We start from the raw sequence: 54,430 nt of genomic DNA, 5'->3' as shown, positions 1-54,430 counted from the left end.
GGGCGCCAACCCTGCTACGGCTGATTGGCGTTATATCATGGTCATGCCGGATGGGTCATTGTTTGGGGACACGATGGGGGATCGCGCCAACGCAGTTGCGTATTGCCACGATTGCCACGAGGCGGTTGCCGACCGAGATTACACATTCTTCGTTCCCGAAGAATATCTGGTCGACAATTAGGCCTCTCTCACCCAAATCTCGCGGTGCCGATCACTTTGATCAGTTGCTGACGAACCGGATCTGGCTGCGCTGCGACGGCGTTCAGGACCTCTCGAAGTTCTGCGCGCAACCCATGCATCTGGTCGATCAGGGAAATCATCATCGACACTGCGTCTGCCTCCATTTCGTATTGGTCGTGCAACTCGCAGGCCAACTCCAGCCGGGCAACGTCGAGGCTGTGATAGACCAATCCGCGATCTGTTTGTTCGGGGATCACGATTTCGGCGGCCAGATATTCTGTCAATCGGGTCGAAGTCAGCCGGGCTACGGCGGTGATCAGTTCCTCTTCGGTCAGGGTGCGGGTCATGACGGCATTCCTTTGCGTGGGTCATAGCGGTGGGTTTCTCGCCATGAATCCATAAATTGCCTCAACTCATCATCGATTTGATCGGGCATTGAAATGGTCAGCTCGATCAACTGGTCGCCCCGTTCGGCCGAGCCGCGCTTCTTCACGCCCTTACCCCGCAAGCGCAGGGTTCTGCCGCTGCTGGTTCCCGCCGGGACGGTCACGTTTACACCCCCATCGATCGTGGGCGCCGCCACTTTGCCGCCCAGCACCGCCTCATCAATCGTGATGGGCAGCGTGATGTGAATGTCATTTCCCTGACGGTCGAATACCGGATGATCCGCGACTGATACTGTCACCAGCGCATCGCCGCGCGGCCCCTCACCATAGCCAGCGGCACCCTTGCCCCGCAGGCGAATGGTCTGACCGCTTGTGATCCCTGCGGGTATCTTGACCTCGATCCGGTCCCCATCCGGCAGGGTCAGTTTCTGGCTGGCGCCAAACACCGCATCCAGAAAGCTGATCTGAAGCGTGAAGTTCAGATTGTGGCCGGGCGCGTGAAACTCGCGGCCGCCTTGCCCACCAAATCCGCCGCGACCCCGCATGAATTCGGCAAAGATATCCGACATGTCGTCGGGGTCCGTCGCCTGCCCGCGATAGGGGTTGCCGGCGGCTTCGGCGTAATCGCGATAGTATTGCTGTTGCGGGCGTTCCTGTCCCGAGGCATCAATCTCACCATTGTCATAGCGTTTGCGCGTCTCAGGATCTTTCAACAGATCATAGGCCGCGGCGACGGCCTTGAACTTGGCTTCGGCCTCGGCGTCCCCGGGTTTCAAGTCCGGGTGGCATTCCTTGGCAATGCGCCGATACGCTTTTTTGATTTCAGCGTCGCTGGCATCTTTGGCCACGCCAAGTGCGGCATAGGGATCGTCGCTCATCTCACCTCTCATGGATGGGGGAAGGGCTGATCATGATGAAGGTATTTTATCACGTGATTTCAACAGGTCAAAAAGAACCGGTGGCTAAATTGGTTCGCAAGTTTCGTAATCTCTGATACTATCAGGCTGTTCCATATTATTCATTGACGGAGATTAGCCGATGACGCGCAGACTTAAATCGGTTCTGGCCTTGCTGGCGGGCAATGCCATTGGGTTAATGTTGGTCGCTTTGCTACTGACCGGTTTTGCAATCAAGCCGATTTCATTCATCGTTGTGGTGATCGTATTCACGCTGGTGCAGGTGGTGGCCGAGCCGCTGATCCTGAAGTTGGGTGAGAAAAGGGCGCCTTCGTTGAAAGGCGGGATCGCGTTGATCGTGACCTTTGTCGGCCTGCTTGTGACCGATCTGGTGACCAATGGGCTGACGGTTGGCGGAATTTCCAACCTGCTGGCTGCGACACTGCTGGTCTGGCTGGGCGCGCTGATCGCCAGCGTCGTGCTGCCGATCTACGTGTTCACCGAGCTTCGCACGCCCAAAAAGTAATTACAGTGCGTTCAGGCTGGCATCGATTGCCTGCCAAAGCTCAACCACCGGCTCGCATCCCACGGACAGACGGACAAAAGCGGGGTCAACCTCGTCTCCCCAACGGGCGCGGCGCTCGGCCGAGCTATGGACGCCGCCAAAAGACGTCGCAGGGCGCAGCATTGGACAGGTGTTGATGAAGGTTTCGGCCTTGGCCTGGGTTTCCAACGTGATCGAAAGAAGGAACCCGAATCGCGTGGTCTGAGCCTGTGCCAAGGTGTAGGATGGGTCACCTGGCAGGCCGGGATAGCGGATGTCTTTCACAGACGGATGCGCTGCCAACCGTTCTGCCAACACCTGGGCCGAGCTGCACATACGGTCGAACCGAACATCCAGTGTTTCCAACCCGCGATGCAGCAACCAAGCCTCATGCGGGCCGGGGATCGCGCCAGAGACACGCCGCCATTCCTCGACCCGCTCCATGACATCTGTATTGCGGCTGGCCACATGGCCCATCAGCAGATCGGAATGCCCGCCCATGGCCTTGGTGTCAGAGGACACGACGATATCTACGCCCATATCCAAAGGACGCTGGCCCAGTGGTGTCATGGTTGTGTTGTCAGCAATGGTGATCCCACCAGCTGCGCGCACGGACGACGCGATGGCTGGCAGGTCCATCATATCCAGGCCAGGGTTCGAGGGGCTTTCGACAAAGACCACATCGAAGCCGTCGAACCCACCTTCGGAAAAGGCGGTTGTCGGGCGTTCTGTCACTATGACACCCAGACCAGACAGAAATCGGTCGGCCAGCACGCGGGTGACGTAATAGCCATCCGACGGGATTAGGATGCGCGACCCGGCTTTGACCGTGGCAAACAACGCGGCCGAAATCGCCGCCATGCCCGACGGGAAAGCCAGGCAGGGGGCGTCTTCAAGATGGGCGAGAACCTGTTCCAGATGTTCCCAGGTTGGGTTGTTGACGCGACCGTAGAAATCATGCCCGTCCGGCGCGCCGGGCAGGTGGAACATACTGCTTTGGGTCAGGGGCAGGGCCACGGGCTCGCCCTTGGTCAGTGCGTTGCCCCGCAGATGCAGCATCTCGCCGGTCTTGCGCCCCATCGTTTAGCGCCCCGGTATTTCGTCACGGGGCGGGGTGGGTTCCCATTTCTCGATTATGTCGACCGCCTCTTGCGCGGTATCGACGAACCGGAACAGGTCCAGATCCTCGTCCGAGATGGTGCCGGCGTCGGCCAGCGCCTCCCAGTTGATGACCTTTTCCCAGAACGCGCGACCGAATAGCAGGAAGGGCACACGCTCCATACGGCCGGTTTGAATCAGGGTCAGGGACTCGAACAGCTCATCCATGGTGCCAAAGCCGCCGGGGAAGATGGTGATGGCGCGGGCGCGCATCAGGAAATGCATCTTGCGGATGGCGAAATAGTGGAAGTTAAAGCTGAGCTCGGGCGTAACGTACAGGTTCGGTGCCTGTTCATGCGGCAGCACAATGTTGAGACCGATGGAACAGCCGTTCGCATCCTGTGCGCCGCGGTTACCAGCCTCCATCACGCCGGGGCCACCGCCGGTGACGATTACATTCTCGCGCCCGCCGGTTTCGTTCGATTTCTCGGTCATCAACCGGGCAAACTCGCGCGCTTCGTCGTAATATTCCGACAGCCCGGCCAGCGTTTCCGTCCGCGCGGTGTGTTTCTGTGACGGCTCAGGGATACGCGCGCCGCCGAACATGACGATGGTCGAGGTGATCTCACGCTCGGTCATGATCATCTCGGGCTTGAGCAGTTCCAGCTGCAAGCGCACCGGGCGCAGCTCATCCCGGCACAGGAAATCCTCATCGGCAAAGGCAAGGCGATAGGCGGGTGAGCGGGTTTGCGGGGTGTCGGGTACCTCGCTTGCGGTCGAACGGTCGGTCTGCGCGTCGCGAAACGGGCTGAGGCGGTCTTCTCTCATGGGGTAACGATCCCTGCTTGCGTGTTTTCCAAACAGCTATAGGGTTCGGGCGCAGAGTGCCAGTCACGGAAAGATGAGAATGAATTGGAAGAGCGAAATACTGGCGGCACAGCACCGCATAACCGGCTATGCACAAGTGACGCCAGTCATGGAAAGCCGTGCCTTGGGTCTGGGTTATTCGGTGGAAATGAAGCTGGAGCATATGCAGCACACCGGCAGTTTCAAGGCGCGCGGGGCGTTTAACACTCTGATCAGCACGGATGTGCCTGAGGCTGGTGTTGTGGCCGCATCGGGCGGCAATCACGGCGCAGCGGCCGCCTTTGCCGCGCAGGCGCTGGGCTATCCGGCCAAGATTTTCGTGCCCGAACTGGCGGGGCCATCCAAGATCGCGCTGATCGAACAGACCGGCGCGGATTTGAGCGTGATGCCGGGTGAATATGCCAACGCCTTAACAGCCGCGCGGGCGCATGAGGAGGCCACGGGCGCGATGCAGATCCATGCCTATGACGCGCCTGCAACCGTTGCTGGACAGGGCACTTGCTTTGCCGAGTGGGAGGCGCAGGGCCTGCAGGCCGATACCGTATTGATCGCGGTGGGCGGTGGCGGTCTGATCGCCGGGGCGCTGGCCTGGCTGCAAGGCACGCGCAAGGTCGTGGCGGTTGAGCCGGAAACCTCCTGCGCGCTGAATGCAGCCCTGCAGGCGGGAGAACCGGTGGATGTGTCCGTCTCGGGCATTGCGGCAAATGCGCTGGGCGCGCGGCGGATCGGCTCAATTTGTTTCGATCTGGCACAGGGCGTGCAATCGGTTCTGGTCAGTGATCAGGCCATTTCTCAAGCGCAGCAGGCCTTGTGGCGGGCGCATCGGATTCTGGTGGAACCGGCAGGCGCAACCGCCTTGGCTGCGCTGCTTTCGGGGGCTTACACGCCAGAGCCGGGCGAGCGGGTGGCGGTGCTGATCTGCGGCGGAAATATCTCACCGGACCCTCTGAACGGCTGAAACCGCAACAAACAGCCGCAAAGCGTGCGCTCAGCGTCGCATTGCAGCCAGTCCGTCGCTTGCGTATAGGCAACACAAGCGTGAACAGAATCTGCAGGGAGCCGCCAAATGTCCAACGCGCAACTGGAAGCCGCCATCGAAGCCGCCTGGGAGGCGCGAGATGCCATCACCCCCGCCACCACCGGCGAGACTCGCGAAGCGATCGAAGATACGCTGAACGCGCTGGACAGCGGGTCGCTGCGGGTGGCGGAAAAGCAGAACAGCGGCGACTGGCATGTGAACCAGTGGGCGAAAAAAGCGGTTCTGCTGGGCTTTCGCATCAAGGATATGGAAATCCAGACCGGCGGCGCTCAGGACGGCGGCTGGTGGGACAAGGTGGACAGCAAGTTCGCGGGTTGGGGTGAAAACCAATGGCGGGCCGCTGGCTTTCGCGCGGTGCCGAATTGCGTCGTTCGCAAATCCGCCTTTATTGCGCCCGGCGTGGTTCTGATGCCGTCATTTGTGAACCTGGGTGCCTATGTGGACGAGGGCACAATGGTTGATACTTGGGCCACCGTCGGTTCATGCGCGCAGATCGGCAAGAACGTCCATCTGTCGGGCGGTGTTGGGATCGGCGGCGTTCTGGAACCGATGCAGGCGGGTCCGACCATCATCGAAGACAACTGCTTTATCGGCGCCCGGTCCGAAGTGGTCGAAGGCTGCATCGTGCGCGAAGGCTCGGTTCTGGGCATGGGCGTGTTCATCGGCAAATCGACCAAGATCGTCGACCGCGAAACCGGCGAGGTCACCTATGGTGAAGTTCCGCCCTATTCGGTGGTTGTTGCGGGCTCGATGCCGTCCAAGAACAACATCAACCTCTACTGCGCCGTGATCGTGAAACGGGTGGATGAAAAGACCCGCTCGAAAACCGGGATCAACGAGCTGCTGCGCGACTAATACTGGGCGCGGATCAAACAAGGGGGCTGCAGCGCGATCCGCTGCGGCCCTTTTTTGTTATCGCTTACCCTTTGACCGGATAGCGGTCCGGTTCTTCGAACACATCAATGACGCGCGACCCGGCTTTGATCTTGCCGCCATGCTCCACTCCTGCGGGGATCGAATAGCTGTCACCGGGGCCATAGCTCTTGGTTTCATCGCCAATGGTCAGCTCGATCTCACCTTCGACCACAGTTCCCCATTGTGCCAGATGGGAATGAAGGGGCAGTTCGAAATCCTGAAGAAAGGTAAAAAACGCCACCAGCCCCGCGTCTGATCTGATCACGGCCGTTTGCACCACATCTTCGGGGAAGGGCACGTCGAGGCTTGGGAATCCTGTGATGAAATCCGGATAAGTCATGGCAACGTCCTTTTGTGATCGGTGTCAGGTTACTGCGGGCACTATGGCGGCACAGGCGATCCACTGCAATTCCCCGGCTGCTTGACCGCAGGCAGGTGCGCGGCTATGGCCCCTTGCATGGAAAAGCAAAAGAAACCTTCGCGTCAGCAGGTCTATACCCTGCTTGTGCAGATCGGTCGCAAGGATGGCGATGGCCTGCCCGACGGCGCAACCGGGGCGGCATTGATGTGTTTTGCCAGCGGCGTCGACGAGGCCGAGGCCGTGCGCGAAACGGTGGCGATCCTGAAACAGGCAGATACCGCGCCTTTGGATGTCACAGGCTATGGCACTTTGGCTGAACGTGAAGCGCAAGGTCACGAGATCGACCCGGATGAACGGGCCCTGATGCAGCGCGCGCTGGATGAAAATGCAGTGATCGTGGCGCAGATGACCCCGTTTTTCGGGGATGAAGAGACGGCTTAGTTCCGCGCCCCAAACCACTTGCGATAAATCTCGTCATAGGTGCCGTCTTCGCGCAGCGCCAGCAGCGCCTGGTTGACGTCTTCGACCAGCGGGGACCCGGTAGGGAAGGCAATGCCGTAATTCTCGCGCAGGAATATACCGCCTGTCATCGAGGCGATCCGGCGTCCTTCATGGGCGGCGAAATAGGACAGGATCGGCGCGTCGAACACTATGGCGTCCAGTTCCTCGTTGCGAAAGGCTTCAAGCATGGGGTCGAGCCCATCATAGTTGGTAAACTCGATCTCGCGGCGGTTCAGAAAGTTAGCAGCGGTTGAATTCGAGATTGTTCCGACCTCTTTGCCGTAAAGGTCATTTATCGAATTCACGCTGCCACTGATTGCATCCACTGTCATGACCGAGGTGATCCGCGCAGTGAAGACCGAGACGATAAACAGCGAAGATACAACCAGCACTACACCCAGAATTCGACCAAATGGCGTGCGCGGCATTCGTTCCTCAAACCCGCCATTGACCACCAGATTCAAGGCCCACCAGAATGAGGGGAACCAGGCCTCGTCTAGCTTGCGGTCGAAATAGGGCTGCGAGCGGCGCTCGAACACCCACATCAGCATGCCGCCGCCAAGAAGGATGGCAAAGGCAAGCCCGATAGCAATGAACAATTCGCGCGACAGTAACGCATGTAGCAGTGACGGGCGGCGCACCGCGTCCGATGGCACCATGATCTGCAAACCAGCCTCGAAAATCGGCTGGCTGAAGTCCATCTGCGTTTCTCGCGAAGCAGTGATCGAGATATTGGCGATGGCCAGATCGGCGGATCTGTCCTGCACTGCGCCCAGCATGTCGCCAAAGGCGTCGGAACGTTGGATGGAATAGTCCCAATTCAGGGATTCAGCCAACGCCTCAAGCAGGTCCATCGAGAATCCGGTTTGGGCTCCATCTTCGACAAAAGAAAACGGAGGCCGTGTCACGGTCGAAACCGTCAGCGTCTGGGCCTGGCTTTGCTGGCCGAGAACGGCGAAAGTCAGGCAGATCAATGCGAAAAGAGCACGTGTCATCGTAAAATCACCTGTTTCGCGGCCCTCTAGCGCATATTCGAACCGGCAGACAAGGCAATCGCAGCGTAAGGCCCCATGTTTTCCGGGGGTGTCAGTTCGATACAAGGTGGAAAAAGCCCGCGGTTTCTGGCCTGTTGGGGTTGGCAATCGGGCCAATTCGTTGAATCTGTGCGCGAACCTGAAAGAAATTTTATGGAAAGGGCCCACCATGACAGATCCGATTGCGTTGACGGCCGACCTGATCCGTTGCCCATCGGTCACACCTGAAGAAGGCGGTGCCCTTGTCCTGCTGCAGGATGTCCTGTCGCAGGCGGGGTTTGATTGTACCCGTGTTGATCGCGCCGGCATCAGCAATCTGTTTGCGCGATGGGGTGCAAAAGGTCACGCCCGAAGCTTTGGTTTCAACGGTCACACCGATGTTGTTCCGGTGGGCGACGAGGCCGCTTGGACCACACCGCCTTTCGGGGCAGAAATCCGGGAAGGGTTCATGTATGGACGCGGGGCCACTGACATGAAATCGGGTGTGGCGGCCTTTGCAGCGGCGGCAGTGGATTTTGTACGCGACACGCCGCCCGACGGGGCGATCATCCTGACGATCACGGGTGACGAAGAGGCTGATGCGCTGCATGGCACCACCGCCCTGCTTGACCATATGGATCAATGCGGCGAGCGGATGAGCGTCTGCCTGGTCGGTGAACCCACCTGCCCGAACAGGATGGGTGAAATGATGAAGATTGGCCGTCGCGGCTCGATGACCGCCTGGTTTACCGTAACAGGTGTGCAGGGCCATTCGGCCTATCCGCACCGGGCAAAGAACCCACTGCCCGCCATGGCCCGGCTGATGGACAGGCTGGCCAGTCACGAGTTGGACCGGGGATCTGATCATTTTGACGCCTCGACGCTGGCGGTTGTGGCGATCGACACGGGTAATTCCGCCACAAATGTCATCCCGGCACAGTGCAGCGGGGCGGTGAACATCCGGTTCAACGACCTGCATTCCGGCGCCAGCCTCAGCGATTGGCTGCAAGCGCAGGCGCGCGATGTAGCCGCCGCGTTTGGCGTTGATGTTGATGTGCGGATCAAGATATCGGGCGAAAGCTTTCTGACCCCTCCTGGCCCTCTGTCGGAATTGGTGGCCAAAGCGGTTGCGGCTGAAACCGGGGTCACGCCCGAGATGTCAACAACCGGGGGTACTTCGGACGCGCGTTTCGTCAAGGATCATTGTCCGGTTGTCGAATTTGGTTTGGTCGGCAAAACCATGCATCAGGTGGATGAATGCGTTGAGGTGGCGCAGATTGAACAGCTCAAGGCGGTCTATACTCGTATCCTGACCGACTATTTTTCCTGATTCATGCAGCGCACCCTGGTGATCATGGCGAAAGAACCGCGCCCGGGCCGTGTCAAAACCCGGTTGGGGCGCGATATCGGTATGGTCGGTGCGGCGTGGTGGTTTCGGCATCAGACCCGCTCTTTGATCCGGCGCCTGCGCGATCCGCGCTGGCAGATCGTGCTGGCGGTCTCGCCGGACCGCGAAGGGCTGACCAGCCGCATCTGGCCCGCTGATCTGCCACGTGCGCCACAGGGGAGTGGGGATCTAGGCGATCGTATGGGGCGGATGCTGCGGGAAATGCCAACAGGGCCAGTCTGTCTGATCGGTGCGGATATCCCAGGGGTTACACGGGGGCATATCGCGCGCGCGTTCCGGGCATTGGGGCGCAACCAGATGGTGTTTGGTCCGGCCCCGGATGGCGGATATTGGCTGGTCGGGGCGCAACGCATTGGTGCCCTGCCACACAGCCTGTTTCAAAACGTGCGCTGGTCGACGGAACATGCGCTGGCCGACACGCTGGCCTCGATCCCCGGATGCCGGGTGGAGATGCTGGATCAGCTGCGCGATGTCGACACGGTTGCTGATCTGCAAGCCTGACCCTTTTTGGTCATGACGCCGCCGCATCTCCGTGATAGGCCGAAATCATGACTCGCATCCCTACCAAGCAAGAGGTCCTCGATTGGATCTCAGCGAACCCCACCCTGACCTCGAAACGCGACATTGCTAAAGCCTTTGGCATCAAGGGCGCGGATCGGATCGACCTGAAACGGATCCTCAAGGAACTTGAGGCCGAAGGGCATCTTGAAAAGCGCAATCGCAGCTATCGTGACCCGGATCGTTTGCCGCCTGTCAGCGTGTTGCAGGTGAAGGCGCCGAATGCCGATGGTGATCTGTTCGCGCGCCCGCTGGAATGGCATGGCGAAGGGGTCGAGCCGGTTGTTCTGATGATCACTCGCGCCAGTGACCCGGCGCTGGGTGAAGGCGACCGCATTCTGGCCCGTCTGACCGTGGTGCATGAGGAAGACCATAATTACGAGGCCCGCCTGATCCGCCGGATCGGAACCAACCCGCGCAAGATCGTCGGTATCTTCCGCAAAGGGACCGAGGGCGGACGGATCGTGCCCATCGACAAGGCCGGGCAGAACGAGTGGTTGGTCAATGAAGGTGCCGTACTGGGTGCAAAAGACGGTGAGCTGGTCGAGGCAGAACAGGCCGGACCCAAGACCCGCATGGGCCTGCCACGTGCCCGCATTGTCGAACGGCTGGGCGACCCGTCGGCCCCCAAGGCCGTGTCGCTGATCGCCATTCATCAGCATGGCATTCCCGATGACTTTCCCGACACAGTGATTGCAGAGGCCGACAAGGCCAAACCCGCTGGCCTGAAAGGGCGCGAAGACCTGCGCGATATGCCGCTGCTGACCATCGACCCCTCAGACGCGCGGGATCATGATGACGCCTGTTTCGCCCATGCTGACGATGATCCTAAGAACCCCGGGGGGCATGTTATTTGGGTCGCCATTGCTGACGTCGCCGCCTATGTGCAGCCCGGTACGGCGCTGGACCGCGAGGCGCGCAAGCGGGGCAACTCCAGCTATTTCCCCGACCGCGTGGTGCCGATGCTGCCGGATCGGCTGTCCGGTGATTTGTGTTCGTTGCACGAAGGCGTCCCGCGCGCGTGTATCGCCGTGCGGATGCAGATCGACGCCGAGGGCAACAAGATCGGCCACCGGTTCGTGCGGGGGCTTATGCGCTCCGCCGCCTCGCTGCATTATGCCGAGGTGCAGGAGGCCATCGATGGTGCCCCCAATGACCGCACCGGGCCTCTGTTAGAGACCGTATTGAAGCCGCTCTATGCTGCTTATGCTGCACTGAAAAAGGCGCGGGGTGTGCGGCAACCGCTGGAACTGGACCTGCCGGAACGCAAGATTATCCTGAGCGATACGGGCGACGTTCAAAGCGTGGCTTTCCGCGACCGTCTGGACGCGCATAAGCTGATCGAAGAGTTCATGATCCTCGCCAATGTCGCTGCGGCTGAAACCCTGATCGCCAAGCGCCGCCCGCTGCTGTTCCGTGTCCACGAAGAACCAGCACCCGAGAAGCTGGAAAGCCTGCGGGAAACGGCTCAGGCGGCGGGGTTGAATTTGGCCAAGGGGCAGGTGTTGCAGACCCGCCACCTGAACGCACTGCTGAATGCGGCTGCGGGCACCGAGGATGCAGAGTTGATCAATCTGACCACCCTGCGGTCGATGGCGCAGGCCTATTACAACGCTGAAAATTTCGGCCATTTCGGGCTGGCGCTGCGGAATTACGCGCATTTCACCTCGCCCATCCGGCGCTATGCCGACCTGATCGTGCACCGCGCGCTGATCTCGGCCCATGGCTGGGGTACCGATGGGCTGACCGAGGATGAGATCGCCCGGCTGGACGAAACTGCCACTCATATCTCGGATACCGAACGCCGCTCGATGATGGCGGAACGAGATACGACCGACCGGTATCTGGCGGCTTATCTGAGCGAGCGCGTTGGGACTGAGTTCTCGGGTCGGATCAGTGGTATCGCCCGGTTTGGGGCTTTCGTGAAAATGGACGAGACCGGCGCGGACGGTCTGGTACCGGTGCGATCCTTGGGGCGCGAGTTCTTCCATTTCGACCGCGAGGCCGGAACCCTGATGGGGTCGGACACCGGGCTGATCATAGCCATCGGCCAACGCGTCACCGTGCGTCTGACCGAGGCGACACCTGTGACGGGCGGGCTGGAGTTGGAGCTGTTGTCGATCGACGATCAGGCCCTGCCGACGGGGCGCGGAGGAGCATCCAAGCGCCCAACGCGACGCAAGGCGGTCAGCACCAAGCGCAAGAAGGACAAGATCAAACGCAAGGTGGAACGCAAACGCCGTCAGAAGTGATTTCGCATCTCGGGAACAAGGCGAATGTAAGTTAGCCTTTTCCGGGAAGGTGATAGGTCAACGCGCGGGCGATCAGCCAGCCATGGCGGGTGGCGTCGATCTGACCCGGGTCATCAAACAGAACAGCGCGGTTGCCATCTATCCGATCTTCGCCCGGAAAGGCCGAGGTGAAATCGCCCATCAACCGGCTTTGACAATGCACGAACAGGGCAAAGCGGGCTGCTTTGTGCCCGCCCAATCGGATCGTGGATCCCTTGGGCGCCAGATAGGCGGGCTGCCCCCAGCGCAATGCCTCTTGCAACGGCTGCGCGCGGGGCAACGAAGTGGCGGTTTCCAGGATCAACTGACGCAGTGCAAGCGCCCCGACACGTGTGCCTTCGGGCAGGGCTTGATAGGCCGCTGCCACTGCGGGATCGTCAAATTGTGTCATGACAGCGGTATCGCCTGCTCCATCCGGTCTATGTAGTCGCTCAACAGCTTATCCTGTTTGATCCGCTGGGTCAGCGGTGTATTGGCCGGCGTCGCGCGCATCGCGGCAAGCATCGGGGCCACGCTCATATCCACTGAGGTCGGGGTTTCTCCCATCAGATAAGTCGACTGCCACAGATAGGCCGAGATCGCCTCAAGATCGCGTTCCAGCCTATCCTGACGTTCCGCATCTGAGAATCGAGAGACGCCCTGAAACCCCAATCCTTTAACAACGTTCTTGCGGATAGAATTGGCAACTGGTTTGCGGATCAGGGCGGGGATGCCAGTGAAAAAGGTCTTATACAGAATCGGCCAGACTTCGTCATTGGCCCAACGGTCCTGAACGATCTGAAAATACAAATGTTCCTCAGCCAGGCGGATCAGAGCACGAGATTGGGCTTTTTGCAGATCGCCCAGCCCGTGATCAAAATCGGTGCCTTGTGTCTCAAGCCAGTCGCGGATCAGGTCGCTGTCGGGGATCAGACGCTGGGGCGTGCGCAGAACCGGCAGCTTTTGATGCGGCATCTTGCGCGGGTCAAGAAGGTCAGATCGCTGCCAGCGTTGGCCCGATGTTTGCAGCATTAGTGCGGTTTTCACGCAAAACGGGCTGGCGCTGAACAGGCCAAAGGCAGAGGGGTAGGTCAAAAGGGTCAGCATCTTGGGCTCCATCATGGGGATATGTGATGGGTACGCCGGCCTAATGACAGTTTTTGTCATTAGAGATAAAGTAACCTGCATTATGACCCGCACCGCCCGTTTGTTCCAATTAATGCAATCCTTGCGCTCTGGCCCGTCGCCAAGAACGTCGATTGAGCTGGCTCAGGATCTGGGCGTTTCGCCGCGCACGATTCACAGAGACATCGATTCATTGCGTAGCCTCGGCGCCGTGATCGACGGAGAGGCGGGGTTCGGGTTCACCCTGATCGAGGACGCCACCCTGCCACCGCTTGGCTTCACCGATGATGAGCTTGAGGCCCTGGTGCTTGGCCTGCGCGAGGTACAATCCATTGGTGATCCCGGCCTCTCAGAGGCTGCCAGCGAAGTCCTACGCAAGCTGCAGGGTCGTTTGCCACCGCGCCAGTCTCAGCGCCTCAGCCATGCGGTGCTGACCGCCACACGGTTTGACCGGCCGGCGAAACCAACGGTGGATGTCGCTGAACTGCGGCGGGCCACCTGGGACGAACAGACGATCGAATTTTCCTATTGGGATGCCAAAGGCGATGAGACCCATCGCCGCGTAAATCCGTTGAGCATCGTTTACATGGACCGCGCCAGCGTGCTGATCAGCTGGTGTCTGTTGCGGCAGGATTTCCGCATGTTTCGGTTGGATCGCATGCAAGAGATGCAGATTACCGGGGCCTCGTTCCGGCCCAATCGGGTCCCCCTGCTGCGCGAAGCTCTGAACCGGCTGCGGTCCGAGCGAGAGGCGAGAGACCGCGACTCGGAAAGCTGAGCGCTTTGAGATTTGCCATTTTTGCGCTATCCTGTGGTTGAGCAGTTATCAGGAAATTCGGAATGCGTAGATGCGTAAGCGGCGTTATGACCGCAGCATTATGGGCATCCATCGTACAGGCGGAGTCCATCAAAAGCCCGGAAGGGCCACAGCCGATACAATTGGCGTCGGCTGATCTTACAGTCTCAATCCGACCGGTCGTCCGACCATCGGAGGAAATGTATCGCGTGTCAGAGGAAAGAAGCGCCCGGTTTCAGGCGTGGCTTGGTGATTTTCGGGCGAGGGCACAGGCGCAGGGCATCCTGCCCGGGACTTTGGACCGCGCGCTTGCGGGGCTGGCCTATGACAAGGACATCATCAAGCGCGATCGTAATCAGGCTGAGTTTACCAAGCCCATCTGGGACTATCTGGATGCGGCCGTTTCTGATCGGCGCGTCGCGGACGGTCGCGCGGGGTTGGAACGCCATGCCGCGGTGCTGACCCGGATTGAGGCGCAGTATGGCGTCGAAAAAGAGGTCGTGGCCGCGATTTGGGGGCTTGAGACATCTTTCGGCACATTTCGGGGGTCGGATCAGACGATCCGTTCGCTTGCGACGCTGGCCTTTGATGCCCGACGGGCTGAGTTCTTTGAAACGCAACTGATTGCCGCCTTGCGGATCATTCAGGTAGGCGATGTCAGCCCCGCAACGATGATCGGAAGCTGGGCCGGAGCAATGGGGCATACGCAGTTCATACCGACCTCGTTTTTGGATCACGCCGTGGATTTCGACGGTGATGGGCGGCGGGATATATGGGCGGATGACCCGACCGACGCGCTTGCCTCGACAGCGGCCTATCTGGCGCGTCATGGGTGGACCAAGGGACAGCCATGGGGTGTTGAAGTGCGCCTGCCCGCCGGGTTCGATTTTGCGGCCGCGAGACGCGATTACACGCTGCTGCCGTCAGACTGGGCGGCGCTGGGCGTGGTTGCGTGGGATGGACAGCCGCTTGCGGATCATGGTCAGGCAGCGATCTTGTTGCCAGCGGGTGGTGAAGGCGTTGCATTGATGGTCTTCGAAAATTTCCGCGTGATCGAGCAATACAACGGTGCAGATGCCTATGTGATCGGCATTGGACATTTGTCCGACCGTCTGGCGGGCCGCGCGGCGTTTCAGGCCGAGTGGCCTCGGGGTGATCGGGCGTTGAGCTTTGCTGAGAAGAAGGAATTGCAGCTCCGGCTGACCGAAGCCGGGTTCGATACGCAGGGGATCGACGGGCGCACCGGCCCGAACACCACCGAGGCGGTTCGGGCCTATCAACTGGCACAGGGGCTTTTGCCGGACGGCTATGCGTCCGCGCCGCTGTTAGAGCGGTTGAGGTAGGGGAGGGGGCTCTGCCCCCGTCGCCTGACGGCGCCTCCCCCGAGGTATTTTCAGCCAGATGAAGCTGCGCGGGTCAGGAGGCCGCTTTCATCAGGCCCTGTGCGATGATCTCGGCCTGTGCCTCGTCCAGAGATTTGTGGATGCGTACGAGCATCTCATCAATTTCCGCGGGTGTCAGAACCAGCGGAGGAGAGATGATCATCCGATCGCCCACATGGCGCATGATCAGGTTATTCGCAAAGCAGCGGTCGCGGCAGATATAGCCGACTGTACCCGGATCGGAGGCGAATTTGGCGCGGCTGGCCTTGTCCGGGGTCAACGCAATCGAGGCCATCATGCCGACGATCTTGGCCTCGCCCACAAGCGGGTGATCGGCCAGCGCCTCCCATTTTTCCTTCAGATACGGCGCGGCCACATCGCGGACATGCTCGACGATCTTTTCTTCTTCGAGGATGCGCAGGTTTTCCAGTGCCACGGCGGCGGCGACCGGATGGCCGGAATAGGTGTAGCCGTGATTGAACTCGGTGCCACCAATGACCTCGGCGATTTCATCGCTTACGATGGATCCGCCAATCGGCGCATAGCCCGAGCTGAGGCCTTTGGCGATGGTCATGATATCGGGGCGAATGCCGACGGTTTGTGACCCGAACCAATTGCCGGTGCGGCCAAAGCCGCAGATGACCTCATCCGCGATCAACAGGATATCGTATTTGTCACAGATGCGCTGAATTTCAGGCCAGTAGGTATCCGGTGCAACGATCACGCCACCTGCGCCCTGAACGGGTTCGGCGATAAAGGCCGCGACGCGGTTTTCGCCCAGCTCCTCGATTGCTTCTTCCAGCTCACGCGCGCGGGCCAGGCCGAATTCTTCGGGTGACATGCTGCCACCTTCGGCCCACCAGTTTGGCTGGTTGATATGGTGGATATTCGGGATCGGGATTCCACCCTGCGCGTGCATCCCTGCCATGCCGCCCAACGACGCCGAGCCGACCGAAGAGCCATGATAGGCGTTATGGCGGCTGATGATGATGTTCTTGTCGGGCTGGCCTTTTTCGGCCCAATAGGTCCGAACCAGACGGATGTTTGTGTCATTCGCCTCAGACCCGCCGGCTGCAAAGAACACATGGTTCAGATCGCCCGGCGCAAGTTCCGCGATCTTCGCGGCCAGCGCGATGGCAGGGACGTGGGTCGTTTTGAAAAAGGTATTGTAATACGGCAGTTCGCGCATCTGGCGGGCTGCGACCTCGGCCAGTTCATCGCGACCATAGCCGATATTGACACACCACAGGCCCGCCATTGCATCGAGTATTTCTTCACCCTCGCTGTCCGTAAGGTAGACGCCCTTCGCACGGGTGATCACGCGCGCGCCTTCTTTCCCTAGGGCGCCATTGGCCGAAAAAGGGTGCATGTGGTGGGCGGCGTCCAAGGCCTGCAGCTGGGCCGTGGGCAAATGGTTTGTGATGGTCGACATCGGAAAATCTCCTGCAAGAGCGATTGGCAGCTACAATATGATCAAATTTTTTCCTGTCAATCGAATCGGACAGATCTAAGCGTTGACTAAGGCGTCTGCCATCAGCTCCATGCCCTGTTCGATATCTTGTGCGGTTGCTTTTGCTGCCATATCCGCGTCCTGATTGCGCAACGCCGAAATGATATCCTTGTGGCGGTCCGGCAGGCTCTGAGTGCCGAATCTACCACATACAACGCGCAAAGACGGCCCGAATCTAAGCCACAGGCGCTCGGCCAGATCATTGAGAATCGGGGCGTTTGCATGGCCGTAAAGCGTTTCGTGAAACCGGTGGTTGAGGCGCAGATAGCCGCTGACGTCTCCATCGCTGATAGTGCGATCCAGACGTTGGTCGATCTGCTCAAGATGATCAATGTCCTGAGGTGTCACATTCGCAGTTGCACGCCTCGAAAGCTCTGATTCTATTTTGATTCTTGAATAAATCATCTGTTCGACGTCGCCGTCGGTCAGAAGAGGAACACTCACTCGGCGGTTGCCCTGAAACACCAGAGCACCATCGGATATCAGGCGCCTGATCGCCTCCCGCACAGGGGTCATTCCAACACCCAGCGAATCAGTGAGACCCTGGATCGTGACGGGTTGCCCCGGCACCAATTCACCGTACATGATTTGTGATCTGAGGGTATTATAGACCTGTTCATGCGCAGGTCGTTTTTCACGCGCACCGTCAGTGCTGGATGCCTTATTTTTGATCAAATCCAAGTGGTTTGCCCTGTTTCCCGCTATGTTGACTTGTCAGGTTTCTGACCTCGTGAAACCATACGACGGATCGTGCGAAAACGCAAAACTTGATCAAATCCAAAAAAACGGGAAAATAGCGCGTACACTTGCAGGGAGAATAATATGACAATCAAAACGCTGACCATGACAGCGGTCATCGCATTGGGGACTTCGGCGGCCTTCGCTGAAGAGGTGCGTGTTTACAACTGGTCCGACTATATCGACGAAGAGCTTCTGACAAAGTTCGAGGAAGATACCGGTCTGACTCTGATTTATGATGTTTTTGACAGCAACGAGGTATTGGAGACCAAGATGCTGGCCGGTGGATCAGGCTATGACGTGGTGGTGCCTTCGGGTACTTTCCTTCAGCGTCAGATCCAGGCTGGAGCCTTTCAGGCGCTTGACGCTGCACAGCTGTCGAATTCAGGCAATCTGTGGGATGTGATTCAGGAACGTACTGCCGGGTATGATCCGGACAACGCCTATTCTATCAACTACATGTGGGGCACAACCGGGCTTGGTGTAAATGTTGGAAAAGTGCAAGAAGCGTTGGGCGAGGATGTTGCGCTGAACAGCATGGATCTGGTTCTGAAACCCGAGAATATGGAGAAACTTGCATCCTGCGGCGTACATTTCCTGGATGCTCCGGCAGAAATCATTCCGATGGTTCTGCAATATCTGGGTGAAGACCCGGACAGCCATGACAAAGATGTTATTGGCAAGGCCGAGGCGGTTTTGACCAGCGTTCGACCGCACATTCAGAAGTTCCACAGCTCGGAATATATCAACGCATTGGCCAATGGCGACATCTGTGTCGCCGTGGGGTGGTCGGGTGATATCCTGCAGGCCCGCGATCGTGCGGCCGAAGCCGATAATGGTGTTGAAATTGAGTATCATCCCTTTGCTGAAGGGTCGTTGATGTGGTTCGACCAGATGGCGATTCCGGCTGATGCTCCGAACCCGGAGGGTGCGCATAAATTCCTGAATTTCATTCTGGATGCCAACAATATGGCTGCGGCCTCGAACTATGTTTACTACGCCAATGGCAACAAGGCTTCGCAAGAATTTCTTGAGGAAGACGTGATCGGTGATCCGGCCATCTATCCGGATGATGCGACCATGCAAAACCTCTATATCACGACGCCTTACCCGTCGAAGATACAGCGGGTCGTGACCCGTTTGTGGACCAAGATCAAATCGGGCACCTGATCCGGCTTGTTTCAGCAGGGCGGACCAACCGCCCTGCCATTCTTTTCAGATTGCCGAACGGGGGCCGTTTTGAACTCTACTGTTTTTGTGCCGTGGGAAGACCCACAGGCGAAACCTCTGATCCAGTTCCAGAATGTCACCAAACGGTTTGGTGAGTTCACGGCCATCGACAATCTGTCCTTGGATATATTTGAGAAAGAATTCTTTGCTCTGCTAGGGCCCTCGGGCTGCGGCAAGACCACGATGATGCGAATGTTGGCCGGGTTTGAAAAACCGACCGAAGGGCATATTTTGCTGGGCGGGCAGGATATAGATCCCATTCCACCGAACAAACGGGCTGTGAACATGATGTTCCAATCCTACGCCCTGTTTCCGCATCTATCTATCTGGGAAAACATCGCCTTTGGTCTGCGTCGGGACAATATGCCAAAGCATGATCTTATGGATCGTGTCGAAGAGATGTTGCGCCTGACCCGGCTTGAACAATTCGCCCGTCGCAAACCGCACCAGATCTCGGGTGGTCAGCGTCAGCGCGTGGCGCTTGCGCGATCCCTGGCCAAAGCGCCAAAGCTGCTGTTGCTGGACGAACCTTTGGGGGCGCTGGATAAGAAACTGCGACAGGATACGCAATTCGAGCTGATGGATATTCAGGAAAAGACCGGCACCACCTTTGTGATCGTGACCCATGATCAGGAAGAGGCGATGACCGTGGCCAGCCGGGTTGCGGTAATGGATCAGGGTAATCTGATACAAGTGGCGACACCCGACCGGATTTATGAGAATCCCAGTTCGGTCTATGTGGCCGATTTCATTGGCGACGTGAACATCATCCAGGGCAGGGCCACGGCAAGCGCCGATGAGACCTATCAGATTGACTGGGCTGAAGGTCAGGCACCTTTGACTGCGTCCTCGACCACAGAGTTTTCGAACGGTCAGCTCTGTCATCTGGCGATCCGCCCCGAGAAGGTGACGATCTCGGTTGATCGTCCAGCGGATGCAATCAACGCAGTGCAGGGCAAGGTGCTTGACATTGCCTATCTGGGCAATCTGTCCACTTATCACGTCGAACTGAATAACGGCACGATTATCAAGGCGCAGACGGCAAATACCCGTCGCATTTCGCGTCGTTCCTTTACATGGGAAGACCCGGTCTGGCTGTCCTGGACAGCCACCGCCGCGGTTCTGTTGGCGGATTGATGCGCCGCGCCCTTCTGATCGCCGTCCCGTATGTCTGGCTTTTGGCGCTGTTTCTGGTGCCATTTTTCATCGTTCTGAAAATCTCGCTTTCGGACACGGAGCTGGCCATCCCGCCTTACACGCCGACACTGGATCTATCTCAGGGCTGGGCCGGGCTCAGGGATTTCTTCAGCCAGCTGGATTTTGAGAATTTCGTCTGGCTAACCGAAGATGACCTGTATTGGAAAGCTTACCTGTCCAGTGTCAAAATCGCGTTGATTTCAACCATACTGACTTTGCTGGTGGGGTATCCTATCGCGTATGGCATGGCCCGCGCACCGGCTGAGTGGCGCCCGACGTTGATGATGTTGGTAATTCTGCCGTTCTGGACGTCGTTCCTGATCCGGGTCTATGCTTGGATGGGTATTCTCAGCAACGAAGGTTACCTGAACCAACTGCTGCTGTGGACGGGCATCATCTCGACCCCGCTGACCATTCTGAACACCAACACAGCTGTCTATATCGGTATCGTCTATACCTATCTGCCCTTCATGATTCTGCCGATCTATTCCGCGCTTGAACGAATGGACGAGTCGCTGATCGAGGCCGCAGAGGATTTGGGCTGTTCGCGTATTCAGGCCTTCTGGCTGATAACGATCCCCTTGTCACGCCCGGGTATCATCGCGGGTTGTTTCCTGGTGATGATTCCGGTGATCGGCGAATTTGTGATCCCATCATTGCTCGGGGGATCCGGGACATTGATGATCGGCAAAGTGTTGTGGGAGGAGTTCTTCTCGAACCGCGACTGGCCGGTGGCCGGTGCCGTGGCAGTTGTGCTGTTGCTGATCCTTGTGATTCCCATCGTGCTGTTCCAGCGCAACCAGCAGAAACAGACGGAGGCTGAGCAATGAACAGGTTAAGCTGGTTCAACGTCGTCTCGTTGACGCTTGGTTTCGCGTTTCTCTATATCCCGATGCTCATTTTGATCATCTTCTCTTTTAACGAAAGCAAACTGGTCACGGTTTGGGCTGGATTTTCGACCAAATGGTATGGTGAGTTGGTCCAGAACGAAGCGTTTCTTGATGCTGCCTGGGTCACCTTGCGGGTTGCAGTATTCTCGTCGACCCTAGCCACCATTCTGGGTACGGCGGCGGCTTATGTGCTGGTACGCGGTGGGCGGTTCTTTGGCCGGACTCTGTTTTCAGGCATGATCTATGCGCCTCTTGTGATGCCCGAAGTGATCACTGGCTTGTCGCTTTTGCTGCTGTTCATCGGAATTGGACTGGACCGGGGTATTTTGACCATCGTGCTGGCACATACGACCTTTTCAATGTGCTTCGTGTCGGTTGTTGTATCCTCACGTCTGGTCACGTTTGATCAGTCTCTGGAAGAGGCAGCGTTGGATCTTGGGTGCTCACCCGCACAAGCCTTCCGTCTTGTCACCCTGCCGATCATCGCCCCGGCGGTGATTTCAGGCTGGCTATTGGCTTTTACGCTGTCGCTGGATGATCTGGTGATCGCATCATTCACATCGGGCCCGTCAGCCACGACTCTGCCGATCAAGATTTTCTCAGCTGTGCGGCTGGGCGTCAGCCCTGAAATCAATGCGCTATCCACGATCATGATTGCGGTCGTGACGGTCGGTGTCATAGCAGCATCTTTGGTCACCAAGCGCGCGATGGTCCGGCAAAAACAGGATGAGATGGCGGCAGTGCGTGCGGAATGAAACGTCTGTTCCCTGAGTATACCTATGGATCTGGACCGCGATCAGGGTGCTGGTGGGATGAAACTATCGCAGCACCAGACTGGCCGGTGTTGCAGGATGATCTGAGCGTGGATGTCGCCATCATCGGCGGCGGGTTCACAGGTGTTACAGCCGCGCTTTTCCTGGGGCAGGCAGGCCTATCCGTCGCAGTTCTCGAGGCGGAGACGCCGGGGTGGGGTGCCTCGGGTCGCAATGGTGGGTTTTGCTGCCGAGGTGGGTCAAAGCTGAGCGATCGTGGCATGGCTCGGCGATATGGGGTCGAGGGGGCCGAAAGCTTTGCCCGGGCCGAAGTGGATGCGGTCAATCTTGTCGCCGACCTGCTTGAGGCGCATCAGATCGAAGCGGACGTTCATTCCAAGGGCGAGACCGCCCTGGCCCACACCGCCCGCGCCATGGAGAAATTGCGACGCTCTGCGGATGACGGGGGCTGCTTGCATGAGGCAGCCGACCTGCCCGGGCTCGGGTTGGGTGGGGATTTTTTCGGGGGCTATAGCGTGCCGGTCGGATTTGGTCTGAACCCCCGGAAATACCTGTTCGGCATTGCAAATGCGGCCGCTTCCGTTGGGGTCCGATTTTTTCAGAAAACCATGGCCAGAGACATCACCAAAACCAGCGCGAGCTTTGATGTTCGAACCGCGTCAGGACGGATCAAAGCGTCGAATGTACTGATATGCACCAACGGATATTCCAGTGAAAACATGCCTGAATGGCTGTCTGGGCGCTATATGCCAGCGCAATCAACCGTTCTGGTGACCCGCCCGTTGACCGAGGCTGAGGTATCGGCGCAGGGCTGGACCTCGGATCAGATGTCTTACGATACACGAAATCTCCTGCACTATTTTCGTCTTATGCCGGATCGACGGTTTCTGTTTGGGATGCGCGGTGGCCTGCGCTCATCACCTAAGGCCGAGGCTGCGATCCGGCAAAAGGTGCAGCGTGATTTCAAGGCCATGTTTCCGGCATGGGCCGATGTGGACGTGACCAATATGTGGTCAGGGATGGTGTGCCTTACCCAGGACCTGACGCCGTTCGCAGGGCCCGTTCCGGGTCAGAATGGGATGTTTGCTGGGCTGGCCTATCATGGAAACGGCGTCGCGATGGGTACCTATTGTGGGCGGGCGCTTAGTCGCATGGTGCTTGGACAGGATGCGGAATTGCCTGAGCCAATGGCCCGACCCCCGCGGCGTTTTCCACTTGGGTCCCGGCGGCGGGCGCTGATGCCGCCAGCCTATGCGCTAATGGCACTGGCCGACCTCTGACATTCACAAAGCGGCCAGTTCCAGCTCGAGCCCTTGTTCATAATCTGATGCCCCATGTTCTGCGCGCCATAGGCAGTAGGCCGCCATCCTCCACCCGTACCAGCGGCGTAAAGACCGGTAGCGGTTTACGGTTTCCTGCCGGTCATACGCCGAAAGAAAGGACTTTTGCTCTTCAACGGTCAAAACCGCACCTCTGTAAAGATATTGCATGGCGGGTGACAGGAACAGCGCAAGGTCCTCGCAAGGATCACCAACGGCTGGGCATTGCCAGTCAATCAGCGTCAGCCCCGAGGATGCGACGAGGATGTTTCCCGCCACCGGGTCGCCGTGAATCAGGCAAGTGTGATCCGACCGCAAAATATGATGCTGTGGTTGCATCTTTTCCAGCTGAGCCCGTCGATCCGATGTGCACATCGCCAGAATGCTTTGACCATGTTCGGCCAGATCTGCGCTACCGTTTTTACCGGTGGGTGCGTTCTCTATATTTGGGTTGAGCGAATGCAGGCGGTGCAGCAACCGGGCCACTGGGGCCGGGTCAGACCGCCAGGGGGTGCCCTGTGCGTGGTCGTAGAACACCCAATATCCGTTGTCATCTTGTCCCGTTGCCCGCAATCGCGGCACAACCCCAGAAGAAGCCAGTGCCCGCAGACAGGCGGCTTCCAATGCGGGATCGTTGCGAAACAATGGGTTTTCCAGGTCCGAGCGGTACAGTTTCAATACTTGATCACTGTCGTCGCCCAGCACCTTCCACACCCGGTTTGTCCTGCCACCATACAGAGTTTCGAACTGTGCCCCAGCGCTGGCAAATCCGAGCCTGACAAGTTGAGCAACAAGGTCGCGCGGTGGGGACGGTATTTGAGGCAGGGAGATCACCAATCAGTCAACGAGTCGGGCATTGCCTTGGTTTCGCCTGTCGTTAACCGTAGATCAAGCTCCTGTTCGCACCGCAGTGACTATTCCTGCTGGCACCACCTCTCCGCCAGCAAGCGTCAGCAACACTGCATCAGTGCCGACCTGCGCCTCCAGAACCTGATTATAAGCTGCGGCGATGCGTTCAGACAGCAGTTCATCGCCGTCATAACTTTCCATCGTTGCAGTGTAATTTCCTGCCGGTAACGGGGCGCCATCGTCATCGGTTCCGGCCCAGACAAACTCGGATTCCGTCGTTGAAACAGCGATGCGTTCAACGACCTCGTCGGACTCGTTGCGGATCACCATATAGGCGCTGTCCGCCCCGGGGTTGGCCTGCGCATACAGCGTTTCTGGTGAACCGTCGAAATGAAAGGCCGAGGCGGTTCGCACATCCATCCCGACCCAGCTGGCAAGCTCTTCAAGGTTTACACTGCCAAGCGAATAGGCAAGCGCTGAGAGCAGATCGTTGGTTTGAACCTGCTGCTCGACCATCGAGAACTGAGCCAGTTGCGAGGCGTATTCTGATGAATCCAGCGGCTCCAGCGGGTCTTGGTTGCGGGCCTGGGCGGTCAGCATCAGAAGGAAGGTTTCAAAATCCGAGGCCAGACCGGACGTTCCAGATTGCGCCGAAGATTGGGTCTGTGTGGCGTTAGCGCCTGTATTCTGTGCGGGTGTGATCATGCTCAAAGCCTCATATCAACGCGGCCACTATGGCCGATCCGGGTTAAGACCGGCTCGCTGGCCTGATCCATTTCGGTCTGGGTTGTATTCAGACCGGAATCTGCGTGTCTATCCGCGCTTTCGGACTGGCCGTCTGACGAACCACCCAGATTGAAAGACAGATCGCCAAGCCCGAGGTTTTTGAACTCAGCCTCAAGAACCGAAAGATGTCGCCTCATCATTTCCAGAGTTTCCGGCCGCTCGGCTGCGATCGTCATCTGCAACCCGTCATCCCGGCCATTCATGACGATTGAGATCTTGCCCAGCTCTTCCGGATTCAAGGTCAGTTCAATCGTGCCGGATTGTGGTCTTGCATGTATCGCAGCGGCCATTTGCCCCGCGATTGCCCGCGCCGTTTCTGCCCGTGCTGAGGTTAAAAAGTGCTGATGGCTTGCTGACGTATCTCGTGCCGTTGAAAATGGCTGGCTTTCGCGCGCGGGCAGAATCCCCTCGGCATCCGGGTCTGATACCAAATCAACGTCCTGCACCTTGGCAGACGCCATCAGTTGTATTTGAACAAATGTCGGAACGGATTGTGTTGTCGGCGGTGAACCGGTGGCTTTGGGAGCCTGAGCCGCATCGGGTGTATCTCGCGAAACCAGCTTTGGTTCTGGCACTTCGGGTTTTCCGGGCGCAGAATCCGAGGGTATCGACGCCTTGGTCCGATAGCCCTTTGCAATAGTGGTTTGCGGCAGATTGTGTTCCGGTTTTTGCTGTGCGGTTTTCGCCTGCAACAAAGCCGGAACCTCAGATCGGGCGCGCTGCGCCGCGTTTCCAGGCGCATCACCCCTAGGATCGGGGGCCGCATTGTTTGGCGCTGCGAATATTACGGCCTTGTCAGGTTCGGGCAGCGATGTCGGCGTTTCCTCAGGTGCCATCTCTTCGTCCTGCGCCGACGCGCGGGCGGGCGGGTCAGTTTCAGGTTTTCCCGACAGGCTGGTCGCAAGATCAACAGAGTCTTCTTCGACCACATCCTCTTCAACCTGCACCTCGGCATTAATGGTCAGTTCGGGCACGTCCTCATTCAAGCTGTCACCTTCGGAACGCTGCAATTCCTGCTCCATTACCTCAGCAAAGGTGTCAGCCCCTTCCGAGATTGGGTGTCCCTTGGCGGCAGTTTCAGATTTTGCGGCGCTGGCGGTCGAGGATGTGGACAATATAAGAGGGTTGGGCATTTTGCTCCGGCTCCGGTTTGCGTAACCAGGAATTTGCCCGCAGGAAGTTACGTTTATTTTAACCGCTTTCATATTTGATCCAGAAAGTTCGATGCAATTTTCGGAGAAAGCGATGAAGCTATCTGGTATTCCAGCGGCGCCGCAGCCCTTGTCTGTTGAGCAAAAGCTGAAAGATGCTGCGGTAGAGCTTGAGGCGGCGTTCCTGTCTGAAATGCTTAAGTCCGCAGGTCTGGGCGAATCCCGAGATTCGTTCGGCGGCGGTGCGGGTGAAGACCAGTTTTCATCGTTTCTTGTTCAGCAGCAGGCACTGCAGCTTGCCAGGTCCGGCGGTGTTGGCCTGTCCGAAATCCTGTTTCAGTCCATGAAGGAGAATACCAATGCCTAACAAGTCTGAACATGACCTGATCAAATCTCTTGAAGAAGTTCTGGACCTTGAACGCAACGCCTTGGTGACCGGGGATCTGGATCGGTTGAATCACATGGTCCCGGAAAAGGAAAAGCTGATCGGTGCGATCAATGATCTTGAGGTGATTGATAGTGATGAACTGATCGGGGTTCAAAAGAAAGTCGACCGGAATCAGGCTCTGCTGAACAGTGCGGCCGAAGGGATTCGGGCGGTTGCCGGGCGCATGGCTGAACTGCGCCGAGTGCGTCAGGAATTCAGTACTTATGGAGCGGATGGGCAACGCAGCGATTTTACCGTTCGCAGTCACGCAAAGCTGGAAAAGCGGGCCTAGCGCGAGGATTGAATCAAATCCGAGCTTTCTGATTTTCGAGTCTTAGCACTCCGTTAGGAGATCGGCGTCAAAGGTGATCCTGCATCTGGAAACTCAGATGGCGCGAACAGCCCGACGGCGGGTCGCAGTGATCAGAAAGACGTCAAAGCCCGTACATGTTGCGGGGTAAGCAAGGGCGCAAAAGGCCCGAACGGAAAAGGAAGAAAGCTATGTCCAGCATTCTGACAAACAACGGCGCAATGGTTGCGCTGCAAACCCTGAAATCGGTCAACAAGAACCTGGCGCAGACCCAGAACGCGATTTCAACTGGTAAGGACGTCGCCACAGCCAAGGACAATTCAGCCGTCTGGGCGATTTCCAAAGTCATGGAGTCGGACGTTAAGGGGTTCAACGCCATCAAAGACAGTTTGGCACTGGGTGAATCGACCGTTGCGGTGGCCCGGAATGCGTCCGAGACAGTCACTGACCTGCTGTCCCAGATGAAAGAGAAGATCGTTGCGGCACAGGAAGACAACGTTGACCGCGGCAAAATCAATGACGACGTGACTGCTCTTAAAGATCAGATCGCATCGGTGGTTGGAGCGGCGCAGTTTAACGGGCTCAACCTGGTTGACGGTTCGGCGGGTACAGCCTCGATCCTGTCGTCTCTGGATCGTGACTCCAGTGGCAACGTAACCGCATCTTCGATTTCGGTGGCCTCGCAGAACCTGTCCACAGGTGGGTATGCCAGCAAAGGTGTTCTGGCCGGCTCGGACAACGTCACAACCGACAATGACGCCGCGGGCTTCACGATGGACAAAGCTGGTGGAACCGGCGACATCGTGGTGGACAGTTCAACGGACAACTTTGCTGCTGGTGACAAGATCTCGATCACTATTGGTGACAAGGTTGCGTCCTACACGGTGCAAGCTGCTGATCTGGACCCATCTGGAACATATGACGCCGCTTATACGGATGCCATTGTTGCCGTTGGCCTGAAAAATCAGATCGATTCCTTGGGGATCACGGGTGTCGCAATCGACTATGACTCGGCCAACCCGGGCACTTTGACATTTGTAACCGGTGCTGCGACGGCTGGCGCCGACGCTGATCGGGACGTTACTGTCTCGGCGCAGTTCACCAATGCCAATGCAGGTGGCCTGGGGGCGTTGGCTTCGATTGATGTTTCGACAGATGCTGGTGCTCAGGCGGCGCTGGGCACTATCGAAACCTTGATCGACACGTCCATTGATGCATCTGCGGCGTTTGGTTCGTCTCAGGGCCGGATCGAAACGCAGAAAGAATTCATCTCGAATCTTTCTGACTCGTTCAAGTCCGGTATCGGAGCGCTGGTTGACGCCGATATGGAAGAAACTTCGGCCCGTCTGCAGGCCCTGCAGGTACAGCAGCAACTGGCAACGCAGTCGTTGTCGATTGCCAACCAGGCGCCGCAGTCGATCCTGTCTCTGTTCCGCTAAGTTCAGGACCCTGGCCGGGGCGTGGAGACGCGCCCCGGCTTTGACCGCCGTAAGACGGCCTTTTGGAAGGATTTCAAGTGACACCGCAAACTCTTGCACAACGCGTCTATGCGCAGACCGCTGCTCCGACGCGCACACCGCGTGATACGGAATATGAGGCGATTTCCAAGATCACGCATCGGTTGAAGGCTGCGGCCGCGCGGCACAAAACCGACTTTGGAGCGTTTGTTCAGGCTTTGCATGAAAACCGGAGGCTTTGGTCTGTGTTGGCAAACGGGGTCGCCGATTCCGATAACGCCTTGCCGAATGACCTTCGCGCCCGGATTTTCTATCTAGCTGAGTTCACCGAACAGCACAGCAGCCAGATACTCAGCAATAAGGCTTCGGTAGAGCCCCTTCTGGAAATAAACATGGCCGTTCTTAAAGGTCTTCGGCAAATGGGTGCGAATTGATGGCGGGTTTGGTATTGAAGCTAGCACCAAAAGAACGCGTGCTGATTAATGGTGTAGTTGTGGAAAACGGCGATCGTAGAAGTCGGTTTTCAATCATGACACCACAGGCAAATGTCCTGCGTTTGCGCGATGCGATACATCCTGATGAGGTGAACACACCCGTTCGCAGAGTGTGCTATGCGACGCAACTGGTTCTGTCTGGAGACATGGAAGCTGAAAGCGCCCGCCAACAACTGCTGCGTCGGGTGGAAGAGTTGAGCCAAGTGTTTACGGATGCGGACAGCCGCAGAGTTTTGGCCGAGGCAACCGAAGCCTTGTTGGCCGAGCAGTATTACAAATGCCTTAAATCCCTGCGTGCTCTGCTACCGCGAGAAGAGCGCCTCATGGCCTACCAGCAATGACCTTTCAGCCGGTCATACCCTCAGGTGGCATTGTTGGCTGGCGGTTCCTTCAACGCACCTACGAAGGCCAGTTGAACAGCTTTTCCTCTTCGTCGGTCAATGAGCGTGAGGCGACGTATTTCCGGGAAAACATCGGCAAGGTTCAGACGGCTGAAGATCTGGTTTCTGACCGCCGGCTGCTACAGGTTGCCTTGGGCGCATTTGGTCTGGAGAGCGACATCGACAACCGCTATTTCATCCAGAAAATCCTGTCAGATGGAACGAGCGCAGATGATGCATTGTCCAATCGCCTATCTGATAAAAGATACCGTGAATTCTCTAAGGCATTTGGACTGGGCCCTGGCGAAATTCGAAGAACCATTCTTTCGACATTTATGGAGGATATTGCCCGGGACAACGTGACCTCACGCTTTGAGGTCGCCGTGGGTGAACAGGACGAGTCAATGCGCATATCCCTGTATGCACAACATGCGCTGGCTGAGTTGGCATCGCAAGACAGCAGTGGTGACACGAAATGGTTCGACTTGATGGGCCTTCCGCCGTTGCGAAAGATGATGGAGACGGCGCTTGGGCTGCCCTCAAGCTTTGGTCAGTTGGACATCGACAAGCAGCTTGAGGTGTTCAAGGATAGGTTGTCGAACCTGACTGGATCTGACGATTTAGCGCAGTTCGCGGATGAAGAGGCGATCGGGGATTTGACCGACAGATACCTTGCGCGCAGTCAGATCACGCAGCTTCAAAGCACAATTTCCCCGGCCCAAACCGCGTTGCTTCTGCTGGGCGGATAATGCTGTCCCTATCGCAAGATGCGTGAGTATCAAACGCAACTTCGCGCGACTATCCGTTCAGAATCGCGTCCGCCGAGGTTTTGAGCGCGTATGAGCACACGGGTTGTGACACGTTGTGCAGCTTGACCTCTCCAAGTGGCAAAGCGTCTGTACAGGCCGGCACGATGTCTTTGGTCACAACAATCCTGTGATTTACGATCTTGCTGTATTCCCCAAGTCGGGCGGCGACGTTCGCAGCTTGTCCGATCACGGTGAAGTCCAACCGTTCGCGCGACCCGATATTGCCGTAGGTTACGCGCCCATAGGCGACGCCAATCGAACAATCGCAATGCATGTCGGACCCAGACTTGCGCAGCTCTCCTAACCTTTCAACGATTCCAACTGCTGATCGCTGCGCGTTTTCGCGGGCTAAAGCAGAATCTTCGCCTGCCGGGAATACAGCAAGAACAGCGTCCCCGATGAATTTCAGAACTTCACCACCGTTTTCGTCGACGATGTCCGAGACCGTTTCAAAGAAGTCATTCAGCAGATTGATATAGGCGGCGCGGCCCAGCTTTTCTTCCAACAGGGTAGAATTGCGCAAGTCGCAGAACATGATGGCTGCATCAATCTCATCCCCGTCGCCACGACGGATTTCTCCGCCCAGGACACGCGCTCCGGTCCGCTTTCCGACATAGGTTTCCAGCAATACCTGGGCGTTTTCGCGCTGCATGAAGACTTCGTAGAACCGGGCAATCACCGAGGAGCATTCGAACACCAGCCCAAGATTGGCCGTTGTGAACCCGTCGGGGTGATCGCAAGTCAGCGTCAAGACATTGGTGCGCCCGTCTGAAAATGGCAGGGGCATCGCGACATAGTCAGTCGCCCCTTTGGCGCGCAGGTCTTCCATGATTGGAAAGCTGTGCTGAGGGTTCTCGTCATTCAGCCTTTGGCGCACGCCGCCCATACCGTTGGACACGTGGCGCAGAGGGCTGTTGATATAGGCGGGGTGGTCGTGGATTTCATAGGTGGGCACATTGGTCGAAATCTCGGCCTCACCTTTTTCCCAAATATAGTGTTTGCCCGCGATCAGCGGATGTAGGGACCAGGCAAGGATACTGAGGCGCTGAATGGCAATTCCATGTTCCAGCATCTTCTCGGCCAGCGCTTTGGTGAATGCTTCGGGCGTGCTTAGATCACTGGCCCCCCGCATCAGCCAATCAATCAGCGGCCCGCTGATATTGCCGTCTTCCGGGTTGCGCAGGTTGTTTTCACCCAGCTCAATCCGCGTATATGCGGTGGGCATAAAGCCGATATGGCCCTGGATCGCGGCGCTTTCGGGCAGGGCGTTCTCGTAGGCCCAGACGGAGTTGGCCAATCGTTGATCCGCCAGAACGACATCGTGGTAAGTGGCGGTGCCTTTGAACGGGCAGAATGTCTGAAGTTCGGTCTCATCGCTGAGATCGACATGTACATCCTGACGGGGGATGTAGATCATCGGCGGCAACCGAGTTTCGTACATTACCTTGGCATCAAAGCTTTCAGCCAGAAGGATCTCATCCCGGTAGATTGCGATACGGCCGACAAGTGGTTCGACCGAGATCCCATAGCCTTTGATATTTGGAGTCACGTGAACGTTCATAATCATCCTCCCCGGCACGGGTCTTTATAGGATGGGCGTTTGATCCGTGTTTTCCAAGGGGCAGAGCAGGATTTTCCCAATATCAAATCATCTGAATGACGTCTTTTTCGATCGACAACATATAGCCTTTTTTAGCAATGTTCTTGACCAGCAACTCGCTGACCATCTGATTGCCCAAAGCATCGCGCAGGCGCTTGATCCGCGTCGCGCCAGCAGCCTCGTCACAATCAGCTGTGCTTTTGCCGGAAATCATCGCCTCGATCTGAATGCCGGATAGAACCTCGTCATCCAACCGGGATTCGGCAAGAACTGACAGGGTTTCCATCGCCGACGCTGTCAGTTTGAAATCCATGTTATTGAGATAGACGGTATTCTCTTCCCGGCTGATCAAAAGTGAAGTGACCTGAATCCCAGTGCGCTCAATCTGTGCCATGCGTCGGTTCAACAGCACCAGCATGACCAGAAACACCAGCGCAGCAATCAGCATTGCAGTGGCGAAAACCAGCAAAACAAAGATAACCATGCGGTAACTGGACAATGTATCGGCAAAGGCAGTGCCGGACTGGGCCAGAATCTCGAGTAGGCGAATCTCGGTCTGCGAGGTCAGATCACTCTCGACGAACAGACGTTCGACGCGGGCATTGAACGCGTTTGCATCTGGCAATGTCCACAACAGAAAGGCGGCAGAGGCCACAAGTATGACAACGATTACTGTGATGCCCGCGCCAACCAACCTGACGCCCGAGCGCCGTGCCTCAGTAACGGAGATAGAATTTTCCGGCATTGGCCTTCCTTTTATCCAACCCTTCCGGTCCAAAAACGGACATGACGTTCAGCAGGGTCCAGCCCGAGCCGCGCAGCCGTTGCGCGACCTCTTTTTTGGCTTTTCCTTTGCCGCAGGACGAAACCTGCATGACGCCATAATGCAGGCGCAACGGATTGTCCTGCTTGGCCTTGTAATCGGCATAGCAGTCCGCTGCTGACGCCATGGAACCAAGCGATATCAGGGCCCCGATGGCCAGAGAAGAGAGGATCTGTTTCATAGGCCGCATCCTGCGCATGGCTTTGGTTGATATTCAATAACGCAAAGGGGTTTCGCGGTCTGATATCAGATAACAAAACGGCGTTATTGCTTGTCTGAAGGGGACATCCCCAATGTCGGGTCATCGAATTTACGGACTGTCATCACGTCCACCGAGTACCCGAAAGGACAGCACCATGCATAAGAAATTCATCGCTCTGATCATTGCCTCTGCAGTCGCAATTACCGGCGTTTCCGCATCCCAGGCCCGTGCCGCTGATGCAGAAGATATTCTTGGCGGGCTGGCGGCGATTGCCTTGATTGGCGCTGCCATCCATCATTTTGACAAGCAAGGTGACAGCAAAAAGGTTACCCGCAACTACAACCACGTGTATCAGGCCCCCAAACAGCACATCCAGAGGACCCCCAGGCATCGGCCGAACCATATCCGTCCCTTGCCCGAGCGCGTTGCGCGCTATAGTCTGCCGCAAAGGTGCCTGGAAACCTTCAAGGGCTATGGCAAAAAGCGCCCGCTTCTGGGGACGCGCTGCCTGGATAAGCACTACAAATACGCCAATAGCCTGCCCAAAAAGTGCAAGGTCGGTTTCTGGAATGGCAATAAGGTCAAGCGGGCCTATGAACCCGCCTGCCTGCGCCAACAGGGATACCGCGTCGTTTACAAGTAACACGGTTCGAGCAGGAGTGGTGCCTTAGAAGCATCACGTCGGAGAGGGCAGCGATTGCTGTCCTCTCTTTTTTCTTGCGCAATGGGGGAAAACAGGATTTTCCCAAAACATGACCACACCGGATTATGAGATTGAAAAAGCCGCGCTTGCGCAGGGATATCTGCGGATTGCCGGCGTCGATGAGGTTGGGCGGGGGCCGCTGGCCGGTCCTGTTGTGGCTGCTGCAGTGATCCTGAATCCTGCGGACATGCCCGAAGGATTGAATGATTCAAAGAAATTGTCGGCCAAGCGCCGGGCCGCATTGGATACTGCCCTGCGTGGCTGCGCCGAATTCGCGGTGGCCGAGGCTTCGGTGGCCGAGATTGATGAGCACAACATCTTGCGTGCCTCGCATCTGGCGATGGAGCGCGCGGTGGCGGCGCTGGATCCCCCCCCGGATTATCTGTTGATCGACGGAAATATGATTCCGCGCGGACTGGCCATTCCGGCGCAGGCAGTGGTCAAAGGCGATGCCCATTCCGTGTCGATCGCCGCAGCTTCGATCCTTGCCAAAAACTGGCGCGATCAACTGATGGTGGATTTGGCGCAACAGCATCCGGGATACGGCTGGGAGACAAATGCCGGTTATCCGTCAAAACAACACAAGGATGCGCTGCGAAATCTTGGTGTGACCCCTCACCATAGAGTTTCGTTCAAGCCCGTCCACAATATGTTGTATCAAGAGTAAATCGTAAGCCGCTGATTCAAAAAAGAAATTGACGGCGAATCGTCTTTGACTCATCCTTGTCTCAACCAAATGAGCGCATAAGCGCCGTGGAACTTGAGGCAGCGATATGACAACGACTACCAAAAAGGGCGCGACAGCGCTCTCAGTAAACACGATCCTATCCGGGGACTGCATCGAAGTGATGAACAGTCTGCCCGAGGCTTCGGTTGACCTGATTTTTGCCGATCCCCCATATAATCTGCAGTTGAAAGGGCAACTGCACCGCCCCGATAACAGCCAAGTGGATGCAGTCGATGATCACTGGGACCAGTTTTCCAGCTTTGGCGTCTACGACCAGTTCACGCGGGAATGGCTGAAGGCGGCCCATCGCCTGCTGAAGCCCAATGGCGCGATCTGGGTGATTGGATCGTATCATAACATTTTCCGTGTTGGGTCTGCGTTGCAGGATGCTGGGTATTGGATCCTCAACGATGTAGTTTGGCGTAAATCGAACCCGATGCCGAATTTCCGTGGCAAGCGGTTCACCAATGCGCATGAGACAATGATCTGGGCCTCCAAGCGTGAAGGGGCGAAATACACCTTCAACTATGAGGCACTGAAAGCGTTGAACGAAGGCGTCCAGATGCGCAGCGACTGGGTGCTGCCGATCTGCACTGGCCATGAACGGCTCAAGGATGAAAACGGCGACAAGGCGCATCCGACGCAGAAACCGGAATCATTGCTGCACCGCGTGCTGGTTGGATCAACCAATCCGGGTGACGTTATTCTGGACCCGTTCTTTGGCACCGGGACTACAGGGGCCGTGGCCAAGATGCTGGGTCGCGAATTCATCGGGATTGAGCGCGAAGAAAGTTATCGCAAAGTGGCCGAAAAGCGCATCGCGAAAGTGCGTAAATTCGACCGCGAGGCGCTGGAGGTCAGCGCCAGCAAACGCGCCGAGCCACGCGTGCCCTTTGGCCAGTTGGTTGAACGCGGCATGCTACGCCCGGGCGAGGAACTCTATTCCATGAACCAGCGTCACAAGGCCAAGGTCCGCGCCGATGGGACACTGGTGGGGCAAAATATCAAGGGTTCGATCCATCAGGTTGGCGCCCATCTCGAGAATGCGCCCTCCTGCAACGGCTGGACCTACTGGTGCTTCAAGCGCGACGGCAAAACCGTGCCGATCGACGTCTTGCGTCAGCAGATCCGGTCCGAGATGCACAACTGATAGACCAATACCGCCGGTGCCTGTGGCCTGACACAAGGCACTAAGCCTTGCCCCGCCGATCAACGGCGGGGTCTTTTGTTTCTTTCCCTGATGAGTTCCGATATGAGCCTATTGAAGCAATCGGCGCAGTGTAGGAGCTTTCGCAATGTCGGACACAGCAGCCAGCGAACCTCGGGCTAGGCGGTTCTTTTTCACCCGTCCGAACGAAGTAGAAATCGAGAATAAATACACCGAAGCTGCGCTGGAACGGCACAAGCGCGAGGGGCTGGAGCTTGCTGTCCGGGCCCGCTGGATCGCAATGGGTCTGACTGGCCTTTTGCTGATCTACCTGAACCCGCATTGGGAGGTCCTTTGGTATCATTTCATCCTTTTGCTGATTTGCGCAAATGGTTGGATGATCCGACGGGCAGGCCGTGTGGGGCAATCTCGGACAGAGTTGCTACTAATCTTTGTTGACCTTTTGATTATGACTTTGGGGATGATCATTCCCAACCCGTTCAGCGATGATGTGCGCCCGTTGGCGATGCAATTCCGGTTTGACAACTTTCAGTATTTCTTCGTCATTCTTGCAGCAGGAACCATGGCCTATTCCTGGCGCACGGTGATTGCCATAGGCACATGGACTGCAATAATCTGGACTACCGGATGGGTGATCGCCTGGTGGGTTGCGTTTCCGATTCCCGGCATAAGTGAGAAAGTGGCCGAGGCCTTGCAGGGGTATCCGGATGTAGCCGAGATGTTGGATCCAAATAGTTTCAGATCTTCGATCCGAATCCAGCAAGTGATTGTGTTCTTGATGGTGGCGGTGACGCTGGGCGTGTCGATGCGGCGGCTCAATCATTTGCTGATGACCAATGCTGGGTTGGAACGGGAACGAGCGAACCTGACGCGATATTTCTCACCAAATGTGGTGGAGGAACTGAGCCAAAATGATGATCCGCTCAAACAGGTGCGAAAAGAGAATGTCGCAGTGCTCTTCATCGATATTGTGGGGTTCACCAAATATGCGGCGGGTCGTGATCCTTATGACGTGATCGAGGTGCTGCGTGGATTTCACGCCAGGATGGAGGCCGAAGTGTTCCGCCATCATGGGACATTGGACAAGTACTTAGGCGATGGTCTTATGGCAACTTTCGGGACCCCGGTGACGACACCGTTGGATGCGACCAACGCGGTATCCTGCGCGCGCGGCATGGTGACTGTGATTGACCGGTGGAACATAGAACGTAGACGTGCCGGAGAGCCCGAGATTCATGTTGGCATCGGTGTCCATTATGGCTCGGTTGTTCTGGGGGATATTGGTGCCAACCGTCTGGAATTTGCTGTGATCGGTGATGCGGTAAATGTCGCTGCGAAACTTGAGGCAATGACCCGCGAGCTGCAGGCCCGGATCGTGCTGAGTGATGCGGTGCGCCTGCAGCTTGAGCAGGAAGGGAGCAGTGCCTCCGAACTGACAGCCGAATTTACCGAAAACAAGGGCCACCCTGTGCGCGGTGTCGAATATCCGATGGATATCTGGGTGATGTAGCTCAGGGCTCTCTGGCCGATGGACCATGCATCAAAGACGCAGGGCCAGTCGTTGGGCCGGGCAGCGCGCCGAGGCGCGCTGCGGTCAGGACCCTGGCATCGGGTTTTGTGACTTGTTGTAGGGTTGCCAGTCTGTGACTTCGGGGTAGTACCGGCGCCGCCAATCCCGCACACGGGGGTTCATGACACGCCGCCAGAGCGGTGGGATCATCGCGGCGATCGTCATCACTGGGTATCCGTAGGGCAGTTGTGGTGCGGTGTTCTGATCGTGATGTTGAAGCAGTGGAAATCGACGGTTGGGTTTGTAGTGATGGTCCGAGTGGCGCTGTAGATTGATCAGCAGCCAGTTCGACGCTTTTTGCGACGCGTTCCACGAATGACAGGGCAGGACGTGTTCGTATTTCCCCTGGCCCAGATATTTTCGGGTCAGCCCGTAATGTTCGACATAGTTCACCAGTTCAAGCTGCCAGATGGCGACGCCGGCCTGAATCAGGAACAGGACAAGGCCGGACCATCCTCCAATCAAACCTGCCAGGGTCAGCATACCACACTGTAACATCCAATACCGCCAGAACGGGTTTGCGCGGTCAGTCCAGGGTTGGTTCTTGCGCGCCAGTTTCTCGCGCTCTGCATGAAAGGCGGAGGCCAGACATTGCCACAGAACGCGCGGATAGAAGCGATGAAAGCCTTCGTTGTATCGTGCTGTTACCGGATCGCGCGGGGTTCCGACATAGCGGTGGTGAACCAGCAAATGTTCGGACCGGAAGTGCGAGTACAAGACCATGGCCAGCAGGATGTCGCCAAGCCCGCGCTCCAGTCGGCCCTTCTGGTGCATCAGTTCGTGGCTGTAGTTGATTCCAATCGTCCCCGAGATCACACCCATGCCAAAGAACAGGCCGATCTTTTCTGGCGAAGACAGGTGAGAGCTGTGCGTCACATACCAAAGCAGCCCGTAAAGGGTCAGGAACTGTACCGGAACCCAGGCTTTGGTCAGCAGGATATACCAGCGCAACATGCTGTCCGGCGTATCTGGGTCCGCATTTTCGAGGTCGAGCCCGGTGAGCTGATCCAGCGCGGCAAATATCCACCATGTTGAAAGCGGCACCAGCAAGACCCACCAGCCACCCACAAAGGCCGTGGCCCAAATCAATGGAATCAGCAAAAACGAGACCCAGAATGGAAGGGTGGATTGCCAGCGAGTCAATGTTTCAGATGCGATCATCAAAAGCTCCGGTCGACGCGGGACAGACTATCCGTAGGTCGTGTTTCAGCATAATGTGTTACTGGTTGCGCCAGAGGTCAAATGCCTTGCGCATGACCGTCGGCAGATCGCTGGGCCGAAAGGCATGTTTATCAAGCAAGATCATGTCCTCCGGTGCCGCACCGGGCGGTAAAGAGGTTGCCCAAACCTGCAGGATCAGGTGGAAATGCGTGAACGTGTGGCGCACTTCGCCCGGTAGAACGCGCCAGTCCGCCGCAAACGGCGCGGTGTCAGACGGCGCATCGGACCATTCGGATCCCGGCCATCCCAGCATACCGCCCAAAAGCCCTTTGTCTGGGCGGCGTTCAAGCAACATCGCCCCGTCCGCTGTCTGGGTGATGTAGACATGGCCATAACGTGTGGGTTTTGGTTTTTTCGGTGTTTTGCGGGGCAGATCGGCCTGGGTACCCGCAGCGTGGGAGCGGCAACGCGTGCGCATTGGACATATCCCGCATGCCGGGGATCTTGGGGTGCAGACAGTCGCACCCAGATCCATCACGGCCTGTGCATAGTCGCCCGGACGCACCGCTGGGGTCAATGCAGCTGCACGTTGCTTGAGTTGTGGTTTTGACCCCGGCAGCGGATCGTGAATGTCGTATAGGCGGGCCATGACACGTTCGACATTGCCGTCCAACACGGTTTCCGGACGATCAAAGGCAATGGCTGCAATCGCGGCGGCTGTATACGGGCCTATGCCCGGCAGGTTCAGCAGCTCATCGTGTGAGTCGGGAAAACAGCCATCATGACTTTCAGCCACAACGCGCGCGCATTTCAGCAGATTGCGGGCGCGGGCATAATATCCCAGACCGGCCCATTCCCCCATGACCTGCTCGTCAGGCGCTGCGGCCAGTGATTCAACTGTCGGCCACCGGGAAGTGAACCGCAGGAAATAGTCGCGCGCCGCTGCCACAGTTGTCTGCTGTAGCATGATTTCGGACAGCCAAACCCGATAGGGGTCAGGACGCATTCCGGAAGACCTATCGGCAGGACCGATGCGCCATGGCATTTCACGGGCATTGCGGTCGTACCAGGCCAGCAACTCATCGCTGAAGTCAATTTCGTGGGTGTCACGCAAGTTTTACATATCTCCTTGTCGGGTTTCGCTGGCGTCCGGTGTTCTGCCCTTTACAATAGAGAGACAGGAGTTGGAAACCAGATGCAGCCCAGACGTTCTTCGACACGCGGATTTAAACGTACTGCGACATTGCTGAACGGCCAGATCAGGCGCGCCGGGGAAAGCCGGGGATTCGCCGTCTCTCGTCTATTGACCCATTGGGCCGAGATCGTGGGGCAGGATGTGGCCTCGATCGCGCGGCCGGTGAAAGTGGGCTATGGCAAGGGCGGTATGGGGGCCACGCTGACGGTGCTGACCACCGGTCCGCAGGCGCCGATGCTTGAGATGCAAAAGGAACAGCTGCGCGGCAAGGTGAATGCGGTTTATGGCTATAATGCCATCAGCCGGGTGCGCATCACCCAGACAGCTCCGACAGGATTTGCCGAGGGGCAGGCCAGTTTCGACCACAAGCCGAAACAGGCGAAACCCACAATCAAACCAGAAATCATAGCCGAGGCAGACCGGGCCGCGCAGGGTGTCCATGATGGCGATCTGCGCGCAGCCCTTGAACGTCTGGGCCGTAACGTTTTATCCAAGCAAAAATGCCGAGAAAGGGCTGATTTATGAGCCGTATTGCAACCGGAATCTGCGCCGCCATCGCCATAGCCGCAGGCGGCTATTGGCTGACGCAGTCGAATTCTACTCCGTCCAACCCGCTGGTTGGCAGCGCCGAGGCACAACAGACCGATCTGGATACCTCGACCATCATCGAAATGGTTCAGGGCTCGGCGGATGCGCCGGTCGAGATCGTCGAATATGCGTCCTACACCTGCCCCCATTGCGCGACCTTCCATCAGGGGACGTATAAAGAGCTGAAGAAGAACTATATCGACACCGGCAAGGTCAAATTCACCTACCGTGAGGTGTATTTTGACAAATACGGACTTTGGGCCTCGATGGTCGCGCGCTGCGGCGGCCCCGAGAAGTTCTTCGGCATTTCTGATCTGATCTACAAGGATCAGTCCAAATGGACTCGCGCCGGAGGACCTGCGGAAATCGTGGACGAGCTGCGCAAGATCGGACGTTTGGCCGGAATCAGCAACGACCAGCTTGATGCCTGCCTGCAGGACGGAACGCGTGCGCAGACGCTGGTGGCCTGGTATCAGGAAAACGCCGAGCGCGACGACATCAGAGCAACCCCATCCTTTATTGTGAACGGCAAGAAGGTCGACAATCAGTCTTACGAAGAATTCAAAAAGCTGATCGACGCCGAACTGGGCAGCTAAATCCAAACACGACCGGCCTGTCAGGGCCGGCCGCCTTCAGGGCGAAGGCGCGACCTGCAGTAGCAACTGTTTGACCCGGTCGCCCTCGTCCATATTCAGCCGGACGGGCAGGGTGATGACTTTGCTGCGAAAGGCGGCTGGCAGGCGGACCGCATCTTTTTCCGTCGTGACCATCTGAGCGCCGAGCAGGTGCGCTTCATTCTCTAGCCGTGTCATCAGGGCCGGTGTCAGGGGCTGGTGATCGTCCAGCGCTTCGGCCCGCAGCAATTTGGCGCCCTGTTGGCGCAGGGTGGCAAAGAACTTCTCCGGATGGCCGATACCGGCAAAGGCGAGAACCGGCGTGTCCGTCCAATCCATTCCTGTCTGCAGCGGTTCGACCGCACCGGTCGCATGTGGAACCGTCAGATTTCCCCCCCAGCGGGCGGCGAACTGTGTCTGCGCGTCTGTACCGCCCAGCGACAGCACCAGATCGGCCCGTTGCTGCCCCACATCGACCGGTTCCCGCAGTGGACCCGCAGGCAGGCACAATCCGTTGCCGAACCCCCGCTCGGCATCCACCACGATGACCGAGAAATCCTTGGCGACCGAGGGGTTCTGAAACCCGTCATCCAACAGGATTACGGTTGCCCCGGCCTGGGCTGCGGCTTTTGCGCCCTCGGCGCGGTCCTTGGCCACCCAGACATCCGCAAATGCGGCCAGCAGCAGCGGTTCATCCCCGACTTCTGCCGCCGTATGTTTGCCAGGATCGACGCGCACAGGTCCTGTCAGTGCGCCGCCGTGGCCTCGGGTGACAACATGGGTCTGATGCCACGCGTCCCGCAGCTGTTCGATCATCCAGATCACGGTTGGTGTTTTGCCGGTCCCGCCTGCATTCAGGTTTCCAATGCAGATAACGGGGACGCCTGCGTTGAAACCTGTTTCCGAGGCCAGCCTGCGGGCTGTCGCCGCCGCATAAACCCGTCCCAATGGGGACAGCAGCCGGGCCCTGAGGTCCAACTGATCCGGAGCGGTGTTCCAAAAGTCAGGTGCCCGCATCGTCGGTGCTCCGTTCGTCCAGATAGTCCTGTACCAGTTCGATCAGCTGATCTGATTGCGGCGCGCCGTCGGTCACGATCTGCCAGCCTGCCAAAGCCATATCCGCCGCGCGGTCAGGCGCAAGTAACTCTACCACGGCATCCCCAAGTTCGGTTGCGGTTCTGACCGTCAAAGCGGCGCCTGCCTGGTCCAGCTGATCGTAGGCTGTCTGATGCTGGTCAACATGTGGGCCATGTATGACAGCCGATCCCAGGGCGGTCGCACCAAACGGATCCTGTCCCCCGTCGCCCCGTTCGAGCGAGTTGCCGATAAAGGACACTGCCGAAACACGGTACCACAAGCCCAAATCCTCTGGGTCCGAGGACAAGACGACCTGTGTGGTATCTTCAATCATGCCGCCATCGTCCCAGTTGATGCAGCGCAAGTCCATGGCTTCGAGCCGCCGATGCAGTGGGGCGGCTTCCTGTATGTCGGCGACATGCAGGATTAAGGTCAACCGGGGCAGCATCCGCATGGCCTGACGGTGGGCGCTGAGGACCGAGATGAACTCTTTATCCTTCACCCAGGCCGCAAGCCATATGGGTCTGCTTGAAAAGGCGTGATTGGTTTCGATCAGTTCGTCTTCGGGCCACGGAGAAGGGTTCGGACTTATCAGCAGAGGAGGCGCCTCGCTGACCTTGGTGAAGGCGATTCCCAGTTTGCGGATCTGCCGGGCCGTTTCGTTGCTGGTAGCCAGAATTCGTTGAAAGCAATCGAGAGTGTACCGGCTGATATCGGGCAGCCACCGGGTCCCACGCGCGGTGTTCAGGTCGATTTCAGCTTCGATCAGGATCAACGGCACTTCGCGCTCGTGGGCACGGGTAATCACATTGGGCATCAGCCCGCCGCCAACCCAAATGCCAATATTCGGGCGCCAATGGTCCAGAAACACCCGCGCGGCGCCGGTTTGTTCCGAAGGTAGGTTCACAAGTATGTATTTCGCGCAGTCCCACTGACTCAGGTCCGCTTCGGGTGGGGCCGACAGGACAACCGACAGGCCCAGGCGCGACTGCAGCAGTCTGTGGCAGAAATCCATCATCGCGTGAAGGCGACCCGGATTGGCAATGTGAATCCAGATCAGATCTCCTGATGGTCGGGGCACATAGGGTTGGTCCCCGTTGCCGGGTACGCCCCACGAAAGCACGCGATAGGCCGCCAGACTAAGGGATCGCGGTTTGCTCATGGCGCAATGCCCGCACTGTCTGGGTCAATCTGATCCGCCAGTTGCCGGTGCAATGGCGGGTTTGCCGCGATGACACCATTCAGGCGCGGATGTGGGTTGTTAAGGCGCAGTGGGGCGCCAAGCCGGTCCGTACATATGCCACCTGCCTCTTGGACGATCAAATCCCCTGCCGCGATGTCCCATTCCCAGCTGGGGCGCAGTGTCAACATTCCGTCAAAGCGACCCTGCCCGACCAATGCCAACCGATAGGCAAGCGACGGGCGATAGTTTCGACGGAATTGAGGAACCCGGCCCTGACACCAGTGCCGGCTGTCCAGATTGGGTTTCGCGGCCAGGATCTCGGCCGTCGTGATGTCTTGGGTGTCCGATACGACAATCGGCGCGCCGTTTAGTGTGGCCCCTTGGCCCTTGGCCGCCGCATACAACAGGTCACGCAAGGGCAGGTAAATGACCGCCGCCGTCACCTGACCGTGTTCCGCCACAGCCAGAGAATGCGCCCAGGTCGAGGAACCTTCGGTGAAGCTACGGGTGCCGTCGATCGGGTCAATGATAAAAACCCGGTCCCGGGACAGGCGGTGCTGGGTGTCTTCGGTCTCTTCGCTGAGCCATCCGTAACCCGGTCGGGCAGAGGGCAAACGCTGTTCGAGCATCGCGTTCACGGCCAGATCAGCCTCGGTCACCGGGCCTGCGCCATCGGGCTTGTCCCAGCGTTGTGCTTTTGACCCGGAATACCGGGTTGCGATCTTTCCGGACTCGCGCGCGGCTTCAATCAGCAGGGGCAGGTCAGTTGCCGGCAAGTGTCATTCCCTCGATCAGCAGCGATGGAACCACGCGCGACAAATAGGGGCGGGCGTCATTGGCCGGAATGATCCGCAGCAGCATATCGCGCAGGTTCCCGGCGATGGTGCATTCGTTGACCGGGTGGGTAATCTCGCCATTCTCGATCCAAAACCCCGAGGCACCACGGGAATAATCCCCGGTATTGGGGTTGATGGTCGATCCGATCATCGACGTGACCAACAATCCAGTACCCATATCGCGCAGCAGCTCTGCACGGCTGCGCTCGCCCTGAGTCAAGCTGAGGTTCCAGTTGCTTGGGGACGGAGGCCCAGACACGCCCCGCGTAGCATTTCCTGTCGAGGCCATCTTGAGCTTGCGTGCGCTGGACAGGTCCAATGTCCAGCCCGTCAATACACCGTTTTCGATGATCGCCCGGCGTTGTGTGGGCAGGCCTTCGGCATCAAAGGGGCGCGACCCGGACATGCGCCGGCGATGTGGGTCTTCGATCAGCGAAAGATGTTCCGGCAGAACCTGTTGTCCAAGACAATCCGACAACCAGGACGAGCCGCGCGCGATGGAGATACCGTTGCTGGCGCCCAGAAGATGCCCGATCAACGAAGATGAAATCCGTTCATCGAACAGAACCGGATAGACGCCTGTTGCAGGCTTGCGCGCGCCAACCTGCGCAACAGCACGTTCGCCTGCGGTCCGGCCAATCTGGTCCGGGTTGCGCAAATCGCTTTGGAAGGTGCGGCTGTCGCCGTCATAATCGCGCTCCATTCCGGTACCTTGGCCCGAGATCGCTACGCAGGAGGTTGACCGGCTGCTGCGCTCATACCCGCCGGAAAAGCCGTTTGTGGCTGCCAGATGCACCCGATGGGTACCATAGGCGGCCGCGGCGTCCGAAACCTGTGAGACGCCTTCAACCGCCAGCGCCGCAGATTCCGCCGCCAGCGCATCATTCAGAAGATCTTCAGCAGTGGGCTCCGGCGCGGGATCGCACAATTCCAATGCCTGAATGTCCCAATCCCGGATCAACTGAGCCTCATTCGCCAGGCCGGTAAACGGGTCTTCGGGGGCTTCGCGGGCCATAGCGACGGCGCGTTCGGCCATGGCTGTCAGAGTTTCGGACCGGCTGTCTGAACTAGAGACGATGGCCTGTCTTTGGCCCAGAAACACCCGCAGCCCCAGATCGGTACCCTCGGACCGTTCGGCGGCCTCAAGCGCACCGGATCGTACCTCGACCGAGACCGAAGACTCCTCCAGCACAATGGCATCCGCGGCCTCGGCCCCGGCCTTACGAGCCGCATCCAGCAGGTGTTGGCTGATCTCTTCGGGTGTGCGCATCATGTGGCCTCCGGTCTTGTTTCTTTGGACCTATCGTCCGCCCGTCCGTCCCGCAAGACCTGCGGTCATTTTCGGGGTTTTGCAGAAAGGCCAGAAAGGCGAATTTCGCATGTGGCTGCAATAATTCCGCTGTTTTGTCCGTAGCCGTAGGTTAGTAGTTGATCCAAGTGGATGAGAATGAGACGACTGGGCAGGAAGAACGGGCAGGCCAGAACATGCAGAACAATCTATCGCTGCGCGGGGTTGCGATCCCCGATGATCCGCAGATCATTACGCCTAAGGTCAAGCGTTCAATCCTGGCCGAGCGTTACGAAAAAGACGAAGTGACCGGTCTGCCGAAATTCATCGACGCGAAGGATCGAGTGGTAGAGCTGGGCGCTGGGATCGGCTTCATCTCGTCCTATCTGGTGACACAACTTGGTGTACGCCACGCAAAGTGCATCGAGGCGAACCCGACGCTGTGTGAATTCATCGGCCGTGTCCACAAGGCAAATGACATTGCGAATGTCGAGGTGGTGAACGCGGTTGCTCTCGGCGATACACGGGTTCCCGGAACCGCCCGATTTTACATACGTGAACCGTTCTGGTCCTCATCTCTGGACCCTGATCCGGACTATGTCAGTGAGGTCAGCGTGCCGGAACGTCCTCTGTCAGAAATTCTGCGGGACTTTGAAGCCAACGTGCTGATCGTCGATATCGAAGGGGGCGAGAAGTTTCTGTTCGACGGGGTCGATCTTGTGAATGTCCAGAAAGTCTATCTTGAGGTCCACACCCGTAAGATCGGATTGCATGGGATCAAGGCTTGTTTCGATCATCTTTCGGCACTTGGGTTTGCCTACGATCAACGTGTCAGCAGCGGTGGGTCGGTGCTGTTCCGGCGTGTTCGCCGGCGCTCGTCGTAAAAGGGAAGGCAGCCGGGCCGCCTTCCCTGTTTCTTTTATTTGATGCGCTGTCCATTGGCCAGAATTTGACCATCTTCCTTGAACTCGATTGTCGAATTCAGCGTGTCGGGCTCTTCCCCTGGCACTGCCATGAGACCCATCATCATTCGCGCGCCCATTGCGTCTTGCTCGGCAATCAGACCCATACCGATCAGAGTGTCGATCAGGGCATTCGCTCCAACCAGTTGCAGGTTCGCAACGCCAGCGGGCGTCGGCAGACCGCCCAGTTCCTCAGTGTTGGAATTGTCGAAGGTGAAGTCGCCATCGCCGGACAGTTCCGCACCGACCATAGAGACCAGCAACTCGTTGATTGTCAGAGAGTGCAATTCACCCGGCGCTTCGTCCGCAAACTCAAGCGCCTCTACGGCCTCGGGGTCAAAGAAGTTGGTCAGCACTTTGGCCGTACCGGAAAGGTCCAGCGCAATCGTGGCCGGATCGCGTGGCAGGGCGGCTGCGGGGTCAAAAATGCTCCACAGTACGTCTGACATAGTGAAGTCCGTCAAGTTTATCGCCAGCCCAAAGGGTTGAATCTCTTCGGATTCCTGTACCGGGAATTCGAACTTGAAACCGCCACTTTCCATGGCAATTTCGATTGGAAAGGGCAGTTCCGCCGTAGTTACAGCAATCTTGGCGCTGTTTTGTTCGACGTCATAAGCAATTCGGTTCGCGTCGATGCTGCCGGAAAGCCGTCCACCTTCGGATTCGCTGGCCATCGAAAAGTCTTCGCCTTCGCTGCTGCCCGCCATCGAAGACTGGCCCGATCCGTAAGTAAAGAGACCCGAGAAGGCAAAGCCAGCGTCATAGAATGCCTGCGGGTCAGAGAAATTGAAATCTGAAGGGATAATGCTGGTGCCGTCGAAGGCCAGATCGCCAAGCGTGCCGTCGAATTTCCCGGCGTCTTCGCTTTCGGGATCCTGAAATGCCAAGCTGTAGGTCATCTCTGATGCGGTAAAGCTTTGGTCGATATCGCGGTTTTCGCCGATCTTCATTTGCGAGCTGCCGCTCACATCTGCCATTTCAAGGTAGCCACCAACCACTTCGGGCGGCAACGTTTCACCGTCGACTTCGATGTTACCCAGTTTGATTCCAAGGCTGTCTGCAGAGTAATCGTAAGTCACATCATCCGGATCGCCAGAGACGGTCATAACAAGCCCGCTGTGGACGTATTCGATATCGACTGTAAATGCCTCGTCCTGACCATCGACATTGCCGGTGACGGTCATGGGGAAACTTTCCGGGACACCAATATTGACGCTACCGTCGCCATTGTCGGTGAGGGTCATTTCAGGCATGGCCATGCTGAACGATCCCTCTTCTTCCGGGAGGTCCATCGACATCGTCAGGTTTTCGATGGTGATACCATTGCCGGTATCTGTCTGGTCACCTGAAACAGTATAGCCCATCTGCGCCAGATAGGACTGCCAGTCATCCCAGACTTCCTGTGGAGTAACGTCGGCAAGCGCCCCCTGCGAAATGACAGTGTAGGCCAGAACTGCGCCGCAGGTGCGGCGGAGAAAAACGGACATCATAGAACCCTTCTTGATCAAATTTGCGCGCATGGTGATGCCGGTGGCGGCGGGCGTCAAGGGGGAAGGGCTGGACCCATTCCCCGTTCGCAGGATAGAGGTTCATTAATTCTCAGGACAATGGAGGTACTGGAACCTTATGCAGGGGAAAACCGTACTGATCACTGGGGCCAGTCGCGGCATCGGGGCCGAGGCAGGGCGCGTATTTGCCGCAGCAGGGGCTAATGTCGTGCTAGTGGCGCGTAATCGGGATCAAATTCAGGTACTGGCGTCGTCGCTTGGTGAAAACGCTATTGCACTGGCCTGCGACGTCAGTGACTTCGCCCAGGTCGAGCTGGCCGTGGCAGAGTGCGTAAACAAGTTTGGCGGGCTGGATGTTCTGATAGGCAATGCTGGTGTCATTGACCCGATTTTCCATTTATCCAGCGCCGATGTCGCGTCCTGGGGTAAAGCGATCGACATCAACCTCAAGGGCGTATTTCATGGAATGCGCGCCGCGCTGCCGGTCATGCGTGCCGCGGGTGGCGGCACTGTCCTGACGGTCTCTTCCGGTGCGGCGTCGAACCCAGTCGAGGCCTGGAGCCATTATTGCGCCTCGAAGGCAGGGGCCAAGATGCTGACGGAATGTCTGCATCTTGAAGAATCCTCCCATGGGATCCGCGCCATGGGCCTGTCGCCCGGCACGGTTGCAACCGATATGCAGCGGGTCATCAAGGCCAGCGGGATCAACGCCGTCAGCCAGTTGGATTGGACCGATCATATCCCCGCCGATTGGCCGGCGCGGGCGCTGTTGTGGATGTGTTCGTCAGACGCGGATGAGTTTCTAGGCACCGAAATTTCGCTGCGACGTGAGGATATTCGGCAAAGGGTTGGATTGACGTGATTGAATTGAACAAGGCGGACGGGCTGTGGACAGTCACGCTCAACAACCCCGACAAGGCAAATGCGCTGACCGGTGCGATGCTGACCGAGCTGTGCGAGATTGCCGAGGCCGCGACCGGCGCAAGTGCGCTGATCCTGACCGGGGCTGGCAAAGTGTTCAGCGCCGGCGCCGATCTGGAAGAGGCGCGCGCCGGCCTGGCGACCTCGGATCTGTGGGAGCGGTTGTCGGCTGCTATCGCCGCGTTACCCTGCCTGACGGTTGCCGCACTGAATGGAACGCTGGCTGGTGGGGCCAATGGCATGGTTCTGGCCTGCGATATCCGCATTGCCGTACCGGAAGCCAAGTTCTTTTATCCGGTGATGAAGCTGGGTTTTCTGCCACAACCCTCCGATCCCGCACGCATGGCGGCCCTGATCGGTCCGGCTCGGACAAAGATGATCTTGATGGCCGGGCAAAAGATCACTGCGGATGAGGCTTATGCCTTTGGGCTGGTCGATCGCGTAGTTGCACCTGAAGACCTGATGCAGACCTCCCTTGATCTGGTGGCTGACAGCGTCGCCGCCAATCCTGAAATTGCGACCGGTATCGCGCGGTTATGTTCATGAGGTTGTCTGCCCTGCGTCTGCGCGTGGCTGACACGGATCGTCTTTCCGAGTTTTACAGGGATGCAATGGGTATGACTGCACGCCGGCAGGGCGCAAGCCTTCGATTGGGATATGCCGGGCAGGATGCCGATCTGCTTTTGATGCCGGGCGGCGGTGGGTACACACATGATCGGGGCCAGAGATATTGGAAGATCGGCATCACCCTGCCGGATGTTGATCTGGCTGCCGCTTTTTTGCGCGAAAAAGGCATCGAGGTTTCAGAGCCGGACCAGTTTCTGGATATCGGCTATATGTGCCACCTGACTGATCCCGAGGGTTTCGTGATCGAACTGCTGCAACACGATTTCCGTGGCAATCGCCCGGACGGTATCGCCGATCCCAAGACCCCTTTCGCGGATGCGCGTATTGGACAGATCACCTTGCGCGCCGGGAATATCGCGGCCGAGGATGCCTTTTGTCGTGCACAGGGGATGCAGCTGCTATCTGTGCAGGATGTGGCACAATATGGGTTCGATCTGCACTTTTATGCTTTCACCGACGAGGTTCCCCCTAATGCCGACCTGTGGTCTGTTGAGAACCGCGAATGGCTTTGGAAACGCCCCTATACCACGCTCGAGTTTCAGCACAGCGCAGGTGCTACGTTTGCTCGGACCCCCGATTTCCGAGGGCTTGAGATGCAGGGCCTGACCCAGCCCGGCCATGATGCTTTTGGCGACCCTGTCCTGCCGGGCTGATTACCGACGACGCCGTTTTCCCGGCACTCTGGATCGAAAATCAGGGGGCCGTTTGCGAATCCAGCTCAGAAATCTTTCTAGGCGAGGGTGGGCGCGCAAAGCTTCGATCGTATTGAAATCCCGTGCCAGCTCCGCTTCGGTCAGGGTGGCGTGGATCTCTTTGTGGCAGATCACATGCAGAAAAACCGTGGGGCCGCCCTTGCCCCCTTTCAGTTTTGGGATCAGATGGTGCAGGCTGCCGTTCCCATCGGGGATCGGCCGGTCGCAGAGGGGGCAGATCGGGTCGCGGTCGGTCATATCAGCGTAACGTCGCGCCGCAGGGCGCGAAAGGCAAGAGGACAGCAATGGCACAAGCCGTCGTGATCGGAGGCGGGCCAGCGGGCCTGATGGCGGCGGGTGAACTTGCCGCCGCAGGTCATGATGTGCTGGTGGCCGAGGCCAAACCCTCGGTTGCCCGAAAACTCTTGATGGCAGGGAAGTCTGGCCTGAACCTAACCAAGAATGAACCGCTCGAAACACTTTTGTTGTCTTATGGACCCGCCGCTGAGTGGCTACGCCCTATGGTGGCGGAATTTGATGCTGCCGCCGTTCAGGACTGGGCGCGTGATCAGGGACAAGAGGTATTTACAGGCTCAACGGGGCGGTTGTTTCCAAAGGCTATGAAGGCCTCACCTCTGTTGCGGGCTTGGCTGGGGCGTCTTGATGCGGCTGGTGTGCAAATCAAAACCCGATGGCGGTGGACCGGATGGAACGGCGATGCTCTGGAATTCGATACTCCGGAAGGTCACCGGCAGATTGAGGCTGACACGACGATTCTGGCCATGGGCGGCGCAAGCTGGGCGCGATTGGGATCGGATGGAGCTTGGGCCCCACTGTTGCAAGGGGCGGGTGTCGACCTGTCGCCATTTGCCCCGGCGAACTCGGCCCTGTCAGTAGATTGGAGCGCACATATGCAGCCGCATTTCGGCGCTGCGATCAAATCCGTTGGGTGGACTGCCGGGGATGTGATCAGTCGCGGCGAGGCGACGATTTCATCCAAAGGCCTTGAAGGCGGAGGGCTCTATTCCCTGACGCCCGCTTTGCGAGAAGGTGCGCCGTTGAGTGTTGATCTGGTTCCCGATCTGGATGTAACTACCTTGCAGCAGAAAATTGCAGCCAAGAAATCCAAGACGACGCAGTCGCAATGGATGAAGAAATCTCTGCATCTGTCTCCGCAAAAGATCGCTCTGTATCACGAGATGAACAGGGGAAGCGGTCTGAGTGTCGAAACGTTGAAATCTCTGCCCCTCAGCCACGCGGGGTTGCGGCCAATGGATGAGGCAATCTCAACCGTCGGAGGTGTTCGGCAAGGCGCTTTGGACGAAGGGTTGATGCTAAAATCCAGGCCCGGAATGTTCTGTGCCGGCGAGATGCTGGATTGGGAAGCTCCGACCGGTGGCTATCTGCTAACTGCCTGTCTGGCGACAGGGCGATGGGCCGGGCGATCAGCTGCAAACTGGCTGGCGCGGACCGCTTAACGCGACTTTGCTAGCATCGCCAGACGGATCATGGCACGTTCGACCAAAGCCATGGCTGGGGCCGTTTGCCCAGCTGACCGCAATGACAGATCCGTATCAGTCAGAACGGTCAAAGCGGTCTGCAGTTTGGGTGCCCCCCATCCCTGTGCTTGCCGCAGAATACGATCACGCCGCTTTCCATAGACGGGTGGGCGCAGCTTGCCGACGCCCTGTGCCGCACCACCGGGATCAGCGGCACAGGCGTAAAGCGTTCGAAAGTGCCGGGTTGCTCCGATACACAGGCTGACCGCATTTGTACCTTGCGATTGCAGCCGTCGTATCAGCGGGCTAATCTCTCCGGCTCTGCCTTCGGCGACCACGTTCAGGACATCGTCCAGAGCGGCCTCGGTCGAGCTGGGTGCACAGGCCTCGATATCTTCGAGAGCCAATTCAGTATCGTCTCCGCGCTTGTAAAGAGACAATTTTTCAATGGTTTGCGTAAAGTCCCCGGGGCTGATGGCCGTGGCAAGTTCGGTGATGGCCGACATTGCATCCGGTGGAATGTTATTGACTCCGGCCTGTGCCAGAACCCGTTCAACCTCGGCCCTAGAGGGCGGATCGTCATAGATCCCAACGGCATAGGCTGCGGGATGCGACTCGAATGCCTTACGGATCTTTGAGCTGGGTTTGAGCTGCCCGGCAGTCACGATGATCTGAGCGTCGCCCGTTGCCCAATCCTCGAATGCGGTAATGATGGCTGGGGCGGCGACATCAGTTGCATCTTCGACGAAAACTGCACGTGGGCCGGGGAAGAACCCGACAGCCTTGACCGCGTCCAGCAACAGTGCCGGTTCCCCGCGCAGATCACCACCTGGCATTCGGGTCAGGCGCATTTCCTCTTCGGCGCCTTCTCCCAGCAGGGCTGACAAGACCTGTTGCCGTTTCAAGGCCACACGCATCGCATCGGATCCGTAAATCAACAACCCTGCCTTGCCCGCGTCCGGTTTGGCGAAATACCCCTCAGCCTCGCGCGGGCTGAGCTTCATTGGGTCAGGCCCGGTGCTGCATAAAGGCGGTTCACGATTTGATCGGACAGGATGATCATCAGCCGCTCGGTCGCGTCACGTTCGTCCGCAAGCGTCGAGACGGTTGAGCCTGCAGCGGAATAGCCCACGAAATCATGGATATTTCCTGATACCAGAATCCGCCCGGTTTCAGCGGACCTGAGGGAAAATTCCGCGCGCCCTTCGATTGTATACCGGTTCGTCTCGTTGGTAGTCGTGATCGCTGCAGATTGCGTGGCCGTAGCAACCTTAACATCCAGATCATACAGCTTTTGTGCGCTCGCATCCCGGCCCAGCCGCTGTTCCAAATTCTGGACAAGCAAATAGCTTTCCACGGAATTTGGCTCAGTTACAGCAACTTTACCATGCAATGCTTCACCTGTTCCGCCCGGCGCGTAAACGGGTTGGAACCCGCATGCGGCCGCCAGCAAGCAAGCAGCCAGCGGCATCAACAAAAGGCTTCTGCGATTAAACAACGACATTAACGATCCGACCTGGAACAACGATCACTTTCTTCGGCGCGGCACCGTCCAGTGCCTTTTGCACAGCTTCGGTGCTGAGCGCGATTTTTTCAACCTCTGCCTTGTCCATATCTTTTGGAACGCTGATTTCCGCGCGGCGTTTGCCGTTGATCTGGATCGGCAGGGTTACAGTGTCATCGACCAGCATAGCTTCGTCCGCGACAGGCCAGGGGGCTGTTGCGATCAAACCTTCGCCGCCCTGATGCGCCCAGATATCTTCGGCCAGATGTGGTGTCATCGGCGACATCAACTGTGCCAGCGTCTTTATCGCCTGCTTTTGGGCCGCTGCACCCGCTTTGGATTTTGCCAACGTATTGGTAAACGCATAGAGCTTTGCAATGGCGGCATTAAAGCCGAAGCTTTCAACACCAAGCGTCACGTCATGGATGGCTTTGTGCATCTCGCGCAGCAGGTCTTGATCCCCGTCGCCTTTTGCCTCGGGGTCCATCGCGCCGATCTTGTCGCAGAGGTTCCAGACACGGTTCAGGTGCTTGAAGGCAGCCTCTGCGCCTGATGCTGTCCACTCCACATCCCGCTCGGGCGGTGAATCGGATAACACGAACCAGCGCGCGGTATCCGCGCCGAAGGCCGAGATAATGCTGACCGGGTCGACCACGTTTTTCTTGGACTTCGACATCTTGGCCGAGGGGATGATTTCGACCTCCGTGCCGTCGGCGAGTTTGCCGTCGGTCACATCCTCGGGCAGGTGATAGACCGGACGGCCATTGGCGTCGCGGGTTTGATAAATCTCGTGCGTGACCATGCCTTGGGTGAACAAGGCACCAAAGGGCTCGATGGCCTTTTTCGGCAAATGGCCAGTGATCTGCATCGCCCGTGCAAAGAAGCGGGAATAGAGCAAGTGCAAGATAGCGTGTTCGATGCCGCCGATATATTGATCGACATTCATCCAGTATTCAGCCTCGGCCAGATCGGTCGGCTTTTCCGCGTGCGGAGCCGTAAAGCGGGCGAAATACCACGACGAATCGACGAACGTATCCATCGTGTCGGTTTCTCGCTTGGATGGCGCACCGCAAGACGGGCAGGCGCAGTCGCGCCAGGTCGGGTGGCGGTCCAGAGGATTGCCCGGTTTGTCAAAAGTGACATCGTCGGGCAGGCGGATCGGCAAGTTTTCTTTCTTTTCGGGCACCACGCCGCAGGATTCGCAATGCACCACGGGAATCGGGCACCCCCAATAGCGCTGACGCGACAGACCCCAATCGCGCAGACGGTATTTGGTAACGCCTTCGCCCCAACCCGCTTTTTCGGCGAAATCGACGGTGGTGTTGATTGCGTCATCACCGGTGGCGTCGGTCAGCCCGGCAAAATGGTTTACCCAGCGGACTTTTTCGGTTTTCGGCGGAACGTATGCGGTTTTGTCGACCGGTGTGTCATTATCAAGCGCAAAGAACGTGTCGACGACGGGCAAACCGTACTTACGGCAGAAATCCAGGTCGCGCTGGTCGTGGGCCGGGCAGGCAAAGATGGCACCGGTGCCGTAATCCATCAGGATGAAATTGGCGATCCAGACCGGCAGCTCCCAATTCGGATCCAGCGGGTGTTTGACCTTGATACCAGTGTCATAGCCCAGCTTTTCGGCGGTCTCTATGGCCTCTTCCGTGGTGCCGCCCTTGCGGCATTCGGCAACGAACTCAGCCACTTCGGGGTTTTCGGCTTCAAGTTGCTTGGCAATCGGATGGTCTGGCGAGATGCCGACGAAAGACGCCCCCATCAGCGTATCGGGGCGCGTTGTATAGACGGTGATTGGCTCACCACCATCGACGCGTTCAAAGCCAAACTGCAATCCACGCGACTTGCCGATCCAGTTTTCCTGCATCAGGCGCACTTTTGCCGGCCAGTTCTCCAGCGTGTCCAGCGCATCCAGCAATTCCTCAGAGTAATCGCTGATCTTGAAGAACCATTGCGTCAGCTCGCGCCGTTCAACCAATGCGCCCGAGCGCCAGCCGCGCCCGCCTTCGACTTGTTCATTGGCCAGTACGGTCATATCGACCGGGTCCCAGTTCACCACTGCGTTCTTGCGGTAAACCAGACCGGCCTGCAGCATATCCAGGAACAGCGCCTGTTGCTGGCCGTAATATTCTGGGTCACAGGTGGCGAATTCGCGGGACCAGTCGATGGACAGGCCCAGAGGCTTCATCTGGCTGCGCATGTCGGCGATGTTGCCATAGGTCCAGTCTTTCGGGTGACCACCAATAGCCATCGCAGCGTTTTCTGCAGGCATCCCGAACGCGTCCCATCCCATCGGGTGCAGCACGTTATGGCCGGT

59 protein-coding genes (2 of these 59 only partly in view) are annotated in these 54,430 nt (G+C 57.9%); 32 read left to right on the top strand and 27 right to left on the bottom strand.

Features of this window, described 5'->3' with window-relative positions; all coding sequences use genetic code 11:
- Positions 1–181, top strand: the 3' end of a protein-coding gene (locus AC2FGB_RS14805; protein ID WP_282027806.1) for a cytochrome P460 family protein. 443 nt of this gene lie to the left of the window's left edge; only the last 181 of its 624 coding nucleotides appear in the window; its start codon lies off the left edge, out of view; its stop codon occupies positions 179–181.
- A 7-nt stretch (positions 182–188) separates the two neighbouring features.
- Here AC2FGB_RS14805 and AC2FGB_RS14800 read toward each other — a convergent pair whose 3' ends face one another.
- Positions 189–527, bottom strand: coding sequence for a hypothetical protein (locus tag AC2FGB_RS14800; protein ID WP_281973035.1), 339 nt, complete (start codon positions 525–527; stop codon positions 189–191).
- On the bottom strand, positions 524–1,444 hold the full coding sequence (locus AC2FGB_RS14795; protein WP_496694193.1) for a DnaJ C-terminal domain-containing protein: 921 nt from the start codon (positions 1,442–1,444) through the stop codon (positions 524–526). The genes AC2FGB_RS14800 and AC2FGB_RS14795 overlap by 4 nt, the downstream gene beginning before the upstream one ends.
- Positions 1,445–1,604: 160 nt before the next feature.
- On the opposite strand from AC2FGB_RS14795, the gene AC2FGB_RS14790 reads away from it, so the two are divergent.
- Positions 1,605–1,988 (top strand): hypothetical protein, encoded by a 384-nt coding sequence (locus tag AC2FGB_RS14790; protein WP_496694192.1) that lies wholly within the window; start codon positions 1,605–1,607, stop codon positions 1,986–1,988.
- Here the strand turns inward: AC2FGB_RS14790 and AC2FGB_RS14785 are convergent, their stop codons facing one another.
- Positions 1,989–3,086, bottom strand: coding sequence for a cystathionine gamma-lyase (locus AC2FGB_RS14785; protein ID WP_496694191.1), 1,098 nt, complete (start codon positions 3,084–3,086; stop codon positions 1,989–1,991).
- Positions 3,087–3,089: 3 nt separating this feature from the next.
- Positions 3,090–3,932 carry an LOG family protein gene (locus AC2FGB_RS14780; RefSeq protein WP_142637203.1) on the bottom strand — a complete coding sequence of 281 codons (843 nt, stop codon included), beginning with the start codon at positions 3,930–3,932 and terminating at the stop codon, positions 3,090–3,092.
- Positions 3,933–4,011: 79 nt separating this feature from the next.
- Here AC2FGB_RS14780 and AC2FGB_RS14775 point away from each other — a divergent pair, with 79 nt between their 5' ends.
- Together AC2FGB_RS14775 and dapD are read left to right on the top strand one after the other, a co-directional pair.
- Positions 4,012–4,929, top strand: a complete 918-nt coding sequence (locus tag AC2FGB_RS14775; RefSeq protein ID WP_496694190.1) for a threonine/serine dehydratase — start codon at positions 4,012–4,014, stop codon at positions 4,927–4,929.
- Between the two features lie 108 nt (positions 4,930–5,037).
- Positions 5,038–5,865 (top strand): 2,3,4,5-tetrahydropyridine-2,6-dicarboxylate N-succinyltransferase, encoded by an 828-nt coding sequence (dapD, locus tag AC2FGB_RS14770; RefSeq protein WP_281973038.1) that lies wholly within the window; start codon positions 5,038–5,040, stop codon positions 5,863–5,865.
- A 64-nt stretch (positions 5,866–5,929) separates the two neighbouring features.
- Here the strand turns inward: dapD and AC2FGB_RS14765 are convergent, their stop codons facing one another.
- Complete coding sequence (locus AC2FGB_RS14765; RefSeq protein WP_142637196.1) at positions 5,930–6,265, bottom strand: cupin domain-containing protein; 336 nt, start codon at positions 6,263–6,265, stop codon at positions 5,930–5,932.
- Between the two features lie 117 nt (positions 6,266–6,382).
- On the opposite strand from AC2FGB_RS14765, the gene AC2FGB_RS14760 reads away from it, so the two are divergent.
- Positions 6,383–6,727 carry a DUF8846 family protein gene (locus tag AC2FGB_RS14760; protein ID WP_039539567.1) on the top strand — a complete coding sequence of 115 codons (345 nt, stop codon included), beginning with the start codon at positions 6,383–6,385 and terminating at the stop codon, positions 6,725–6,727.
- On the opposite strand, the gene AC2FGB_RS14755 is transcribed toward AC2FGB_RS14760, so the two are convergent.
- On the bottom strand, positions 6,724–7,782 hold the full coding sequence (locus tag AC2FGB_RS14755; protein ID WP_496689957.1) for a transporter substrate-binding domain-containing protein: 1,059 nt from the start codon (positions 7,780–7,782) through the stop codon (positions 6,724–6,726). The genes AC2FGB_RS14760 and AC2FGB_RS14755 overlap by 4 nt on opposite strands.
- A 208-nt stretch (positions 7,783–7,990) precedes the next feature.
- Between AC2FGB_RS14755 and dapE the strand changes: the two genes are divergently transcribed.
- Genes dapE through rnr form a run of 3 tightly spaced genes read left to right on the top strand, consistent with a single transcriptional unit; the run spans position 7,991 to position 12,018 of the window.
- Complete coding sequence (gene dapE, locus AC2FGB_RS14750) at positions 7,991–9,130, top strand: succinyl-diaminopimelate desuccinylase (RefSeq protein ID WP_281995451.1); 1,140 nt, start codon at positions 7,991–7,993, stop codon at positions 9,128–9,130.
- Positions 9,131–9,133: 3 nt separating this feature from the next.
- Entirely contained in the window at positions 9,134–9,709 is a 576-nt protein-coding gene (locus tag AC2FGB_RS14745) for a TIGR04282 family arsenosugar biosynthesis glycosyltransferase (protein ID WP_281995450.1), read from the top strand.
- Positions 9,710–9,756: 47 nt separating this feature from the next.
- Positions 9,757–12,018, top strand: coding sequence for a ribonuclease R (gene rnr, locus AC2FGB_RS14740; protein WP_496694189.1), 2,262 nt, complete (start codon positions 9,757–9,759; stop codon positions 12,016–12,018).
- A 31-nt stretch (positions 12,019–12,049) separates the two neighbouring features.
- Here rnr and AC2FGB_RS14735 read toward each other — a convergent pair whose 3' ends face one another.
- Together AC2FGB_RS14735 and AC2FGB_RS14730 are read right to left on the bottom strand one after the other, a co-directional pair.
- Positions 12,050–12,448 carry a DUF1801 domain-containing protein gene (locus tag AC2FGB_RS14735; protein WP_496689955.1) on the bottom strand — a complete coding sequence of 133 codons (399 nt, stop codon included), beginning with the start codon at positions 12,446–12,448 and terminating at the stop codon, positions 12,050–12,052.
- Complete coding sequence (locus AC2FGB_RS14730) at positions 12,445–13,158, bottom strand: glutathione S-transferase family protein (protein ID WP_496694188.1); 714 nt, start codon at positions 13,156–13,158, stop codon at positions 12,445–12,447. The genes AC2FGB_RS14735 and AC2FGB_RS14730 overlap by 4 nt, the downstream gene beginning before the upstream one ends.
- A gap of 67 nt (positions 13,159–13,225) precedes the next feature.
- Between AC2FGB_RS14730 and AC2FGB_RS14725 the strand changes: the two genes are divergently transcribed.
- Positions 13,226–13,939 (top strand): helix-turn-helix transcriptional regulator, encoded by a 714-nt coding sequence (locus AC2FGB_RS14725; RefSeq protein WP_496694187.1) that lies wholly within the window; start codon positions 13,226–13,228, stop codon positions 13,937–13,939.
- Between the two features lie 62 nt (positions 13,940–14,001).
- On the top strand, positions 14,002–15,300 hold the full coding sequence (locus AC2FGB_RS14720; protein ID WP_496689952.1) for a lytic murein transglycosylase: 1,299 nt from the start codon (positions 14,002–14,004) through the stop codon (positions 15,298–15,300).
- Between the two features lie 73 nt (positions 15,301–15,373).
- Here the strand turns inward: AC2FGB_RS14720 and AC2FGB_RS14715 are convergent, their stop codons facing one another.
- Positions 15,374–16,771: an aspartate aminotransferase family protein gene (locus AC2FGB_RS14715; RefSeq protein ID WP_281995446.1), complete on the bottom strand. Its 1,398-nt coding sequence runs from the start codon at positions 16,769–16,771 to the stop codon at positions 15,374–15,376.
- 75 nt (positions 16,772–16,846) lie between these two features.
- Positions 16,847–17,530 (bottom strand): GntR family transcriptional regulator, encoded by a 684-nt coding sequence (locus tag AC2FGB_RS14710; protein ID WP_271949594.1) that lies wholly within the window; start codon positions 17,528–17,530, stop codon positions 16,847–16,849.
- A 141-nt stretch (positions 17,531–17,671) separates the two neighbouring features.
- On the opposite strand from AC2FGB_RS14710, the gene AC2FGB_RS14705 reads away from it, so the two are divergent.
- The 5 genes from AC2FGB_RS14705 (at position 17,672) to AC2FGB_RS14685 (ending at position 22,957) form a co-directional block, all read left to right on the top strand.
- A complete protein-coding gene (locus AC2FGB_RS14705; RefSeq protein ID WP_142637176.1) occupies positions 17,672–18,757 on the top strand; it encodes a polyamine ABC transporter substrate-binding protein in 1,086 nt (361 codons plus the stop codon).
- A 69-nt stretch (positions 18,758–18,826) separates the two neighbouring features.
- Positions 18,827–19,954: an ABC transporter ATP-binding protein gene (locus tag AC2FGB_RS14700; RefSeq protein ID WP_142637173.1), complete on the top strand. Its 1,128-nt coding sequence runs from the start codon at positions 18,827–18,829 to the stop codon at positions 19,952–19,954.
- Positions 19,954–20,844, top strand: coding sequence for an ABC transporter permease subunit (locus AC2FGB_RS14695; protein WP_142637171.1), 891 nt, complete (start codon positions 19,954–19,956; stop codon positions 20,842–20,844). Before AC2FGB_RS14700 ends, AC2FGB_RS14695 begins: the two co-directional genes overlap by 1 nt.
- Entirely contained in the window at positions 20,841–21,659 is an 819-nt protein-coding gene (locus AC2FGB_RS14690) for an ABC transporter permease (protein ID WP_142637169.1), read from the top strand. The genes AC2FGB_RS14695 and AC2FGB_RS14690 overlap by 4 nt, the downstream gene beginning before the upstream one ends.
- A complete protein-coding gene (locus tag AC2FGB_RS14685) occupies positions 21,656–22,957 on the top strand; it encodes an NAD(P)/FAD-dependent oxidoreductase (RefSeq protein ID WP_496694186.1) in 1,302 nt (433 codons plus the stop codon). The genes AC2FGB_RS14690 and AC2FGB_RS14685 overlap by 4 nt, the downstream gene beginning before the upstream one ends.
- 3 nt (positions 22,958–22,960) lie before the next feature.
- Here the strand turns inward: AC2FGB_RS14685 and AC2FGB_RS14680 are convergent, their stop codons facing one another.
- Genes AC2FGB_RS14680 through AC2FGB_RS14670 form a run of 3 tightly spaced genes read right to left on the bottom strand, consistent with a single transcriptional unit; the run spans position 22,961 to position 25,764 of the window.
- Positions 22,961–23,830, bottom strand: a complete 870-nt coding sequence (locus AC2FGB_RS14680; RefSeq protein WP_496689950.1) for a phosphotransferase family protein — start codon at positions 23,828–23,830, stop codon at positions 22,961–22,963.
- Between the two features lie 54 nt (positions 23,831–23,884).
- Complete coding sequence (locus AC2FGB_RS14675; RefSeq protein ID WP_496694185.1) at positions 23,885–24,550, bottom strand: flagellar hook capping FlgD N-terminal domain-containing protein; 666 nt, start codon at positions 24,548–24,550, stop codon at positions 23,885–23,887.
- A 2-nt stretch (positions 24,551–24,552) separates the two neighbouring features.
- Positions 24,553–25,764 carry a flagellar hook-length control protein FliK gene (locus tag AC2FGB_RS14670; protein ID WP_496694184.1) on the bottom strand — a complete coding sequence of 404 codons (1,212 nt, stop codon included), beginning with the start codon at positions 25,762–25,764 and terminating at the stop codon, positions 24,553–24,555.
- Between the two features lie 112 nt (positions 25,765–25,876).
- Here AC2FGB_RS14670 and AC2FGB_RS14665 point away from each other — a divergent pair, with 112 nt between their 5' ends.
- The 6 genes from AC2FGB_RS14665 to AC2FGB_RS14640 all read left to right on the top strand — a co-directional run bounded on the left by AC2FGB_RS14665 (position 25,877) and on the right by AC2FGB_RS14640 (position 29,599).
- Complete coding sequence (locus AC2FGB_RS14665; RefSeq protein WP_496694183.1) at positions 25,877–26,149, top strand: rod-binding protein; 273 nt, start codon at positions 25,877–25,879, stop codon at positions 26,147–26,149.
- On the top strand, positions 26,142–26,501 hold the full coding sequence (locus tag AC2FGB_RS14660; RefSeq protein WP_281973048.1) for a flagellar biosynthesis protein FlgN: 360 nt from the start codon (positions 26,142–26,144) through the stop codon (positions 26,499–26,501). The genes AC2FGB_RS14665 and AC2FGB_RS14660 overlap by 8 nt, the downstream gene beginning before the upstream one ends.
- Before the next feature lie 209 nt (positions 26,502–26,710).
- A complete protein-coding gene (locus tag AC2FGB_RS14655) occupies positions 26,711–27,958 on the top strand; it encodes a flagellin N-terminal helical domain-containing protein (RefSeq protein WP_496692542.1) in 1,248 nt (415 codons plus the stop codon).
- Positions 27,959–28,035: 77 nt separating this feature from the next.
- Positions 28,036–28,410 carry a flagellar biosynthesis regulator FlaF gene (gene flaF / locus AC2FGB_RS14650; RefSeq protein ID WP_496694182.1) on the top strand — a complete coding sequence of 125 codons (375 nt, stop codon included), beginning with the start codon at positions 28,036–28,038 and terminating at the stop codon, positions 28,408–28,410.
- Positions 28,410–28,811 (top strand): flagellar biosynthesis repressor FlbT, encoded by a 402-nt coding sequence (gene flbT / locus AC2FGB_RS14645; protein WP_271949613.1) that lies wholly within the window; start codon positions 28,410–28,412, stop codon positions 28,809–28,811. The genes flaF and flbT overlap by 1 nt, the downstream gene beginning before the upstream one ends.
- Positions 28,808–29,599 carry a DUF1217 domain-containing protein gene (locus AC2FGB_RS14640; protein ID WP_496694181.1) on the top strand — a complete coding sequence of 264 codons (792 nt, stop codon included), beginning with the start codon at positions 28,808–28,810 and terminating at the stop codon, positions 29,597–29,599. Before flbT ends, AC2FGB_RS14640 begins: the two co-directional genes overlap by 4 nt.
- A gap of 49 nt (positions 29,600–29,648) precedes the next feature.
- Here the strand turns inward: AC2FGB_RS14640 and AC2FGB_RS14635 are convergent, their stop codons facing one another.
- The 3 genes from AC2FGB_RS14635 to AC2FGB_RS14625 all read right to left on the bottom strand — a co-directional run bounded on the left by AC2FGB_RS14635 (position 29,649) and on the right by AC2FGB_RS14625 (position 32,263).
- On the bottom strand, positions 29,649–31,220 hold the full coding sequence (locus AC2FGB_RS14635; protein ID WP_496689946.1) for a DUF427 domain-containing protein: 1,572 nt from the start codon (positions 31,218–31,220) through the stop codon (positions 29,649–29,651).
- A gap of 82 nt (positions 31,221–31,302) precedes the next feature.
- Entirely contained in the window at positions 31,303–32,004 is a 702-nt protein-coding gene (locus AC2FGB_RS14630) for a winged helix-turn-helix domain-containing protein (RefSeq protein WP_496689945.1), read from the bottom strand.
- Positions 31,976–32,263 carry a hypothetical protein gene (locus AC2FGB_RS14625; protein ID WP_142637145.1) on the bottom strand — a complete coding sequence of 96 codons (288 nt, stop codon included), beginning with the start codon at positions 32,261–32,263 and terminating at the stop codon, positions 31,976–31,978. The genes AC2FGB_RS14630 and AC2FGB_RS14625 overlap by 29 nt, the downstream gene beginning before the upstream one ends.
- Positions 32,264–32,438: 175 nt before the next feature.
- Here AC2FGB_RS14625 and AC2FGB_RS14620 point away from each other — a divergent pair, with 175 nt between their 5' ends.
- The 4 genes from AC2FGB_RS14620 to AC2FGB_RS14605 all read left to right on the top strand — a co-directional run bounded on the left by AC2FGB_RS14620 (position 32,439) and on the right by AC2FGB_RS14605 (position 36,392).
- Complete coding sequence (locus tag AC2FGB_RS14620; protein ID WP_142637143.1) at positions 32,439–32,927, top strand: hypothetical protein; 489 nt, start codon at positions 32,439–32,441, stop codon at positions 32,925–32,927.
- 109 nt (positions 32,928–33,036) lie between these two features.
- Positions 33,037–33,654, top strand: a complete 618-nt coding sequence (gene rnhB, locus AC2FGB_RS14615; RefSeq protein ID WP_496694180.1) for a ribonuclease HII — start codon at positions 33,037–33,039, stop codon at positions 33,652–33,654.
- A gap of 106 nt (positions 33,655–33,760) precedes the next feature.
- A complete protein-coding gene (locus tag AC2FGB_RS14610; RefSeq protein ID WP_496694179.1) occupies positions 33,761–34,864 on the top strand; it encodes a site-specific DNA-methyltransferase in 1,104 nt (367 codons plus the stop codon).
- 145 nt (positions 34,865–35,009) lie between these two features.
- A complete protein-coding gene (locus AC2FGB_RS14605; RefSeq protein WP_496694178.1) occupies positions 35,010–36,392 on the top strand; it encodes an adenylate/guanylate cyclase domain-containing protein in 1,383 nt (460 codons plus the stop codon).
- Between the two features lie 84 nt (positions 36,393–36,476).
- Here AC2FGB_RS14605 and AC2FGB_RS14600 read toward each other — a convergent pair whose 3' ends face one another.
- The gene (locus AC2FGB_RS14600) at positions 36,477–37,613 is read right to left on the bottom strand and encodes an alkane 1-monooxygenase (protein WP_496677844.1); all 1,137 of its coding nucleotides are present in this window, start codon (positions 37,611–37,613) and stop codon (positions 36,477–36,479) included.
- Positions 37,614–37,671: 58 nt separating this feature from the next.
- Positions 37,672–38,727: an A/G-specific adenine glycosylase gene (gene mutY / locus AC2FGB_RS14595; RefSeq protein WP_496694177.1), complete on the bottom strand. Its 1,056-nt coding sequence runs from the start codon at positions 38,725–38,727 to the stop codon at positions 37,672–37,674.
- A gap of 81 nt (positions 38,728–38,808) precedes the next feature.
- Between mutY and AC2FGB_RS14590 the strand changes: the two genes are divergently transcribed.
- Positions 38,809–39,333 carry a DUF721 domain-containing protein gene (locus AC2FGB_RS14590; RefSeq protein ID WP_496694176.1) on the top strand — a complete coding sequence of 175 codons (525 nt, stop codon included), beginning with the start codon at positions 38,809–38,811 and terminating at the stop codon, positions 39,331–39,333.
- On the top strand, positions 39,330–39,992 hold the full coding sequence (locus tag AC2FGB_RS14585; RefSeq protein WP_271949636.1) for a DsbA family protein: 663 nt from the start codon (positions 39,330–39,332) through the stop codon (positions 39,990–39,992). The genes AC2FGB_RS14590 and AC2FGB_RS14585 overlap by 4 nt, the downstream gene beginning before the upstream one ends.
- A 36-nt stretch (positions 39,993–40,028) precedes the next feature.
- On the opposite strand, the gene lpxK is transcribed toward AC2FGB_RS14585, so the two are convergent.
- The 4 genes from lpxK to AC2FGB_RS14565 are packed head-to-tail and all read right to left on the bottom strand — an operon-like array spanning position 40,029 to position 44,379.
- Positions 40,029–41,027: a tetraacyldisaccharide 4'-kinase gene (gene lpxK, locus AC2FGB_RS14580; protein ID WP_496694175.1), complete on the bottom strand. Its 999-nt coding sequence runs from the start codon at positions 41,025–41,027 to the stop codon at positions 40,029–40,031.
- Positions 41,014–42,249: a 3-deoxy-D-manno-octulosonic acid transferase gene (locus AC2FGB_RS14575; RefSeq protein WP_496694174.1), complete on the bottom strand. Its 1,236-nt coding sequence runs from the start codon at positions 42,247–42,249 to the stop codon at positions 41,014–41,016. Before AC2FGB_RS14575 ends, lpxK begins: the two co-directional genes overlap by 14 nt.
- Positions 42,246–43,046, bottom strand: a complete 801-nt coding sequence (locus AC2FGB_RS14570; protein WP_142637123.1) for an inositol monophosphatase family protein — start codon at positions 43,044–43,046, stop codon at positions 42,246–42,248. Before AC2FGB_RS14570 ends, AC2FGB_RS14575 begins: the two co-directional genes overlap by 4 nt.
- Positions 43,033–44,379, bottom strand: a complete 1,347-nt coding sequence (locus AC2FGB_RS14565; RefSeq protein WP_496694173.1) for a TldD/PmbA family protein — start codon at positions 44,377–44,379, stop codon at positions 43,033–43,035. The genes AC2FGB_RS14570 and AC2FGB_RS14565 overlap by 14 nt, the downstream gene beginning before the upstream one ends.
- Positions 44,380–44,543: 164 nt before the next feature.
- Between AC2FGB_RS14565 and AC2FGB_RS14560 the strand changes: the two genes are divergently transcribed.
- Positions 44,544–45,278, top strand: coding sequence for an FkbM family methyltransferase (locus AC2FGB_RS14560; protein ID WP_496694172.1), 735 nt, complete (start codon positions 44,544–44,546; stop codon positions 45,276–45,278).
- A gap of 35 nt (positions 45,279–45,313) precedes the next feature.
- Here AC2FGB_RS14560 and AC2FGB_RS14555 read toward each other — a convergent pair whose 3' ends face one another.
- Complete coding sequence (locus AC2FGB_RS14555; protein WP_496694171.1) at positions 45,314–46,843, bottom strand: DUF2125 domain-containing protein; 1,530 nt, start codon at positions 46,841–46,843, stop codon at positions 45,314–45,316.
- Between the two features lie 139 nt (positions 46,844–46,982).
- Here AC2FGB_RS14555 and AC2FGB_RS14550 point away from each other — a divergent pair, with 139 nt between their 5' ends.
- From AC2FGB_RS14550 to AC2FGB_RS14540, 3 genes are read left to right on the top strand one after another with little or no spacing between them, the layout of a single operon-like run.
- Entirely contained in the window at positions 46,983–47,726 is a 744-nt protein-coding gene (locus tag AC2FGB_RS14550) for an SDR family oxidoreductase (RefSeq protein WP_271949652.1), read from the top strand.
- The gene (locus AC2FGB_RS14545; protein ID WP_271949654.1) at positions 47,723–48,331 is read left to right on the top strand and encodes an enoyl-CoA hydratase/isomerase family protein; all 609 of its coding nucleotides are present in this window, start codon (positions 47,723–47,725) and stop codon (positions 48,329–48,331) included. The genes AC2FGB_RS14550 and AC2FGB_RS14545 overlap by 4 nt, the downstream gene beginning before the upstream one ends.
- A complete protein-coding gene (locus AC2FGB_RS14540) occupies positions 48,328–49,065 on the top strand; it encodes a VOC family protein (protein WP_496694170.1) in 738 nt (245 codons plus the stop codon). Before AC2FGB_RS14545 ends, AC2FGB_RS14540 begins: the two co-directional genes overlap by 4 nt.
- Here the strand turns inward: AC2FGB_RS14540 and AC2FGB_RS14535 are convergent, their stop codons facing one another.
- On the bottom strand, positions 49,066–49,362 hold the full coding sequence (locus AC2FGB_RS14535) for an HNH endonuclease (RefSeq protein ID WP_271949658.1): 297 nt from the start codon (positions 49,360–49,362) through the stop codon (positions 49,066–49,068).
- A gap of 47 nt (positions 49,363–49,409) precedes the next feature.
- On the opposite strand from AC2FGB_RS14535, the gene AC2FGB_RS14530 reads away from it, so the two are divergent.
- Positions 49,410–50,582: a TIGR03862 family flavoprotein gene (locus AC2FGB_RS14530; protein ID WP_496694169.1), complete on the top strand. Its 1,173-nt coding sequence runs from the start codon at positions 49,410–49,412 to the stop codon at positions 50,580–50,582.
- Here the strand turns inward: AC2FGB_RS14530 and holA are convergent.
- The 3 genes in view from holA to leuS are tightly spaced (each overlapping or abutting the next) and all read right to left on the bottom strand, a layout consistent with a single transcriptional unit that may run on beyond the window.
- Positions 50,579–51,607 (bottom strand): DNA polymerase III subunit delta, encoded by a 1,029-nt coding sequence (holA, locus tag AC2FGB_RS14525; RefSeq protein WP_271949662.1) that lies wholly within the window; start codon positions 51,605–51,607, stop codon positions 50,579–50,581. The two genes, AC2FGB_RS14530 and holA, sit on opposite strands and share 4 nt — an antisense overlap.
- The gene (gene lptE / locus AC2FGB_RS14520) at positions 51,604–52,107 is read right to left on the bottom strand and encodes an LPS assembly lipoprotein LptE (protein ID WP_496694168.1); all 504 of its coding nucleotides are present in this window, start codon (positions 52,105–52,107) and stop codon (positions 51,604–51,606) included. The genes holA and lptE overlap by 4 nt, the downstream gene beginning before the upstream one ends.
- Positions 52,094–54,430, bottom strand: the 3' portion of a protein-coding gene (leuS, locus tag AC2FGB_RS14515) for a leucine--tRNA ligase (protein WP_496694167.1). It continues 201 nt past the right edge of the window; the window shows 2,337 of its 2,538 coding nt (coding positions 202–2,538); its start codon lies off the right edge, out of view; it ends in the stop codon at positions 52,094–52,096. The genes lptE and leuS overlap by 14 nt, the downstream gene beginning before the upstream one ends.

It is taken from the genome of Ruegeria sp. CDSC021 (assembly GCF_059610845.1).
The sequence above is the reverse complement of the archived record's forward strand: the minus strand, read 5'-3'. Positions and strand labels throughout refer to the sequence as shown.

Bases quoted from the DNA above. Each gene is read 5' to 3' on its own strand.
- AC2FGB_RS14800 (WP_281973035.1), bottom strand. From the start codon at position 527: ATGACCCGCACCCTGACCGAAGAGGAACTGATCACCGCCGTAGCCCGG.
- AC2FGB_RS14795 (WP_496694193.1), bottom strand. From the start codon at position 1,444: ATGAGCGACGATCCCTATGCCGCACTTGGCGTGGCCAAAGATGCCAGC.
- AC2FGB_RS14790 (WP_496694192.1), top strand. From the start codon at position 1,605: ATGACGCGCAGACTTAAATCGGTTCTGGCCTTGCTGGCGGGCAATGCC.
- AC2FGB_RS14785 (WP_496694191.1), bottom strand. From the start codon at position 3,086: ATGGGGCGCAAGACCGGCGAGATGCTGCATCTGCGGGGCAACGCACTG.
- AC2FGB_RS14780 (WP_142637203.1), bottom strand. From the start codon at position 3,932: ATGAGAGAAGACCGCCTCAGCCCGTTTCGCGACGCGCAGACCGACCGT.
- AC2FGB_RS14775 (WP_496694190.1), top strand. From the start codon at position 4,012: ATGAATTGGAAGAGCGAAATACTGGCGGCACAGCACCGCATAACCGGC.
- dapD (WP_281973038.1), top strand. From the start codon at position 5,038: ATGTCCAACGCGCAACTGGAAGCCGCCATCGAAGCCGCCTGGGAGGCG.
- AC2FGB_RS14765 (WP_142637196.1), bottom strand. From the start codon at position 6,265: ATGACTTATCCGGATTTCATCACAGGATTCCCAAGCCTCGACGTGCCC.
- AC2FGB_RS14760 (WP_039539567.1), top strand. From the start codon at position 6,383: ATGGAAAAGCAAAAGAAACCTTCGCGTCAGCAGGTCTATACCCTGCTT.
- AC2FGB_RS14755 (WP_496689957.1), bottom strand. From the start codon at position 7,782: ATGACACGTGCTCTTTTCGCATTGATCTGCCTGACTTTCGCCGTTCTC.
- dapE (WP_281995451.1), top strand. From the start codon at position 7,991: ATGACAGATCCGATTGCGTTGACGGCCGACCTGATCCGTTGCCCATCG.
- AC2FGB_RS14745 (WP_281995450.1), top strand. From the start codon at position 9,134: ATGCAGCGCACCCTGGTGATCATGGCGAAAGAACCGCGCCCGGGCCGT.
- rnr (WP_496694189.1), top strand. From the start codon at position 9,757: ATGACTCGCATCCCTACCAAGCAAGAGGTCCTCGATTGGATCTCAGCG.
- AC2FGB_RS14735 (WP_496689955.1), bottom strand. From the start codon at position 12,448: ATGACACAATTTGACGATCCCGCAGTGGCAGCGGCCTATCAAGCCCTG.
- AC2FGB_RS14730 (WP_496694188.1), bottom strand. From the start codon at position 13,158: ATGATGGAGCCCAAGATGCTGACCCTTTTGACCTACCCCTCTGCCTTT.
- AC2FGB_RS14725 (WP_496694187.1), top strand. From the start codon at position 13,226: ATGACCCGCACCGCCCGTTTGTTCCAATTAATGCAATCCTTGCGCTCT.
- AC2FGB_RS14720 (WP_496689952.1), top strand. From the start codon at position 14,002: ATGCGTAGATGCGTAAGCGGCGTTATGACCGCAGCATTATGGGCATCC.
- AC2FGB_RS14715 (WP_281995446.1), bottom strand. From the start codon at position 16,771: ATGTCGACCATCACAAACCATTTGCCCACGGCCCAGCTGCAGGCCTTG.
- AC2FGB_RS14705 (WP_142637176.1), top strand. From the start codon at position 17,672: ATGACAATCAAAACGCTGACCATGACAGCGGTCATCGCATTGGGGACT.
- AC2FGB_RS14695 (WP_142637171.1), top strand. From the start codon at position 19,954: ATGCGCCGCGCCCTTCTGATCGCCGTCCCGTATGTCTGGCTTTTGGCG.
- AC2FGB_RS14690 (WP_142637169.1), top strand. From the start codon at position 20,841: ATGAACAGGTTAAGCTGGTTCAACGTCGTCTCGTTGACGCTTGGTTTC.
- AC2FGB_RS14685 (WP_496694186.1), top strand. From the start codon at position 21,656: ATGAAACGTCTGTTCCCTGAGTATACCTATGGATCTGGACCGCGATCA.
- AC2FGB_RS14675 (WP_496694185.1), bottom strand. From the start codon at position 24,550: ATGATCACACCCGCACAGAATACAGGCGCTAACGCCACACAGACCCAA.
- AC2FGB_RS14670 (WP_496694184.1), bottom strand. From the start codon at position 25,764: ATGCCCAACCCTCTTATATTGTCCACATCCTCGACCGCCAGCGCCGCA.
- AC2FGB_RS14665 (WP_496694183.1), top strand. From the start codon at position 25,877: ATGAAGCTATCTGGTATTCCAGCGGCGCCGCAGCCCTTGTCTGTTGAG.
- AC2FGB_RS14660 (WP_281973048.1), top strand. From the start codon at position 26,142: ATGCCTAACAAGTCTGAACATGACCTGATCAAATCTCTTGAAGAAGTT.
- AC2FGB_RS14655 (WP_496692542.1), top strand. From the start codon at position 26,711: ATGTCCAGCATTCTGACAAACAACGGCGCAATGGTTGCGCTGCAAACC.
- flbT (WP_271949613.1), top strand. From the start codon at position 28,410: ATGGCGGGTTTGGTATTGAAGCTAGCACCAAAAGAACGCGTGCTGATT.
- AC2FGB_RS14640 (WP_496694181.1), top strand. From the start codon at position 28,808: ATGACCTTTCAGCCGGTCATACCCTCAGGTGGCATTGTTGGCTGGCGG.
- AC2FGB_RS14635 (WP_496689946.1), bottom strand. From the start codon at position 31,220: ATGAACGTTCACGTGACTCCAAATATCAAAGGCTATGGGATCTCGGTC.
- AC2FGB_RS14630 (WP_496689945.1), bottom strand. From the start codon at position 32,004: ATGCCGGAAAATTCTATCTCCGTTACTGAGGCACGGCGCTCGGGCGTC.
- AC2FGB_RS14625 (WP_142637145.1), bottom strand. From the start codon at position 32,263: ATGAAACAGATCCTCTCTTCTCTGGCCATCGGGGCCCTGATATCGCTT.
- AC2FGB_RS14620 (WP_142637143.1), top strand. From the start codon at position 32,439: ATGCATAAGAAATTCATCGCTCTGATCATTGCCTCTGCAGTCGCAATT.
- rnhB (WP_496694180.1), top strand. From the start codon at position 33,037: ATGACCACACCGGATTATGAGATTGAAAAAGCCGCGCTTGCGCAGGGA.
- AC2FGB_RS14610 (WP_496694179.1), top strand. From the start codon at position 33,761: ATGACAACGACTACCAAAAAGGGCGCGACAGCGCTCTCAGTAAACACG.
- AC2FGB_RS14605 (WP_496694178.1), top strand. From the start codon at position 35,010: ATGTCGGACACAGCAGCCAGCGAACCTCGGGCTAGGCGGTTCTTTTTC.
- AC2FGB_RS14600 (WP_496677844.1), bottom strand. From the start codon at position 37,613: ATGATCGCATCTGAAACATTGACTCGCTGGCAATCCACCCTTCCATTC.
- AC2FGB_RS14590 (WP_496694176.1), top strand. From the start codon at position 38,809: ATGCAGCCCAGACGTTCTTCGACACGCGGATTTAAACGTACTGCGACA.
- AC2FGB_RS14585 (WP_271949636.1), top strand. From the start codon at position 39,330: ATGAGCCGTATTGCAACCGGAATCTGCGCCGCCATCGCCATAGCCGCA.
- lpxK (WP_496694175.1), bottom strand. From the start codon at position 41,027: ATGCGGGCACCTGACTTTTGGAACACCGCTCCGGATCAGTTGGACCTC.
- AC2FGB_RS14575 (WP_496694174.1), bottom strand. From the start codon at position 42,249: ATGAGCAAACCGCGATCCCTTAGTCTGGCGGCCTATCGCGTGCTTTCG.
- AC2FGB_RS14565 (WP_496694173.1), bottom strand. From the start codon at position 44,379: ATGATGCGCACACCCGAAGAGATCAGCCAACACCTGCTGGATGCGGCT.
- AC2FGB_RS14555 (WP_496694171.1), bottom strand. From the start codon at position 46,843: ATGTCCGTTTTTCTCCGCCGCACCTGCGGCGCAGTTCTGGCCTACACT.
- AC2FGB_RS14550 (WP_271949652.1), top strand. From the start codon at position 46,983: ATGCAGGGGAAAACCGTACTGATCACTGGGGCCAGTCGCGGCATCGGG.
- AC2FGB_RS14540 (WP_496694170.1), top strand. From the start codon at position 48,328: ATGAGGTTGTCTGCCCTGCGTCTGCGCGTGGCTGACACGGATCGTCTT.
- AC2FGB_RS14535 (WP_271949658.1), bottom strand. From the start codon at position 49,362: ATGACCGACCGCGACCCGATCTGCCCCCTCTGCGACCGGCCGATCCCC.
- AC2FGB_RS14530 (WP_496694169.1), top strand. From the start codon at position 49,410: ATGGCACAAGCCGTCGTGATCGGAGGCGGGCCAGCGGGCCTGATGGCG.
- holA (WP_271949662.1), bottom strand. From the start codon at position 51,607: ATGAAGCTCAGCCCGCGCGAGGCTGAGGGGTATTTCGCCAAACCGGAC.
- lptE (WP_496694168.1), bottom strand. From the start codon at position 52,107: ATGTCGTTGTTTAATCGCAGAAGCCTTTTGTTGATGCCGCTGGCTGCT.